This is a genomic window from Limibacillus sp. (assembly GCA_037379885.1).
GTDB lineage: Bacteria > Pseudomonadota > Alphaproteobacteria > Kiloniellales > CECT-8803 > JARRJC01.
Window position 1 is genome coordinate 1 of record JARRJC010000020.1, and the last position, 45,861, is coordinate 45,861.

Consider the following 45,861-nt stretch of genomic DNA (forward strand, 5'->3'; position numbering starts at 1 on the left):
CAGTCACTCTGTTGCCAAAATAACACGCTTGGCCTTTGCGCTTCCGGCAGGGACGGGTCGGAAGCTTATTCTCGATTTTTCATAGACTTCGCCCGGTACGCCTCGATCAAGCCGTCGTGCCCTGGACCTCTCCGCAAGTAGATCGTCAGCCCTTCCTCGCTCTCGAAGGCCTTGGCGTAATCGGGGTGAAGATCAAGCAGCGCCACCAGGGGAATTTTCTTGTTCATGATTACATAGGAGAAGTTCCCCGCCTCGAAGGGCTCGCGCCATTCAGGCCCGCCGGAGATCATCTCCTCATACCGATCGATGAAGTCATCGCCGTAGAGATCGGCCCGGCCATCGATGTAGACGCGCCGCTCCGGGTAGAGTTCGTGGATCAGGAAACCGCCGAGCCCGTATTGATTGAGCATGGGGCCTTGCAGGTCGTTGTCTTGGATGAAGGTGACCAGGCCGGTCCAGCTCGGTTCGGTCTTCTGAAGGTGCTTGGGCAGCAGCACGGCGCCCGCCACCGCGATCACCAGCAAGCAGGATACCGCCGAGAGCAGGATCGTCTCGGCGCGCGGGGAGAGATCCTCCCCGGCCTTGGAGGCATCGCGCTTGAGAAAACGCAGACCTCGCGTCTGTAGCGTTCGCCGCCACGCGGCTTTCAGGGGTTCGAGAGCGCCGGCGCCGATGGCCTCCCCGGCGAACACGATCATCACCATGACCGTGAAGGGCGCGTGGCGCATGGAGGTCAGGCCGGCCAGCACGGTCAGCAGAGGGATCGCGGTCTCGGTCAAGTCGGGACGGCGGCCCCGGCTGATCACGAGCGCGAAGAAGGCCAGCAGCGCGACCAGATACCAGCGCGCCATGAACTCGTGGAAATCGAAGGAGGCCCATTCCGCGATGAAGCTCTGGCTCGCCGACTGTCCCATGACATAGAGCGGGTAGAGGAGGTGCGCGGGACCTTCCGGATTCAAGAAGGAGCCGAAAAGGCTGATCACCGCGCTGGCCCACAGCGCCTTCAGATAGGCACCCTCCGGCCGTCTATCCCGTTCGCCGAGATAGAGGCGGATGGTCTCCAGCGCTGCGAAACAGAAGAAGAAGGCGAGGGCGATGAAGTAGCCCCCGTGGAGGTTGACCCAAAGAGGCATCAAGAGGGGGATCAGGAACAGCCCGCGCAGCCGGTCCTGATAACGCGCGCGCCACAAGGCGCGCAGCAGGAGGGCAAAGAAGAGATAGGTGAAGAGGTGCGGGCGGGGCACCACGAAGACCATGTAAGCCGAAAGCATCAACAGAACCAGCAGCAGGCCCAGGAAGGGATTGCGGATTCGCTCGTTCGCGACTGAAAGGCAAACGGTCAAAGCGCCGGCGCCCAGAAGCGCGCTCACCACCAGGATCAAGTCCTCCCCGCCCAGCAGGTGAAGGCCGTAGAGCAGCACCTGGAAGAGCCATTCATGGAGGTTCCAGGCCTTGCCTTCGACGCTGTAGGAGAAGATATCGCCCTGCGGCAGCGTCCCGTGGAGGACGATCCACTCACCTGTCTTCACGTGCCAGTAGTAGTCGGGATCGATGATTCCGCCATCGAGACTTCCAAAGAGCCTGAAGGTGAAGATGAAGGTGAGCACGAGACAGCAGACGAGGAGCATCCTCGCCTCGGGCCGGGCCGCGCGGTCATGCTCGCTGGACCGCGCGGAACCGGGCGCGGCGAAGGGCAGGCTTGTGTCCGTCATGTCGCTGGTCTCAGACTTTCTGCGGGTCACTCGTCGGGCATTTCCCTAAAATTATAGGCAGCAATTGGTAACCGGGGGCTTAACCGCATAGCCGGAATCCTCAACAGGCATGGACAGAGCCATCGCCCGGGCTCTCCGCCTCTTCCGGTAGAGCCAGCCTGCCGTTCGGCCCGGCCCGGCGGACAAAGAGCGCGAAGCCGGCCTCCTCGCAGACCAGGCCGAAGACGGGATCCATGAGAAGCAGCGAAGCCAGGACCGAGTCGCTGTAGATCACCAGATACTGCGCATCCCAACGCTCCAGACTTTCGCGCCACCCCACACCCTTACTGGTCGCGCCGACCACCTCCTCGACGAAGGCGTCGCCGAACATATCCGCCCGGCCATCGATCAGAACGGGTCGTTCAGGGCCAAGCGCATGGATCAGGTATCCTCCGATCCCATAGGCGTTGTAGAGCGGACCGCTCACAGCCTCGGCGCGGATCAAGGCCGTCATGGCGCGCGGTTCGATCGCCTCCATGCGCTCCCAATAGCGCGGGTTGAAGGGCATGATCAGCAGTCCGGCCAGCAGCAGGGGCGCCGCCGCCCAGCGGAGCTTGGAAAGCAGGGCGTCGCCCGCTGCCGCCTTCCCCCTCTCCGCTTCGCGCCAGCGTTGGAAGCGCGGCATCCGAGAGAGCATCAAGGCGCCGTAGGCCGTCATCACCAGCGTGGCGTAAGGGGCGTGACGAACACTGGTGAGCGCCGCGCCAAGGGTGATCAGCGGCACAAGCAGCTCGCTCAAGCCCAAGCGCCTCGGGACAAGGCTCGCCAGGAAGAGATAGGCGAGAAAGCTGACAAGCACCCACTTGTTGTCGAGCTTATGGAAATCGAAAGAGCCCCACTCCGCGATCAGCTTGTTGGCCGACATGGACATGACTTCGAAGGGATAGAGATAGCGCTCCACCCCATCGGGATTGAGGACGACGGCGATGGTTGAGAGCAGGACGGCCATACCCAGGTAGCGCAGATAGCGGCCCTCCGGACGGTTCTCGTCGGCGAAGATCCGGCTAGCGCCATCCAGGACAAGATAGGCCAGCGCGACGCTGAGGCCGATGACGTATCCGCCATGCAGATTGACCCACAGAAGCATGATCGGCGGCAGCCAAAGCAGCAGACGGCAGCGCCCCTCATAGCGGGCGCGCCAGATCAGGGTCAGCCAAAGGGCGAAAAGCAGGTAGGAGAAAACCTGCGGACGCGGCGAGACGTAGTTCAGAAGCCCGGCCGAGAAGAAGAGCGTGAAGGCCGCCGCCACCAGAGGGCTGCCTAGCAGGCGCGCCGCAATTCGATAGACGAGAAGCAGCGCGCCGCCGCAAAGCGCGGCGACGAGCAGCAAAAGCCCCTGCCCTCCGCCGAGATCGTAGGCCAGAAACAGAAGCGCCTGCGCCAGCCATTCGTGCAGCGCCCAGGGCGCGTCGGCAAAGCTGTGGGAGAAGATGTCGCCGTCGGGCAAACGACCCTCGGCCAGGATCCAACGGCCGGTTTCCAGGTGCCAGAAGTAGTCGGTATCGAAGAAGCCGGTCGCCAGCGCCGACTGAACCGCGAAGACCGCCGCGAGCGAGAAGAAGGCCCAGGCCGAGAGGTTGACGCTCCACGCGCCGGGAGCCGCCGCTCCGGCTACGGCCTCGCTCTCTTCAGCGACTCCTGCTGCGCTGCCCGCTTCCCAGGTCATGGGTTGGCCCGCGTCCCCTCGGTTGTATCTGTAACATTCTATCTTTTTTAGATTCGAGGGGGAAGCGGCAGCGCCCGCGCCTCAGTCCTGCGCCTCTCCCAGACGGGCCGTGGCCAGAAGTGCGAGGAGCGCCGTCACGGCGATGGCCGCGAGCGCCCAGAGCAGGCTGATCGACATGACCGCGCCGATCACAGCACCGAACACCAGCAGGATCACCCCGATCGCGCTGTTGGAGAGCGCGACGTATTGGGAGCGCTTATCCTCCCCCGCCATGTCGACCAGATGGGTCTTGCGGCCGATGCGCACGCCCGCATGGGCGATGCCCAGGACGAACAGCAAGACGCCATAGAGCCAGAGCGACCCGACCAGTCCGGACCCGCTTGCAGCAAGGGCCAGGGTGGCGGCGGCCAGGACGCCGGTCAGGGCCGCGCCCAGCATCATGGTCTTGCGGCTGGAACGGTCGGAGAGCGCGCCCCAGACGCTGGAGCTGACCGCGCCCGCGATGCCGGTCGCGACCACCAGCAGGCCCAGGGTGGCGATGTCGGACCCCAGGTTGCGCTGCGCCAGCGCCACGTAGATGGGTCCGGAAAAGGCGCTGCAAAGAAGCAGACTGCGCGCCAGCAGGAAGCGCTGGAGGTCCGGCTCGCGCAGCAGGTCACGGAGCTGGTCGGCCAGCACTTCCTTCAGGCCGCGCCCGCCATCGGTCGCGCCCGGATGCTCCTCGATGGCCGCGTAGGTCGCAGCGCCCAGAAGCCAGGAGCAGCCCGCCGCCGCGATCATGCCAAAGAGCAGCAGGTCCGAGCGCCCCTCTTCGGGTGTGAAGATCAGATACAGTCCGGTGAGCCCGGTCACGACGCCGGAGATGCTTGAGGCGTAGCCGTTCACCCGCCCGCGCTTCCGCTTCGCGACGGTCTTGCCCAAGGTGTCCTTGGAGGCGACCGAAGAGACGCCCCGCGCGAGGGACTGCACGACGAGCAGCGCCAAGACCGTCCAGCCCGCCGCGGCCCCCTCCATGCCCAGGCCCGCCACCAGCGCCATCAGCAAAACGGAGCCGCCCTGCGCCAGACTGCCTGCGACCCAGAACCACTTGCGCACGGCATAGCGGCGCACCGCACTGCCGAACAGCATCTGAGGCAGCAGCGCCAAGGATTCGCGGACCGGCACCAGCATGCCGATGAAGAAGCCGGGCGCGCCCAGAACCGCGAGCAGCCAGGGCAGCACGACCTTCGCGTCGGCCAGTCCATCGCCGATCTTGCTTAAGGAAAGCGCAGCGCTCTGAAGCAGAAAGTTGCGCGGCTGGTCGTTGCAGTGCGCATCGGATATGTCGCGGCAGAGGCGCGCGTCCTCCTCCCCGACCGCCAGTTCGTAGAGAGAGACGACCAGATCCTTGTCTTCCTTCCGGCCCTCCGTCGCCGTCGCCACTTATGCCTCCTTCCAGTTTTGTTTCCCGCTCCGGGTGACATAGAGTTATGCCATGGAATCACCAACCCGAAACCCTGGCCGGTCCGCGCGCCAACGCCGATCAGGCTTCGCCACAAGCCTGATCGCGCCCCTGCTGCTTGCGGCCGCCACCGGCAGCGCCGCGGCGCAGGACCTGACGGTCCAGAAGCTCTCCTGCCAGGGCAACGAGCCCTTTTGGTCGCTGGAGATCAGCCAGGAGGAAGCGCGCCTCACGGAGATGGGCGAAACGGAGCGTCTCTTCAGGGGCAGTCTCTCGCGGCTCGACTATCTGGACCCGCCCTGGAGCGTGTGGCGCGGGCGCGGGCAGCGTGACGAGGGTGCTGAAGAGCCGCGGGAGAGCGATCTGGTCGCGGTGTTTCGCGCCGAAGTCTGTCTCGACAGCATGTCGGAGGAGGGCGGCCCCTTCGACCGGCGCGCGGTCCTTACCCTGCCCGACGGGCGGTTGGTCTCGGGCTGTTGCCGGGCCGCCGTCGGTCTCGACGCCAACGAGGCCCCGCTGGCCGATTTCGAGGATGTCGCGCGCGGCGACTGGACCGGGTTCCTGCCCCGCCTCGCGGAAACGCTCACCGGCTGCGTGGACAAGGGCTTCGTCGGACCCGTGGACAAGGTTCTGGGCGCCTGGCCGCTCCCGCGCGACCAGGGACTGGTCCGCGCGCTGATGCAGGATGGCGCGCGTCAGGACTGCGTCGCCGAGCAGGCGAGCGGCCAGGTTCTGCTGAGCGACGCGGTCTCCGACCGCGCGGCGAAGGGCCGCTCGGAGGGCGACCCCTCATTTTACGCCGCCGCGCTTGGTCCGCCGCTGGCGACCTGCGGTCGCCTGGAAAAAGTGGTGCTGCCGGAAAAGGGCATGCTCGGCTGGCTTCACTACAAGGGGCCCGATTGCAGCTTCTAACCAACGTCCGTCATTCCGGCAGGGGCCCTATTCCGGAAGGGGAATGAAGTCCTCTTCGTCCGGCACCGGATCGAAGCGTCCCTCCTTCCAGTCCTGCTTGGCCTGCTCGATCCGCTCCTTGCGGGTCGAGACGAAGTTCCACCAGATGGTCCGCGCCTCCGGCAGGCTCGCCCCGCCCAGCAGCATCAGGCGGCTGTCCTCCAGCGCCTTGATGGAGGGCGCGCGCCCCTCGCCGTAGACGGCCATGGCGAAGGGCTCCAGGGTCTCCCCGCCGGTCTCGGCCCGGCCCTCGGCCAGATAGGCGGCGCGCTCGGCATGCTCCTCGGGCAGGGCCAGTTCCGCGCCCGCCTTCATGCGCAGCTCCAGATAGAAGAGCGGGGAATGGACCGCGACCGGCGAGCTCTCGCCATAGGCGGACCCGGCGATCAGCGTCATCTCGCAGCCCTCGAAGCCTTCGATCCTCGGCAGGCTGCCTTCGGGATAGTGCTGGAAGCTGGGATCCGTCTCCTCCTGGTCGGCGGGCAGCGCGATCCAGGCCTGGATGCCATAAAGGCGGCTGTGGCTGTCGCGCACTTCCGGCGCGGTCCGCTCCGAATGGACGATCCCTCGGCCCGCCGTCATCCAGTTCACGGCGCCCGGGCGGATCGCTTGCAGGTAGCCCAGCGAATCGTGGTGAAGGATCTCTCCCTCGAAAAGGTAGGTCAGCGTGGCGAGCCCGATGTGGGGGTGCGGGCGCACGTTGATGCCCTCACCCGGCGGAAAATCCGCCGGGCCCATGGCGTCGAAGAAGACGAAGGGTCCGACCTTGCGGCGCTGGGCGACCGGCAGCAGGCGGCGCACGGAGAACCCGCCCAGGTCGCGCTCACGCGGTTGGATCATCAGCTCGACCTGTGCGCTCTCACAGCTCCTGCAATCGGGGCTCTCTGCCGGCTGCCAACTCATGTGCGCTCATCCTCTTCCTTGCAGCGGTTCGACGTTCGCGAAATCCTACCCGCGGGCCGGGGCGTTATAAAGACATCAGAGCGTGTTACACTTTGACGAAACCCCGCTTGACGAACACTGCCTGACGAGCCCGCCTCGCAGCCATTCGAACGGAGCCCCTGGACCTTGGACCAATCCCCCGGTTTCTTCGACAGTGTCAACCTCCAGAACCTGCTGATGGAGTTTGAGTTCTGGGCGCGCACGGAGCTTCTGACCCTCACTTCTCTCTTGCAGTTGATCCTGATCGCCATCGCCTCGGCGGCCGCCTATCTGCTGGCGCGCCCCCTCGCCGCGCGGCTGCGCAGCCGGCTCACCGGGGGCAAGGGCTTCGAGCCGCCGCTCGCGCGGGTGCCGAGCGAGCTGCCGCTGCTTGTCTTCCCGGTGCTGTTGCTTCTTGCGCTGGTCATCGCCGAGGCGGGCGTGACCGCCGGAGGCCTGCCCAGCAAGTTCATCGAGAGCGCGGTCAGCCTGACGCTCGCCTGGATCGTCATCCGGGCGGGAACCACGCTGATGGCCAGCCAGGAGGCGGCCCGCGTGCTAGCCAGCGTGGTCTGGTTGCTGGCGGCGCTTTCGATCCTCGGCCTGCTGGACTACGCGACGGAGCTGCTCGATTCCTTCGCCTTTTCCATCGGCTCGCGGCGGATAACGCTGCTGATCGTGGTCAAGGGCCTGGCGATTCTCGGCATTCTGCTGTGGCTGGCGCAGCTGCTGTCGCGCTTCCTGTCGCGGCGCATTCAGCGCTCGGCGATGCTGACGCCCTCGATCAAGGTGCTGACCGAGAAGGGCCTGAAGGTGGCGATCATCGCCGCCGTCTTCCTCTTCACCCTGGACTTCGTCGGCGTCGACCTGACCGCCTTTGCCGTCTTCACCGGCGCGGTCGGCGTGGGCGTGGGCTTCGGCCTGCAGAAGGTCATCTCCAACCTCATCTCCGGCTTCATCCTCTTGATGGACCGCTCGATCAAGCCGGGCGACGTGATCGAGCTGGAGGAGACCTTCGGCTGGGTGACCTCTCTCGGCGCGCGCTATGTCGCGCTTTCGACGCGGATCCCCAACGAGGATCTCATTACCCAGCGGGTGATCAACTGGTCCTACTCGAACCAACTCTTGCGCCTGCCGCTGAAGTTCGGCGTCTCCTATCACTCGGACGTGCGCAAGGCCATGGAGCTGTCGATAGAGGCGGCCAAGGGCGTGGCGCGGGTCCGGCAGGACCCGGCCCCGGTTTGCCGCCTGACCGGCTTTGGCGATTCTTCCGTCAATCTTGAGCTTCGGGTCTGGATCAGCGATCCGCAGGGCGGCGTGATGAACGTCACCAGCGAAGTCTTCCTGGCGCTCTGGGACCTGTTCAGGGAGAACGGGATCGAGATTCCCTTCCCGCAGCGCGACCTTCACATCAAGGAGGGCGCGGAACTCTCGGTCAGGATTCAGGGCCCGAAAGCAGACGATACACCTTGACCGTCCCGCTGCGTCCGCGCAGCTGCACCTCGCCCTTGTCCTCGCAGACGAAGTCCGGCCCCAGCAGCGCCCGCACGTCGCCGGAGATCAGGATGCAGCACTCGGCCTCGCGATCGGCCTGGGCCGCCATTTCCTTGCCCAGGCTTTCCAGGCGCTGACCGGTGTTCACGGCATCGCCGATGATGGTGTAGTTGACCCGCTCCGCCGAGCCGATGTTTCCGACCACGACCGGGCCCGCGTGGAGGCCGATGCGAAGCCGCAAGGGCGCCTCCCCCGCCGCAAGGCGTAGGGCGTTGTCCCGCTCCAAGGCCTGGGCGATGGCCAGCGCGGCCCGCGCGGCGCGCAGCTCCGCGTCCGGCTGCGGCTCGGGCGCGCCCCAGAAGGCCATCAGGGCATCGCCTATGTATTTGTCGATGGTCCCGCCCTCGGCCTCGACCGCCTCCCCCAGAAGCGCAAAGTGATGGTTCAGAAGCGTCGAGACCTCGCGCGCCGGCATGGTCTCCGAAAGGCTGGTGAAGCCCACGATGTCGGTGAACATGATGGTCAGCCGGCGCTCCTCGCTCTCCGGGCCCTGGGTGAGCCCCGCTTGAATCAAGCGCCGAACCAGGCCCCTCGGCACGTAGAGCGCGAAGAGCTTCAGCCCGCCGACCATGGCGTCGAAGGCGCGCTGCGCATCGTCCAGCTCGCGCAGGCGCGAGCGCCCGAAGCCCGGGTGGCGCTCGAACTCCAGCGCCTCGATCTTCTTGGCCCCTTCGCGCAGGCGCTTGATCGGCCGCGCAAGACCCCGCCCCAGAAGGACGCCGCCCAGGAGCGTCAGGGCGATCAAGGCGCCAGCCAGATAGAGGAGGGTGTAGAGCCTGCGTATCTGTTCATCGACATCGCTGGCCAGGGTCACGGTGCCGATGGTGAAGGGCGTGGCCGTAAAGCCCGTGAGCTGGCGGTAGAACCCGATGTAGTAGACATCGGCCAGTTGGAACCAGCGCACTTCGAAGCGGTCGCTGCGGTAGCGCTCCGGCGGCTCTTCGGTACGCCCGAGGAAGAGCCGCGACAGCAGCGGATCGGAAAAGGCCTGGACCTTCGGCAAGGGGTCTTCCTGGGTCAACCCCGGAAAGGTCCATTGCAGGAGCGGGTGGGCGACGACCCGGTCCCGGCCCAAAAGAATGAAGGACGTTCCGAAGTTCGCCGCGCCCTGCGCGTCCGAGAGACGCTCCAGATAGAGCGAGAGTTCCCCGATGCTCACCCCGAGAACGAGGACCCCCTTATAGTCCTCCGCCGCGTTGACGGGCACCCGGTAGTTGAGCAGCGGCGCGCTGTACTGCGGCGGCAGAACGAACTCGCCCCAATAGCCGCCCGCCCGGCTCCTTGCGTCGTCCAGAAAAGACTGAATGGTCGGCGTGGTCTCGCCATCGGGCGCACGGGTCTCGGAGGAAGGATTGCGCTGGACCCCATAGTAGCCGCCATCCAAGCCGAAGTAGGCGACGCCCGATAGCTGCGGATAGCCCGCCATGGCGTTGCGCAGAAGCGCCATGATCTGATCGTCGCGCGGCTCGCCGGGATCGAGCATGGCCGCGCGCTCGAGCCTCTCCTCCAAGGCGGTTCCGAGGAACTCGATCGGCCTCAACTGCGCCTCGATCCGGCTGGCGAGCTGGTTCAGCAGAAGCTCCACCTTGTCGCGGTTCAGCTCCGCCGTGTTGCGCTCGGCGACGGAGAAGGAAAGAAAGAAGATCAAGCCGGCCACCAGCACCGCCGGCAGCGTCACCGCGGCGGCCAGCAGGACGGTGATGGGAAGCCGCCGCATGGCCTTTCTTGTCTCCTACAGCCTCGATCAGCCGGTATCGCCCTCGAAGCCCGCGGCCTCGATCCCCGCCAGCGCGCAGATCTCGTCGTTGTCCGAGGTGTCGCCGGAGATGCCGACCGCGCCGATGATCTCACCGTCCTTCCTGATCAGGACGCCGCCGGGAACGGGCACCACCTTGCCGTCGGCCAGCCCGTTCAGCGCCTGCACGAAGAAGGCCTGCTCCTGCGCCCGCTTGAAGAGCCCGCGCGAGCCCATGCCGACGCCGAGGCCGCCATAGGCCTTCCCGCGCGCGATCTCGAAGCGGAGGTTGCTGGCGCCGTCTTCGCGCTCGAAGGCCTTCACGTGGCCGCCGGCGTCCAGCACCAGGACGGCCAGCGGCTTCAGGCCGATCTCCCGGCCCTTGGCGAGCGCGGCGGCGATGATCTTGCGGCTGTCTTCGAGCGTGAGGGCGGTCATGGGCAATCCTCTTCCTGCTTGCCGTCGGGCTCAGAACCGCTCGACCCAGGGGCGGAGCGCGATCTCAAAGGTCCAGGCGCTGCGGTCCTGTTCCAGGGCGTGCCAGTAGCTGCGCGCGATGGCGTCGGGATCGAGCATCGAATCGGGCTTGTCCGCCGGCTCCTCGCGGCCCGGATTGCGGATCGCGCCGTCGATCACGAAGTGGCAGACATGGATGCCTTTCGGCTGCACCTCGCGCGCCAGGCTCTCCGCCATGCCGCGCAGCGCGAACTTGCCCATCGCGAAGGGTGCCGAAAGGGGGTAGCCCTTCACGCTGGCGGACGCGCCGGTGAAGAGGATCGCGCCGCTGCCCTTCGGCTCCATGCGCTTGACCGCTTCGCGCGCCACCAAAAAGCCGCCGAAGGCCGTGACCTGGACGGCCTTGCGCACCGCCTCGGGGTCCAGTTCGGCGAAGGCGCCGCGCACCCGGGCGCTGGGGTTGTAGACCACGACGTCGGGCGCAGCCCCCTCGGCGTCCAAGCTATCGAAGAGCCCGGCGACCGAGGCCGGGTCCGAAGCATCGCAGCCGTGGGCCTTGCCGCCGGTCTCTTCGGCCAGCGCCGCGAGCTTGGCGCTGTCGCGCGCCGCCAGCCGAACGCTCAGTCCCTTCGCGGCGAAGAGACGCGCGAGCGAGGCGGAGAGGCCCGCGCCCGCCCCGACGATCAGCGCCTGTTTGTATGCGGCTTTCACCCTGCTGCTTCCTTCTGCGGCCTTTGGTCCGGAGCCACAACGCTAGTCCAGGCGGGCCGCAAAAAGAAAGAGCGCGCTGGCGGGCCTCGATGAAACCCGCCCGGCGCGCTCTCCGCCTTTCAAGAAACGAGAGGCCTTACTGCGGCAGTTTCTCGTCGATCCCCTGCACGTACCAGTTCATGCCGAGCAGCATGCCCTCGTCCGCGACTTCCCCCGCGGCGACCTTGATCTCGCCGTTCTGGTCCATGATCGGACCGGTGAAGGGATGGAACTCGCCCGACCGGATCTTGGCGACCATGGCCTCGGCCTCGGCGGCCACGTCGTCGGGCAGGTTCGTGTAGGGAGCCATGACCACCATGTCCTGGGCGAACCCGCCCCAGGTGTCCTGGCTCTCCCAGGTGCCGTCCATCACCGCCTGCGTGCGGGCGATGTAGTAGGCGGACCAGTCGTCGATGATAGCGGTGTACTGGGCTTCCGGGGCGAACTTGATCATGTCGGAGGCCTGGCCGAAGCCATGCACGCCGCGCTCCCCGGCGACCTGAAGCGGGGCCGGGCTGTCGGTGTGCTGGGTGATGATGTCGGCGCCCTGGTCGATCAGCGCCTTGGCGGCGTCGGCTTCCTTGCCCGGATCGAACCAGGAGTTGACCCAGACGATCTTCAGCTTGAAGTCGGGATTGACCGACTGCGCGCCCAGCATGAAGGAGTTGATGCCGCGCACCACCTCGGGGATCGGGAAGGAGGCGACGTAACCGGCCGTCCCGGTCTTCGACATCTTGGCGGCGATCTGGCCGATCACGTAACGGCCTTCGTAGAAGCGCGCCGAATAGGTCGTGACGTTCTCCGCCCGCTTGTAGCCGGTGGCGTGCTCGAACTTCACGTCCGGGAAGCGCTCGGCCACCTTCAGGGTCGGGTTCATGAAACCGAAGGAGGTGGTGAAGATCAGATCCGCGCCCTGGCGCGCCAGACGCTCGATCGCGCGTTCGGCGTCGGGGCCCTCGGAGACGTTCTCGACGAAGAGCGTCTCGACCTTATCGCCGAACTTCTCTTCGATCGCCAGACGCCCCTCGTTGTGCTGGTAGCTCCAGCCATGGTCGCCGATGGGACCGACGTAGATGAAGCCGACCTTGGTCGGGCCGTCGTCCGCCTTTGCTGTGTCGGGGGCGATAGCGGTGGCGGAAAAGCCGAGCGAGACCGCAAGGGCGAGCCCGCTCAGAAAGGTGGTGCTGCGTTTCATTTTATGTTCCAAGCCTCCTTGATGACTGATTTTCGTCTTGGTCTTTTGGGCAAGCCTTAACGGTCGGGTACGAACACCCGCCCCAGCGCGCGCGGCGTGTTGCTGCTGGCGGTCAGGCGGTTGCGCGAGATGATCACCAGCACGGCGATGGTGGCGAGGTAGGGCAGCGCGGACAGAAGCTGGGACGGGATGTCCACCTCCGCCGCCTGCGCATGGAACTGAAGGATCAGCACCGCGCCGAAAAGATAGGCGCCGACCGCCGCGCGCAGGGGCAGCCAGCTGGCGAAGACCACCAATGCCAGCGCGATCCAGCCGCGCCCGGCGGTCATGCCCTCGGTCCACTGCGGTGTGTAGGCGAGTGGCAGGTAGGCCCCGGCCAGCCCGGCGCAACCGCCGCCGAACAGGACCGCGAGGTAGCGGATGCGCAAGACCGGATAGCCCAGCGCATGGGCCGACTCGTGGCTGTTGCCGACGGCGCGCAGCACCAGACCCGCGCGGGTCCTGAACAGGAACCAGGAAACGCCCGCCAGCAGCGCGAAGGAGAAGTAGACCAGGACGTTCTGGCCGAACAGCACCGGCCCCAGCAACGGAATGGCGCTCAAGCCCGGAATCTCCAGGGCCGGCAGATAGCGCCCCGGCTGGCCGATGAAGGCCTCCCCGATCATGCCCGAGAGCCCCAGGCCCAACAGCGTCAGGGAGAGGCCCGAGGCGACCTGATTGGTCGCAAGCGTCAAGGTCAGGAACCCGAAGAGCAGCGCCAGGGCCATGCCGCCCAGCGTGCCGAACAGCAGCGCAAGGATCATGGAGTCGAAGTAGTAGATGCCCGCGAAGGCCAGCACGGCGCCCATGATCATCATGCCCTCGACCCCCAGGTTGAGCACGCCCGAGCGCTCCACCACCAGTTCGCCCAAAGCAGCGATCAGAAGCGGGGTCGCCGCCGTCACCACGGTCAGGAGAAGGGCTTCGATACCGGTCATTCGGCGGCGCTCCTTTCAACCTTCGCGCCCGGCGGCGGACTCGGCGCCCAGCGCAGGCGATAGCGGATGAAGGTATCGCAGCCCAGGACGAAGAACAGGATCATGCCCTGGAAAACCCGCCCGATCTTGTCGGAGATGCCGAGCACGATCTGCGCGGACTCGCCCCCGATGTAGGTGAGCGCCAGGAGCAGCCCCGCGAAGAGGATGCCGATGGGATTGAGGCGGCCCAGGAAGGCCACGATGATGGCGGTGAAGCCGTAGCCGGGCGAGATGGTCGGGCGCAGCTGCCCGATCGAGCCGGAGACCTCGGCGATCCCGGCAAGACCGGCCAAGCCGCCGGAGATCAGGAAGGCGCCCAGCACGGTCTTGCTGCGCGAGAAGCCGGCAAAGGCCGCCGCGCGCGGCGCCGCACCCACCCGCCAGCAGGAAGCCCATGACCAGCACCGCGATCACGGCCAGGATCGTTCCGCCGTGGACACGGCCCGACAGCGCGGGCATCACCCCGGCCTCCACGAACAGGCGCGATTCCGGGAAGTTGTAGCCGTCGGGATCGCGCCAGGGACCGCGCACCAGCCAGTCGAGCAGAAGCTGCGCGACGTAGACCAGCATCAGGCTGACCAGAATCTCGTTGGCCCCGAAGCGGGTCCGCAGGATCGCGGGTATCGCCGCCCAGGCCATGCCGCCCAGCGTGCCGAGCAGCAGCATCAGGGGCAGCAGCAGCGGGCTTTCCCAGCCGTGGAAGACGATGGGCAGCAGCGCGCCCAGAATGGCACCGGCGGTGAACTGCCCTTCGGCGCCGATATTCCAGGTATTGGCCAGGAAGCAGACCGACAGCCCCAGCGCGATCAGCACCAGCGGCGTCGCCTTGACGATGATCTCCTCCAGCGACCAGATCTCGGTCCAGGGCTCGATGAAGTAGACGTGCAGCGCGGCCAGCGGATCGTGACCCAGGGCCGCGAAGAGGAGGCCGCCGAAGACCACGGTCAGGCCCAGCGCCAGCAGCGGCGAGACCAGGGTCATGAGCCGCGAGTGCTCAGGGCGCTTTATCAGCTCCAGCCGCATCGCCTAGTGCTCCCCCGCCCCGCCCATCAAAAGGCCGATCTTCTCGCGGCCGGTGTCCCGCCGGGCCACGGGCGGCGAGAGCCTGCCCTTGGAGATGACCGCCACGCGGTCGGAAATCTCCAGCACCTCGTCCAGGTCCTGGGAGATCATCAGCACCGCCGAGCCGCGGCGCGCCAGATCGACCAGCGCCTGGCGGATGGCCGCCGCCGCACCCGCATCGACGCCCCAGGTCGGCTGGCTGACCACCAGCACGCCGGGCTCGCGCTCGATCTCCCGCCCGACGATGAACTTCTGAAGGTTGCCGCCGGAAAGCGCCTTGGCCTCGACGTCCGGATGGGCCATGCGCACGTCGAAGAGCTCGGCCAGTTTGCGCTCCAACCGGCGCGCCGCGCCCAGGTTGAGGACGCCGCGCGAAACCAGCCCGTCCTCCGGACGCTGGCGGGTCAACAGCAGGTTCTCCGAGAGGCGCATCTCGGGCACCGCGCCGTGGCCCAGGCGCTCTTCCGGCACGAAGGCCGCGCCCAGACGGCGGCGGCGGCGCGGGCCGAGCCGTCCCGCCGCCACGCCCTCAATCTCGATCTGGCCCGCTCCCGGCGCCCTCATCTCGCCGGAGAGCGCGGCGAAGAGCTCGTCCTGTCCGTTCCCGGCGATCCCGGCGAGCCCCAGTATCTCGCCCGCCCGCAGGTCGAAGGAAATGTTCTCCAAAGCGCAGGCGAAGGGCCCCGGCGCGGGCAGGCTGAGCCCCCGGACGGAGAGGCGCGTGCGCGCCGTCCCGGCGGCGGGCTTTTCCAGCTCCACCGCGCCCACCTCGGCGCCGACCATCATGCTGGCGAGGGAGGCGGCGCTCTCCTCGCGCGGGTCGCAGCGCGCCACAACCTTGCCGTGACGCAGGATCGTCGCGGTCTTGCAGAGGCGCTTCACCTCCTCCAGCCGGTGAGAGATGTAGAGGATCGCGCAGCCCTCGGAGGCGAGACGCTCCAGCGTCTTGAAGAGCTCGTCGGACTCCTGGGGCGTCAGCACCGAGGTCGGCTCGTCCATGATGATGAGCCGGGGCTCCTGCAGCAGGCAGCGCACGATCTCGATCCGCTGGCGCACGCCGACGGAGAGATCGGCGACCCGGCTGTGCGGCTCCAGAGGCAGGCCGTAGTCGAGGGAGACCTGACGCAGCCGCTCGGCGAGCCCGCTGCCCCAGGCGGCCTTGGGAAGACCCAGGGCCACGTTCTCCACCACCGTCAGCGGCTCGAAAAGGGAGAAGTGCTGGAACACCATGCCGATGCCCAGCGCCCGCGCGTCGGCGGGGTTCGCGATGGCGACCGGCTTGCCGCGCCAGCGGATCACGCCCGCGTCGGGTTGCAGGGAGCCGTAGAGGATTTTCACGAGAGTGGACTTGCCCGCGCCGTTCTCGCCGAGCAGGGCGTGGATCTCACCGGGATGGATGGCGAATTCCAGGGAATCGTTGGCCAGCAGATCGCCGAAGCGTTTGGTGACGCCTTCAGCCGCGAGAAGAGGCTGGCTCGTCCGGGCGCTTTCCTGCCGCTCGGCGCTCTCTGCAAGACCTTCCAACTGGATCCCCCGAACCTTTGGACCCGGCGGCGCTGCCGCGCTTCTTTCGTTGCAGTGCAACAACCCGGAAAGATTGGGAAGATAGAGCAAGGCGGGCGGCCTGACTAGTCTCTAGGAAAGCGGCGAAGGACGGGCGCCACAGGGCGTCCGGCCCGCCGGATAGACGCTGAAAATCTGATTGCGCCCGACAGGCTTCCGTGAAAAAATCCTCGAAATTTTCATTCTCGCGGAGCGCGATGAAATGACCGCCCCGGTCGCAGGACTGCCCAGAGGAGACGCCGGTAAACTGGCGCCCAAGACCGGCAGTCTTGGCGGGGACCTTCGCGCGCTGCGCCGGGCCCGCGGCCTGACGCTCACCGAACTCGCCACAGCCATCGACCGCTCGGTCGGTTGGATCAGCCAGGTCGAACGCGGCCTTTCCGAACCCTCCATCTCAGACCTGCGCCGCTTCGCGGCCCTGTTCGGCGTGCCGCTCGGCTTCTTCTTCTCGAACGAAGAGTCCGCAGAGCGCGAGCGCAGAAACATCGTCCGCCACGCCAACCGCCGCACGCTGGGCGACCGCGCGGACGGTCTCTTGGAAGAACTGCTCTCGCCCGACCTGGGCGGCAGCTTCGAGGTTTTCCGCTCGGTCTTCGAGCCGGGCAAGGAGCTGAAGGAAGCCCAGCTCCGCCAGACGGAGGAGGCCGGGTATCTGGTCTCCGGGCGGCTCGACCTTTGGATCGGCGATCGGCTCTTCCACTTGGAGCCGGGAGATTCCTTCCGCTTCGATCATGAGCCTTTCCGCTGGCGCAATCCGGGCAAGGAACCGGCCGTGGTGATCTGGGTCATCGCGCCGCCGGTCTACTGAACCGCCCCTTTCAAAGAAAAGCAGAACAGGGAACCACCATCATGGCCGATCTACCCTCCACAGCCCGCGTAGTCGTCATCGGCGGCGGCGCGGTGGGCTGCTCCGTCCTCTACCACCTGGCTCTGATGGGCTGGCGCGACTGTCTGCTTTTGGAAAAGAACGAGCTGACCTCCGGCTCGACCTGGCATGCGGCGGGCAACTGCCCGACCTTCTCCGGCTCCTGGTCGATCATGAAGATGCAGCGCCACTCGACCAGCCTCTACAAGCGGCTGGCCGACGAGGTCGACTACCCCATGAACTACCACAACACCGGCTCCATCCGCCTGGCGCACAGCCGCGACCGCATGGAGGAGTTCCGCCACGTCTGTTCCATGGCCCGCCATCAGGGCATCGAGTTCGACTTGATGACCCCCGCGGAGATGCAGGCCGCCCACCCCTTCCTGGAGGTTCACGACATCGAAGGCGGCGTCTGGGACCCGACCGACGGCGACATCGATCCCGCGCAGCTGACCCAGGCGCTGGCCAAGGGCGCGCGCGACCTGGGCCAGAAGATCATCCGCTTCGCGCCGGTCGAGAACGTGACGCGCACGCCCTCCGGCGAGTGGGAGGTGACCACGCCGCTCGGCAAGGTGACCTGCGAGATCGTGGTGAACGCCGCCGGCTACCGGGCCGCCGAGATCGGGCGCTTCTTCGGGCGCGACATCCCTTGTGTCACCATGGCGCACCAGTTTCTGGTCACGGAGTCCATTCCGGAGCTTTCGGCGCGCAGCGAGCAGGTGCCGCTGCTGCGCGACCCGGACGTCTCCTATTACCTGCGCCAGGAGCGCGACGGCCTTATCCTCGGCCCCTACGAGTGGCAGGCGACGCCGCACTGGGTGTCCAAGGACGACCCCATGCCGAGCGACTTCTCCTTCCAGCTTTACCCCGACGATCTGGAGCGGCTGGAGTACTACATCGAGGACGCCTGCCGGCGCGTTCCCATCCTGGGCACGGCGGGCGTCTCCAAGGTGATCAACGGCCCGATCCCCTACACCCCCGACGGCAACCCGCTGATCGGACCCATGCCCGGCGTTCCCAACGCCTATGAGGCTTGCGTCTTCTCCTTCGGCATCACCCAGGGCGGCGGCGCGGGACGCGTGACGGCGGAGTGGATCGTCAACGGAGAGACCGAGTGGGACATGTGGTCGGTCGACCCCCGGCGCTTCACCAGCTACGCCACCAAGGAGTACACCCGGGCCAAGGCCGTGGAGCTCTATCAGCGGGAATACGCCATCGGCTTCCCGAACGAGGAGAGGCCCGCCGGACGGCCGGCCAAGACCTCGCCGCTCTACGGCATCCTGAAGGCCAAGGGCGCGGTCTTCGGCGCGCGCGCCGGGTGGGAGAGGGCCTGCTGGTTCCCGCGCCCCGGAAAGGACGACCCGGAGACCCCGCTCACCTTCCACCACGCCAACTGGTTCGAGGCCGTGGGCGAGGAGTGCCGCGGCGTGGCCGAGGGCGTCGGCATCCTGGATCTGCCCGGCTTCTCCCGCTTCGAGATCGAGGGGCCGGGCGCCGCCGCCTGGCTGGAGAGCCTGATCACCGGGCGTTTGCCCAAGGTGGGCCGCATCGGGCTGGTCTACTTCGCCGACGAGGGCGGGCGGATCGTCACCGAGATGACCGTGACCCGCTTCGCCGAGGAGCGCTTCTGGCTGATGACCGGGGCGGGCGCGGAATGGCACGACCGCGACTGGCTCATGGCCCATTGGCCCCAGGACGCGGGCTTTACCCTGGAGAACGTCTCCGCGGCCTGGGGCACGCTGGTGCTGACCGGCCCGAAGAGCCGGGAGGTGCTGGCCCAGGTCTGCGAGAACGACCTCTCCTCCGCCGCCTTCCCCTGGCTCAGCCACCAGCCGGCGGTGATCGGCATGGCGCGCGGCCATGCGCTGCGCGTCTCCTACGCCGGAGAGCTGGGCTGGGAGATTCACGTTCCCATGGAGCAGTTGGCGGGCGCCTACGAGCAACTCTGGCAGGCCGGCGAGGCCCACGGCATCCACGACTTCGGCATCTACGCCCTGGAGTCCCTGCGGCTTGAGAAGGGCTACCGCTCCTGGAAGCTGGACCTCTCCACCGACTTCACGATCCTGGAGGGCGGGCTGGAGCGCTTCGTCGCCTGGGACAAGGGCGACTTCGTCGGCAAGGCCGCGCTGGAGAAGGAAAAGCAGCAGGGGTCGGCCACCGGCTTCGCCACCCTGACCTTCGAAGAGGACTTGAGCGCCGAGGCGCCCTATCTCTCGACCGTCTGGAAGAACGGCGATCAGGTCGGGCTGGTGACCTCGGCGGGCTATGGCCACCGGATCGGGCGGTCCCTCGCCCTCGTCAACCTGCGCAGCGACCTGATCCGGGTCGGCGAGGCTTTGGAGGTCGAGATCCTGGGCGAGCGCAAGGCCGCCCAGGTGGTGGAGGGCCCGCTCTACGATCCCGCCAACGAACGGCTGAAAGCCTGAGGAGACGGTCATGAGCGGCATTCCCACCCAGGCCCGCGTCGTCATCATCGGTGGCGGCGTGATCGGCTGCTCGGTCGCCTACCACCTGACCCAGCTCGGCTGGCAGGACGTGGTGCTGCTGGAGCGCAAGCAGCTTACCTCCGGCACCACCTGGCATGCCGCCGGTCTGATCGGCCAGCTGCGCGCCACCTACAACATGACCAGGCTCGCCAAGTACTCGGCCGAACTCTACCGCTCGCTGGAGCAGGAGACGGGCGTCGCCACGGGCTTTCGCCAGCACGGCTCGCTGGCGCTGGCGCTTTCCGACGACCGCATGGAGGAGCTGTCGCGCGGCGCCTCCATGGCCCACACCTTCGGGCTGGAGGCCGAGGTTCTGAGCGCGGAGGCCTGCGGCGATAAATACCCGCTGGTTTCCCTCGACGGGGTCAAGGGCGGCGTGTTCCTGCCGACCGACGGGCAGGCCGATCCGGCCAACATCGCGCTGGCGCTGGCCAAGGGCGCGCGCAACCGGGGCGCCAAGGTCTTTGAGAACGTGAAGGTCACCGGCGTGCGTCAGGACAAGGGCCGCGTCACCGGGGTCGAGACCGACCAGGGCCCGATCGAAGCGGAGTACGTCGTGAACTGCGCGGGCATGTGGGGCCGGGAGGTGGGCGCCATGGCCGGTGTTTCCGTGCCGCTGCACGCCTGCGAGCACTTCTACATCGTGACCGAAGCGGTGGAGGGCCTGCCCGGCAATCTGCCGGTGCTGCGGGTCGCCGATGAATGCGCCTACTACAAGGAGGACGCGGGCAAGATCCTGCTGGGGGCCTTCGAGCCGAACGCGAAGCCCTGGGGCATGGAGGGAATCCCGGAAGACTTCTGCTTCGACCAACTGCCCGAGGACTTCGACCACTTCGAGCCGATCCTGGAAAAGGCCGTGGCGCGCATGCCCAAGCTCGCCGAGGCGGGCATTCACACCTTCTTCAACGGGCCGGAGTCCTTCACCCCCGACGACCGCTACCTACTGGGCGAGGCGCCGGAGTTGAAGAATTTCTATGTCGCCGCCGGGTTCAACTCCATCGGCATCCAGTCGGCGGGCGGCGCGGGCAAGGCACTGGCCGAATGGATGGAGGGCGGCGAGCCGCCCTACGACCTCTGGGACGTGGACATCCGGCGCATGCAGCCCTTCCAGGCGAACCGCAGCTATCTGAGCGAGCGGGTCAGCGAGACCCTGGGCCTGCTCTACGCCGATCACTATCCCTACCGCCAGTACGCAACATCGCGGGGCGTACGTACGTCACCCTTGCACGACCGGCTGGCTGAACGGGGCGCTTGCTTCGGCGAGGCGGCGGGCTGGGAGCGGGCCAACTGGTTCCTGCCCCCGGAGGCCGCCGCCAAGGGCGAGACGGCGGAGTACCGTTATTCCTGGAAGCGCCAGAACTGGTTCGACTACGCCGCCGCCGAACACCGTGCGGTGCGCGAGGGCGTCGGGCTTTTCGACATGACCTCCTTCGGCAAGATCCGCGTCGAGGGGCGCGATGCGGAGGCCGTGCTTCAGCGGCTCTGCGCCAACGATGTCGCGGTCGAGCCCGGCCGTCTGGTCTATACACAGTGGCTGAACGAGCGCGGCGGGATCGAGGCCGATGTCACGATCACCCGCTTGTCCGAGACCTCCTTCCTGGTGGTGACCCCCGGCGCGACGCTCAGGCGCGACCTCTCCTGGCTACAGCGCCACACGCCGGAGGAGGCGCACTGCGTCGCCATCGACGTGACCGCCGCCGAGGCCGTGATCTGCGTCATGGGCCCCAAGTCGCGAGACCTGCTCCAGGCCTTGACGCCGCAGGACCTGGGCAACGACGCCTTCCCCTTCGCCACGGCGCGGGAGATCGAGATCGGGCAGGGTCTGGCCCGTGCGCACCGCATCTCCTACGTCGGTGAACTGGGCTGGGAGCTGTACGTGTCAAGCGACATGGCCGTTCATGTGTTCGACTGCATCGCCGAGCGCGGCCAGGACAGCGACCTGGCCTTCTGTGGACTGCACGTACTGGACTCCTGCCGTATCGAGAAGGCCTTCCGCCATTTCGGCCACGACATCACCGACGAGGACCATGTCCTGGAAGCCGGTCTCGGTTTCGCGGTCAAGACGGACAAGCCCGCCGGAGCCTTCGGCGATTTCCTGGGCCGCGAGGCGGTCCTGAAGAAGAAGCAGAGCGGCCTGGCGCGGCGGCTGGTGCAGTTCAAGCTCAAGGATCCCGAACCGCTGCTCTACCACAACGAGCCGATCCTGCGGGACGGCAAGATGGTCGGGCGGCTCACCTCAGGCAACTACGGGCATTGGCTGGGCGGGGCCATTGGTCTCGGCTACGTGCCCGCCGAGGAAGGCGAGGACGCCAAGACCCAGTTGAGCTCAAGCTACGAGATCGAGGTGGCGGGAACGCGGGTTCCCGCCGAGGCGTCGTTGAAGCCGCTCTACGATCCCAAGGGCGAGCGCGTGAAACTGTGACGATGCGAACCAAAGAGAATTTCGAGGAAACCCTGTTATTAGGAGTCCGGCCATGACAGCCGAACAAGAGCTCCCCACCGAAAGCCGCCGCCGGGGCGGCCGCGAGGCCCGCCGGGCCTTGCGCGCAGCACCGCTGGCCGAAGACATCAAGCCGATCCGTCCCGGCATGGAGGGCGGCACCTACAAGGCGCTCGACGAGGCCGGGATCCAGCGCATCCACGCGGCGGCGCTGGACGCCCTGGAGCAGATCGGCCTCGGCCAACCCATCCCTTCCTGCGTCGAGTACTGCGAAGCGGCGGGCGCGAAGCTGGGCGACGACGGACGCCTGCGATTCCCCCGCGCCATGATCGAGGACACGCTCGCCAAGGCGGGCCGGGGCTTCACGCTCTATGGCCGGGACGAGGCCTTCGACATCCATCCGGGCGGAACGCGGGTCCACTATGGGACCGCGGGCGCCGCCACCATGATGGTGGATGTGGCCGAGCCCGGTTATCGCAACGCCACGGTCAAGGATATGTACGATGCCGCACGGATTGTTGAGGTCCTCGACAACGTGCACTTCTTCCAGCGGCCCATGACGCCCTGCGACGTGGAGGACCTGCTGGAGCTGGACATCAACACGCTCTATCCGGCGCTGGCCGGCACGCGCAAGCACGTGGGCTGCTCCTTCACGGTCGGCGAGAACATGGAGACGGTCTTCGATCTGCTCCATCAGGTCGCCGGGAGCGAGGCGGCCTGGCGCGAGCGGCCTTTCGTCTCCAACTCCAACTGCTTCGTCGTCCCGCCCATGAAGTTCGCCGAGGACGCCTGCCGGGTGCTGGAGGCCTGCGTGCACGGCGGCATGCCGGTGCTGCTGCTCTCGGCGGGACAGGCCGGGGCGACGGCGCCACCGGCGCTGGCCGGGGCGGTGGTGCAGGCGACGGCGGAAGTGCTGGGCGGCCTCGCCTACGTCAACGCGATCAAGCCGGGCGCGCCCGCGATCTTCGGCACCTGGCCCTTCGTCTCGGACCTGCGGACCGGCTCCATGTCGGGCGGCTCCGGCGAACAGGCTCTGCTGAGCGCCGCCTGCGCCCAGATGGCCCAGTTCTACGACCTGCCGGGCGGCGCCGCCGCCGGCATGGCAGACTCCAAGCTGCCGGACATGCAGGCCGGGTGGGAAAAGGGGATCTCCAACGTCATGGCGGGCCTCTCGGGCCTCAACATGGTCTACGAGGCCGCGGGCATGCATGCCTCCCTGCTGGGGTTCTGCTTTGAGACCCTGATCCTGGACAACGACCTGATCGGTCAGTGTCAGCGCTGCGTGCGCGGCATCGAGGTGACGGAGGATTCAGTCTCGCTGGAGGTGATACGGAACGTCTGCACGGAAGGGCCCGGCCACTACCTGGGCCACGAGGCGACCCTGACCCTGATGCAGCGCGACTACGTCTATCCGGAGATCGGCGACCGCACGAGCCCCAAGGAGTGGGTCGAGAAGGGCAAGCCGGACCTCGTCGAGACGGCCAGCGCCCGCAAGCGTGAGATCCTGGAGGGCGCGCACCCGCGCCACATTTCCAGCGAGCTCGACGGGCGGCTGCGCGAGCAGTTCCCAATCAAGCTGCGCCGCTCGGAAATGGGCTGGTAGCGCCGCTGCCTATCCGACGAAGCGGAGCTGCTTGACCGGGCGGCCGGGCGCCATGGCCGCGGCCGCCGCGGCGATGTTGTCCGCGTCGATGCCGTAGTGGTGGTAGAGGTCGGCGATGGTGCCGGTCTGGCCGAAGTGCTCGACCCCCAGGCTCACCGCCCGGTGCCCGTAGACGCCGGACAGCCAGGAAAGCGTCGCCGGGTGGCCGTCGATCACGGTCACCAGCGTGCAGTGCGGCGGCAAGCCCGCCATCAGGCGCTCGACATGGCTGAGTGCATCGGCCTGCCCGCGGATGCGCGCGCGCTGCGCGGCCTGCCAGCCCGCGTTCAGGCGGTCGGCCGAGGTAACGGCCAGTACGCCGACGTCGCGCCGATCTTCCCCGATCATCCCGGCGGCGGTGATGGCTTCGGGCGCGATCACGCCCTGATAGGCGATCACCACTTCGCAGTTGGGGCCGGGTTCGCGCAGCCAGTAGCCGCCGTCGATCACGCCCTGGGTGAACTCTTCCGTGACCGGGCGGGAAATCTGCTCCAGCGGACGGGTCGAAAGCCGCAGGTAGACGGAACCTCCGGTCTCGTCGCGAAGCCAAGTCCGCTCGTTCGGATCGCCCTCCCCATCGCGCTGCATGTAGTCGAAGGCCCAGTGCATGATCAGCGACAACTCATCGGCATAGGCCGGCTCGAAGGAGGCGAGCCCGTCCTGGGAGAGGCCGATGAGCGGCGAGGCGACAGACTGATGCGCCCCGCCCTCCGGGGCCAGGGAAACCCCGGACGGCGTTGCGACCAGGAGAAAGCGTGCATCCTGGTAGCAGGCGTAGTTGAGCGCATCGAGACCGCGCGAAATGAAGGGATCGTAGAGCGTGCCGATCGGCAGCAGCCGCTCGCCGAACAGCGAGTGCGACAGCCCCGCGGCCCCCAACAGAAGGAAGAGGTTCATCTCCGCGATGCCCAGTTCGATGTGCTGGCCTTCGGGCGCGAAGTGCCACTTCTGGGCGCTGGGGATGCGCTCGTCGCGGAAGGTGTCGGCGATGGCGTCGCGCGCGAAGAGGCCGCGGCGGTTGACCCAGGGACCGAGGTTGGTGGAGACCGTGACGTCGGGCGATGTGGTCACGATGCGCTCGGCCAGCGCGCTGTCGCCGCGCGCCAGCTGATCCAGCACCTTGCCGAAGGCGGCCTGGGTCGCGATCACCTTCTCGTCGATCATGACCGGCGCTTCCGCCGCCACCGGCGCGGCTTCCAGACGGCGCCGGCCCTCGGCGTTGAAGGGCACGGTCTCCAGGAAGCTCTTGAGCTCCGATTCAGGTTGGGAGAGGCCCTCGAACGGGTCCCACTCGTGGCCCTTGCGGACCTGCATCTGCTGGCGGAAACCCTCCATCTGGTCGGGCGTCATGAGACCCGCATGGTTGTCCTTGTGCCCCGCCAGCGGCGTGCCCCATCCCTTGACGGTGTAAGCGATGAAGACCACCGGGCGGTCGTGGTCGACGCCCTCGAAGGCCTCGGTCACGGTCTCCAGGCAATGGCCGCCCAGGTTCGCCATCAACTCGGCGAGCTGCCCGTCGCTGCGCTTCTCAAGGAGCGCGGTGACCGGGCCCTGATCGCCGATCTCGTCCATCAGGCGCTTGCGCCAAGCAGCACCCCCCTGGAACATCAGGGCGGAATAGAGCGGGTTGGGACAGCTGTCGATCCAGGCCTTCAGCTTCTCTCCGCCCGGCTCGGCGAAGGCTTCACGCTGAAGCGCGCCGTACTTCAGGGTGATCACGTCCCAGCCGAAGGCGCGGAACACGCCCTCCAGGCGGTCGTAGAGTCCCTCGCGCACCACGCCGTCGAGGCTCTGGCGGTTGTAGTCGATGATCCACCAGGTGTTACGCAGGCCCTGCTTCCAGCCTTCCTGAAGGCATTCGTAGATGTTGCCCTCGTCGAGCTCGGCGTCGCCGACCAGGGCGATCATGCGGCCCTCCGCCCGGTCCTTCGACCAGCCCTTGGAGCGCACGTAGTCCTGAATGAGCGAGGCGAAGGCCGTGATCGCCACGCCGAGACCCACGGAGCCGGTCGAGAAATCGACGTCGTCCACGTCCTTGGTGCGGCTGGGGTAGGACTGCGCGCCTCCGAACCCGCGGAAGGTCTCCAGCTTCTCGCGCGTCTGGTGGCCGAGGAGGTACTGGATGGCATGGAACACAGGCGAGGCGTGCGGCTTGACCGCGATGCGGTCCTGCGGCCGGAGAACCCGGAAATAGAGCGCGGTCATGAGCGTGACCATCGAGGCGCAGGACGCCTGATGCCCGCCGACCTTGATCTCGTCCTTGGGACGCAGGTGGTTGGCGTTGTGGATGGTCCAGGAGGCGAGCCAGAGCACCTTCTGCTCCAGCGCCTTCAGGGTGGTCATGCCCGCAAGCTTCTTGGTTCGGGTTTTGGTCATGCTGTTCTTGGTCATGCCGCGCTCTTCTATGCCCAGGGTTTCTCTACGCTCGGCAGATCATGCCAGAAGCAGCGGGACAGGTCTTTGCGATCTTCCGGTAATTTTTGTAAATCTCTGGCATATTCTGCTAATCTTGCCGACATGGACGCAATAGATCGCCGAATCATCGGGGCGTTGCAGGAGAATGCGCGCCTCACCAACCAGGAACTGGCCGAGCGGGTGGGGCTGTCGCCCTCGCCCTGTCTGAGACGCCTGCGTAAGCTGGAGGCCGACGGGATCCTGCGCGGCTATACGGCCCTGATCGACCAGCAGCGCTACGGCCTGCCGATCAACGTCTTCGTCTCGATCCGGCTGGAGCGTCAGACCGACGCGGCGATCCGCGCCTTCGAGCAGGCGATCCAGGACCTGGACGAGGTGCAGGAGTGCTACCTGATGACCGGGGCGCGCGACTATCTGCTGCGCGTGGTCAGCCAGAGCCTGGAGTCCTACGAGCGCTTCGTGCGCGAGCGCCTGACCCGGATCGAGGGCATCGCCTCCATCGAGTCCTCCTTCGCCTTCAATCAGGTCAAGAAGAGCCCCCGCCTGCCGCCGCCGGCGTGAGGGAATCAGGTCACTCGTCGCCCGGTCATTCGTCCCCCGGCACCCCGTAGCTGGGGGCCTTGGTGGGGTCCAGCGCGCGGGTCACGTAGTCCTCAAGCTGAGGTTTGTAGAGCCGCCAGAGTTGGGCCAGCTCTTCGATGGGGTCGCCCTCGCTCCAGTCGACGCGCAGGTCGGCCACGGCCCAGTCCACGTCGTCCACGATCATGAGGCCCGCAGAATGCAGCGGCCCGGCCTCGCCGCCCGCCGCGAGCCCCGCTTGCATGGCCGCCACCAGCCGGTCGCCCAGGTGCCCGGAGGCGCCCTCGAAGGCCTCGACCAGGGCCGCGGGCACCCCCTCGTTGTCCAGCAGGTTCCCGGCGGCCACCGCGTCCCAGCCCTCCGCCATGGCGTGGGTGCCCAGCGTGTGCTGGCCGGAAAAGCCCGCCGTCACGCCCTTGGCGTCGATGGCGATCAGCTGGCGGTATTCGATGTTGGGCGAGGCCGTCACCACCGCGCCCAGCGCCTGCTTGGCGTCGGCCCCGGTGATCATCATGTCGAGCGTCAGGCCGCCCAGCTTTGGATCGGTGATGTTCTGGCTGGCGACCGCGCCGACGCCCGCCCGCGCGGAGGCGCAGCGCGCCGCCACGGCGGGGGAGGAAGAAGAGACGGCCAGCCCCAGCATCCCGGTTTCGGCGCAGCGCGCGCAAAGCGAAAAGGTCATGCGGCGGGCTCCTTCTCAGCCGCCGCCTGTTGCTCGAAGAAGGACGCGCCCGACGGCAGTTCCGGCAACTCCATCTCGAAGGTCTGGGAGCGTACGCGGCCCCGGTCCACGCCCCGCAGCAGCATGCCCTCGTAACGGCTGGGCATGGGATTGGGCGAGAGCGGTCGCGCATCGGCGGCGGCGTAGACCGAGATGAAGAGCGTGCGCGGGCTCTGGGTCCGGTTGGCGGCGGAGCCGTGCAGCAGGCGCGTGTGCATCAGGCAGGCGCCGCCCGCGGGCGCCGTCACCGTGACCGCCGCGCGCCGGGCCTCGGCGGCAACCTCCTCGCTCACCTGGCCGGTGAAACGCCCGGCGTGCCAGAGACTGTGAAGCGGACCCCGGTGGCTGCCCGGCACCACTTCGAGCGCGCCGTTCTCCGCCGTCATCTCGTCCACGGCCAGCAGGCTGGTCACCAGATCGTCGTTGCTGTGCGGCGTGAAGCAGAAGTCCTGATGAAAGCCGACGGCGGTCACGCTGCCCGGCTGCTTGGCGTTGATCTTGGCGTGATGGAAGCGCAGGTCGGGACCGATCAGCTCGGCCACGGCGTCCACCTGATAGGCCTCGCTGGCGGCTTCGAAGTAGGCCAGCGAGACCTCAAGCGGCGCGTTGACCCGGCGCAGCGCGGGATGATCGGGCCCATGACTGGGATCGAGGTCGAAGCGCGGCTTGCCGTTGACGGTCTCCCCGTAGTTCTGCGACTGGCTGCGGCTTTCCTCGATCCAGGCGGCCATGTCCTCGCGAAGCAGGTCCAGCAGCTTCGGCGTCACGGCCTCTTCGATGACGAGGTAGCCGTCGCGCTCGAAGGCGGTCTTCTGCTGCTCGCTCAGATGGCGCATGACGGCATCACTCCTCCGGGATCACGGCGATGACGTCGACCTCGACCAGCCATTCGGGCCGGGCCAGCGCGCTCACCACCAGACCGGTCGAGACGGGGTGCACGCCCTTCAGCCAGCGGCCCACCTCCCGATAGACCGCCTCGCGGTAGCGGGGATCGACGATGTAGATGGTGATCTTGCAGATGTGGCCGAGCTGGGAGCCCGCCTCCTCCAGCAACTGCTTGATGTTCGCCATGGCCTGACGCGTCTGGCCTTCCGGATCGCCAATGGCGACCGATTCGGAGGTCTCGAGATTCTGGCCGATCTGGCCGCGCACGAAGACCATCTGGCCCTTGGCGACCACCACCTGGCAGAGGTCGTTGTCCAGCTTCTGCTCCGGGTAGGTCTCGCCGGTGTTGAACTTTCGGAAGCGCTTGTGGGGCATCGGGATCAAGCCATCATCTGTTTTTCAGTGGTGTTCTCGGGGGTGTTCTTGGGGGGCGCCCATCGCTTTTCTCCCGCCGCGAACGGCAGGGAAAAGCCTAGGGCCGCGTCTCCGGTCTGTCTACTCAGCGGGTGGCGACCAGGAAGTGGACGCCCGCCCCGCCCGCCTGCTCGCTGTGGGTCAGTCCGCCGGGCACTTCGCAGGTCTCGCCGGGCGTCAGCCGCTGGTCTTTCCCCTCCATGCCGACGACCATCTCTCCCTCCAGGATCAGCAGATAGAGATCGCCCTCGTGGGTATGGTCGTCGTTGAGCCGCCCGGCCTCCCAGGTCTTCTCGACCGCCGGGCTGTAGCCCTTGGCCCGAAGGTCCGCGTGATACTCCTGCTCGGTCATGCCGCGACCGCCTCTCCCTTGTCCGCACTGGCCAGGAGTTGAGCGTTGCCGCCCGCCGCCGTGGTGTCAACGCAAAGCGCGCGTTCGACCATGTAGCTGTAGGGGCTGATCGCCTCGGTGATCAGCGGCAGGATTTCCCCGTCGCGGCCCGCCAGGGCCTGACGGTAGGGCCGGAGCGCCTCGCCCGCGCCGACCAGCGCGTAGCCGGAGGCGCCCTCGATCGCACCCAGGGCTTCCGCCGGAACGACGCCTTCCAGGGCCGCGACCGGCGCGCCGGCCTTGGCCAGCGCCTGGGCCAGCGGCTTGCTGCCGGGCGCCGTCATCAGGACGGCGTTGCCCATCGCCAAAGCCTGGAGCGCCTGGACCAGCGCGGTCTCTGCGCTGCCGCCCTCCTCCAGACCGCCGAGGCAGACCATCTTGCCGCGCGGATGGAGGCTCAGGAGGTTGCTCTCCCCGGTCGGGCCGGGCAGCGTCTCGGGCTCCAGCTCCACGCGCCCGGCGGCGGCGAGCGCCGCCTTGGCCGCTTCGGCGAAGGGCGTCTCCAGGTCGGCGGCCAGCTTCTTCAGGACCGAAACGCGGTCGGCGCGCGCAGCCCAGCCCTCGTGCGACAGCTTGGCGAGCGCCTGTTCCACGCTCTTGGCGTCCAGCATCTCGCCCGGCTTGCCGCCGCTCTCCTGCGGGGTGAAGTCCTCCTCGGTCTTGCGGAACCGGCGCAGATAGTTGGGTCCGCCCGCCTTCGGGCCGGTGCCGGACAGCCCCTCGCCGCCGAAGGGCTGGGAGCCGACGATGGCGCCGATCTGGTTGCGGTTCACGTAGACGTTGCCGACCTTCAGGTCCTCGACCACGCGCTGCACGCGCTCCTCGATGCGGGTGTGGAGACCGAAGGTGAGGCCGTAGCCGGTGGCGTTGACCGCCTCCACGACCTTCTCCAGATCCTCCGCCTCGAAGGTGCAGACGTGCAGGATCGGGCCGAAGATCTCCCGCTCCATCTCGTGGATGCCCTTGATCCTGTAGATCGCGGGCGCGACGAAGTGCCCGGCGCCGAGACCGCCGCCCTTGGGCGGGTCGAGCTTGGCGATCAGGCGGCCTTCCTCTTCCATCTTGCGGCAGTGGGCGAGGATGCCCTCGGCGGCCTCCTCGTCGATCACCGGGCCGACGTCGGTCGACCAGGCCCAGGGGTCGCCCTGGCGCAGCAGGGTCATGGCGCCCTTCAGCATCTCCATGACGGTCTTCTCAACGTCCTTCTGGACATAAAGCACGCGCAGGGCCGAACAGCGCTGGCCGGCGCTCTGGAAGGCAGAGGCCACGATGTCCCGCACGGCCTGCTCCGGCAGCGCGGTGGAATCGACGATCATGGCGTTCATGCCGCCGGTCTCGGCGATCAGGGTGGCGTCGGGCTGGCCCTTCTCGGCCAGTCCCTTATGGATGCGCTGCGCGGTGTCCGTCGAACCGGTGAAGCAGACGCCGGCGATGCGCGGGTCGGAGACCAGCGGCGCGCCCACGGCGGCCCCGTCGCCGGGCAGCAGTTGCAGCGCGCCCAGCGGCACGCCGCCCTCGATCATCAGCTGCGCGGCGCGCCAGCCCATCAAGGAGGTCTGCTCAGCCGGCTTGGCGACCACCGCGTTGCCCGCGGCGAGCGCCGCTGCGATCTGTCCGGTGAAGATCGCCAGCGGGAAGTTCCAGGGCGAGATGCAGGCGAAGACGCCGCGCGCCGAGCCGGGCTCGGAACGCTCGAGCCGCCGCGCCTCGTTCGCGTAGAAGCGCAGGAAGTCGACCGCCTCGCGCACCTCGGCCACGCAGTCGAGCTGGATCTTACCCGCCTCGCGGCTGGCGAGCGCGAAGAGCTCGGGCGCGTTCTCCTCATAGAGATCGGCGACCTTCTCCAGAATCTCAGCGCGCTTGTCGGCGCCCAGCGCGTCCCAGGCGGGCTGCGCCTCGGCGGCGGCGGCGATGGCGGCCTCGACCTCTTGCGGGCTGGCATCGCGCACGCTGCCGACCCGTTCTTCGGGGCGGGAGGGATTGCGAATCTCGCGGGTCTCGCCCTGGGCGGCGCCCTTGGCGGCCAGCAGCGGCTCAGCCTTCCACTCGCCGGTCAGGAAGGGGCGGCGCGCTTCTTCCAGTTCGCGCATGGTGGTCACATCGGTGATGTCCCAGCCCTTGGCGTTCCTGCGCGCCGCGCCGTAGAGATCGGCGGGCCGGGTGATGTAGGGGTTGGCGATCTGGTCGCCCATCTTCTCCAACGCCTCCAAGGGATCGGCGGCGATGGTCTCGGGCGGCACGCGCTCATCGACGATCTGGTTGACGAAGGAGGAGTTGGCCCCGTTCTCCAGCAGGCGGCGCACCAGATAGGCCAGAAGGTCGCGGTGCGCGCCGACCGGCGCATAGATGCGGCAGCGCGTCTTGCCCTTCTTCTTGACCAGTTCGTGCAGCGCCTCGCCCATGCCGTGCAGGCGCTGGAACTCGAAGGCCTTCGGATCGTCGGCCATCTCCAGGATCGCGGCGGCGGTGTGCGCGTTGTGCGTGGCGAACTGCGGGTAGATGCGGTCGGTCATGGAGAGCAGCTTGCGCGCGCAGGCGATGTAGGAGACGTCGGTGTTGGTCTTGCGCGTGAAGACGGGAAAGCCGTCGAGACCCATGACCTGGGCGCGCTTGACCTCGGTGTCCCAATAGGCGCCCTTGACCAGGCGCACCATGATCTTGCGGTCCAGCCGCTCGGCCAGATCGTAGAGCCAGTCCAGGACGTACCAGGCGCGCGGGCCGTAGGCCTGCACCACCACGCCGAAGCCATCCCAGCCTTCCAGCGCGGGATCGGACAGCACCTCCTCGATGATGTCGAGCGAGAGGTCGAGGCGGTCGGCCTCCTCGGCGTCCACGTTGAAGCCCATGTTGGCCGACTGCGCGAGGGTCGCCAGCGACAGCACGCGCGGGGCGAGCTTGTCCTGCACGGCCTCCTTCTGGCCCATCTCGTAGCGCGGATAGAGCGCGGAGAACTTGACCGAGATGCCGGGGTTGTCGCGCACCTCGCCCTTGCAGGCCTTGGCGATGCCGGAGATCGCATCGGAGTAGGAGAGGTGATAGCGGCGGGCGTCGGCCTCGGTCCGGGCCGCCTCGCCCAGCATGTCGTAGGAATAGCTGTAGCCCTTGCCCTCCAGTTTCTCGGCGCGCTCCATCGCCTCTTCGATCGTGCGGCCCAGCACGAACTGCTGGCCCATCTGGCGCATAGCCTGTCCGACGGCGGTGCGCACCACCGGCTCGCCAAGGCGCCGCACCATGCCGCGCAGCGTGCGGCTGAGGCCGCGCTCCTCGCCCTCGCTCAGCACCTGGCCGGTCAGCATCAGCGCCCAGGTCGAGGCGTTCACCAGGGTCGAGCTGGAGTGGCCCATGTGCCGCTCCCAATCGGCCGGGCCGATCTTGTCCTGGATCAGCTCGTCGATGGTCTCCGCGTCGGGCACGCGCAGCAGCGCCTCGGCGAGGCACATCAGCGCGATGCCCTCCTTGGAGGAGAGGCCGTATTCGTTGAGGAAGGACTCCATGGTCCCGTGCGCGCCCTTGGCGCGCAGCTCGCGGATCAGGGCGGCGGCCTCTGCCGAGATCGACTTGCGCTGCTCGTCCGAGAGACCGGCTCTGGCCGCCAGGTTGCGCACCGCTTCGGCCTCGTCCGGCAGGTAGTGCTGACGAATGGCCTCTCTCAAGTCGGCGGCGGGGCGGTTGCTGGTCATGGCGGCACTCCTTCCTTAATCCAAGCATGGTAGCGTGGCAGATGCGCGAAGTTAGGGCATCGTCAGAAGGCGTATTTCCCAATTTGTTCAGAAATCCAGTCGAAACGTCTATATTGAGAGGCATCAGAGAAACATCAGGGCTACAGTTCATGAATATATCAGGCCAATTGGATCGCATTGACCGGAAGATTCTGACCGAACTTCAGGCCGAAGGCCGCCTGCCCATCACCGGTCTGGCCGAGCGGGTGGGCCTCTCCAAGACGCCCTGCCAGCAGCGGGTCAAGCGGCTGGAGGAGGCAGGCTACATCCGCGGTTACGCCGCGCTGCTGGACCTGGAAAAGCTGGGCGCGGGCCACGTCGCCTTCGTCGAGGTCAAGCTCAACGACACGCGGGCCCAGGCGCTGGCGGCCTTCAACAAGGCGGTGCTGCGCCTGCCCGAGGTGGAGCAGTGCCACATGATCGCCGGCGACTTCGACTACCTCTTGAAGGTGCGCACCCGCGACATCGCGGAATACCGGCGCGTCCTGGGCGAAGCGCTCTCGGCCTTGCCGCATGTCGCCAACACCTCCACCTTCGTGGTGATGGAGAGCGTGAAGGAACGCGTGTGAGGGAATGGGAGCTGCCCTCTTCTTACGGAGACTGCGCATGCTGCTGACGGGAATCGCCGTGGCGGGGGTGACGGCCTATCTGGGCTTCGTCGGGATTCTCTACGTGAAGCAGCGCGACATGGTCTTTCCGGCCTGGGCCGTGGCGCCGCCGGACCCCGGCTTTCACGAAAGCATCGAAGGGCTGGAGCGGATCGGCCTGGAGACGCCGGACGGCGAACGGCTGCTGGCCTACTGGCGGCGGCCCGATGCGGGCAAGCCGACGCTCCTCACCTTTCACGGCAATGGGTCGACCCCGCAGCCGCACGCCGAGCGCTTCGCGCGCGACCCGGTCTGGCGGGACAGCGGCGTCGGCCTGCTGGCGCCCGCCTACCGGGGCTATCCCGGCTCCAGCGGCAGCCCCTCCGAGGAGGGCCTGATCACCGACGGGCTGGCGGCTCTCGACTTCCTGCGGACGCAGTTGGGCGGCGATCATCCCGTGATCCTGCACGGCCATTCCCTGGGCAGCGCCATCGCCATCGCCGTCGCCGCCCAGCGGCCGGTGGAGGCGCTCTATCTCGAATCGCCCTTCACCTCCGCGCTCGCCATCGCCAAGCGTCAGTATCCCTTCATTCCCGGCTTTTTGATGCGCGACCCCTTCCGCAGCGACCTGCGCATCGCAGAAGCCTCGACGGCCAAGGTCTTCATCGTGCACGGCGCGGAGGACCGGGTGATCCGGGTCGAGATGGCCCGCGACCTGGCGGCGCTCGCCCCCTCGCCCGAGCTTTTCATCGTCGAGGACGGCGATCACGTCTCCATCCTGGGGCTCTATGACCGCGAGGTCGCCGAGACCCTGGGCCTCCTGAACTGAAACGGCGGCGTCGCGCCATCCGTTTATCGAACCCTCGGGACTTTTCCGCTATAGTTGCTCACGGTAAAGAAGCCTTGAGACGATCCACCGCGCGGGAGGGCGATATGACGGTTGGAGTTAAAAGCAAAGCCGCTGGCGTACTGTTGCTGGCGGCCGTTCTCGGCTTGGGTGGCTGCGCCACCAACCGGACGGTCAACAAGTCGGCCCCGACGATCACCATCGACGGCGTGCTGTTGGGCAACGTGAGCGAAGCCTATGACGTGGCCGACGCGCACTGCGCCTCCTACGGCAACGACGCGCAGATGCTGGACGACGACGAGTCCGACGGCACCATCACCTTCGCCTGCGTCTACTGACCGGCGGAAAGCCTAGCCGCGCATCCGCTCCGCCCGCGGGTCGAACAGCGGTTCGGCCTGCAGGTGGGCGGCCAGGCGGTCGCCCAGCAATTCGATCTCCCAGCCTTCGGCCTCGTCGGCGATTTCTTTTTCCACATAACCCATGGCCACCGACTTGCCGGAGGCATGGGCGTAGCCGCCCGAGGTGACCCAGCCGCGCACCTTGCCCTGGAACCAGATCGGCTCGTCGCCGATCACGTCGGCGTCCTTGGCGTCCAGCGTGAAGGAGCGCAAGCGCAGCTTGCCGCCGCCCGCGGCCTTCATCTCCTGCGCGGCCTCCTTGCCGATGAAGTCCGCGTTCTTGGTCAGGGCGACGAAACGGCCGAGCCCGGCCTCGTAGGGGCCGTAGACGGGCCGGTATTCGCGCGCCCAGCCGCCAAAGCCTTTCTCCAGCCTCAGCGCGTTCAGGGCGCGGCTGCCGAAGAGCTTGATGCCCTGCGGCGCGCCCGCCGTCAGCAGCAGGTCGAAGAGGTAGCGCTGATATTCCGGCTGGCACCAAATCTCGTAGCCCAGGTCGCCGGTGAAGGAGACGCGCCCGACCAGCGCCGGGGCCATGCCCAGCTCCATCCAGGCGATCGACATGAAGGGGAAGCCCTCGTTCGAGAGGTCCTGCTCGGTGACCGACTGGAGCACCTCCCGCGCCTTGGGCCCGGCGACGGAGAGGCCGACCAGCCCCGCGCCGTGAGCGACGATCACCACCGACCCGTCTTCGGGCATGTGCTGGGCGAACCAGCGCATGTGATACTCCTCGGCGATGCCCGACCCGGCGATGAAGAACTCCTCGTCGTCCAGGTTGGCGAGCGAGAAGTCGCCGATCAGCTTGCCGTCCTCCTTCAGCATGGGCGCCAGCGTCATGCGCCCGGCCTGAGGAAGGCGGCAGGCCAGAACATGATCCAGGAAGTCGCGCGCGCCGGGGCCGTAGACCGAGTACTTGGCGAAGCCGGAGATCTCGGAGAGCCCGACGGACTGGCGCACGGCCCGCGCCTCCGCGCCGACATGCTCGAAGTCGGTCGAGCGGCGCCAGGAGAACTCGTCCTTAACGCCCTCCGGCGCGAACCAGAGCGGCACCTCGAGCCCGTAAGCCGCACCGAACTGCGCGCCCAAAGCCTTCAGGCGGTCGTAGATCGGCGTGGTCTTGAGCGGGCGCGCGGCGGGCAGCTCCTCGTTCGGGAAGCGGATCGAAAAGCGCCGCGAATAGTTCTCGCGCACCTTGGCGTTGGTGTACTTGATGGTCGCCCAGTCGCCGTAGCGCCCGATGTCCATCGCCCAGACGTCGAAACCGGGATCGCCGTCGATGATCCAGCGCGCCAGCGCCAGACCGACGCCGCCGCCCTGGCTGAAGCCCGCCATGACGCCGCAGGCCGACCAGAAGTTGGTCATGCCGCGCACCGGGCCGATCAGCGGGTTGCCGTCGGGCGCGAAGGTGAAGGGGCCGTTGATGATCTGCTTGATGCCCGCCGACTGAAAGGCCGGGAAGTGCTCGAACCCGACCTCCAGGGAGGGCGCGATGCGGTCGATGTCCGGCTCCAGCAGTTCATGGCCGAAGTCCCAGGGGGTCTCCTTCTCCGACCAGGGCACGCAGGCCTTCTCGTAGGTGCCCATCAGCATGCCGCCGCGCTCCTGGCGCAGATAGAGCTCTCCGTCGAAGTCGACGGCGTGCAGCACTTCCTTGCCGGTGGTGCGGTTGATCTCCGCCACCTCGGGCATGTCCTCGGTGATCAGGTACATGTGCTCCATGGCGAGGATCGGCAGTTCCAGCCCGACCATGCGCCCGACCTCGCGCGCCCAGAGGCCGCCGGCGTTGACCACATGCTCGCAGAGGATATCGCCCTTGTCGGTGATCACCCTCCAGGTGCCGTCGGCCTCCTGCTCCAGGTCCTCGACCTTGGTGTGGCGATAGATCTCCGCGCCCAGCTTGCGGGCCGACTTGGCGTAGGCGTGGGTGGTGCCGGAGGGGTCCAGGTGCCCGTCCACGACCGTGCGCATGGCGCCGACGAACTGCCTGGGGTCGAGCAGCGGCATCAGCTCGTGCGCCTTCTCGGGCGTGATGATCTCGGCCTCGATGTCGAGGTAGCGGCCCTTGGCGGCCAGGCCCTTCAACCAGTCGAAGCGCGCTTCGGTCGCCGCCAGCATGACGCCGCCGGTCATGTGCAGCCCGGTCGCCTGGCCGGAGAGCTCCTCGATCTCCTTGTAGAGCTCGATGGTGTACTTCTGCAGCTTGGCGACGTTGGGGTCGCCGTTGATGGTGTGCATGCCCCCGGCGGCGTGCCAGGTGGAGCCGGAGGTCAGCTCGTCGCGCTCCAGCAGGACGCAGTCGGTGACGCCGAACTTGGCCAGGTGATAAAGCACCGAACAGCCGACGACACCGCCGCCGATCACGACAACCTGGGTATGGGACTTCATGCTGGGCTCACCTCAAGCTTCAGGGTGGTGGGGCCGAAGGGGAAGGTGGAAGCGAACCGCCATCCGGCCATTTCGCGCCGAAGACTAGACCCAGCCGGACCGGGCGATGCGTGTGCGCTCGACTCATGCTATCGGAAATCCGACGCGGATGTCTCCGGGAGAGCATTGGAGCACCGTCGCTGGCGGCGGAGCCCCGGCTCGTGTAGAAGAGGCGCTTCTCGTTCAGACGCCTTTTTCAGATCAACCGAACCAGCCACCGCGAGCCAGCTTGGCCTACCTCCGCTTCATCCTCGGCAATCTGCGCAGCCTGTCCTACGGGTTCCTGCTGTCGCTGAACTCGACCTTCGGGCAGACCGCCTTCATCGCGGTCTACGGCGGGCAGATCATGGCGCTCTATGGGCTCAGTCCGGGCGAGTACGGCCTGCTCTACATGGCGGCCACCCTGACCAGCGCCGCCCTGATGATCCAGGCGGGAAAGCAGGTCGACTCCCTGCCGCGCTGGCTCTTCACCAGCATCATTCTCTGCGGCATGGCGGTCGCCTGCCTGGCCATGTACCTGCAAGCCTTTCTGGGCTCGCTCCTGTTCTTGTACCTGACGCTGCTGCTGCTGCGCCTTTTCGGGCAGGGCCTGATGAGCCATGCCTCCATGACCGTCACGGCCCGGGACTTCAACCGCAACCGGGGCAAGGCGCTCTCCATCGCGGGCATGGGCCATGCGCCGGGCGAGGCCTTCTTTCCCCTGATGGCGGTCGCGCTGATGGCCTGGGTCGGCTGGCGCGAATCCTGGCTGCTCTATTCGGCCGTGACGCTCTTTGCGATGCTGCCGCTCTTCCTCTGGCTGGCGGCAAAGCCGCGCGTCCCGCGCAAGGGCGCCGAGCCCGCGCCCAGCGAGGCCGAGCAGAAGGCCGCCGAGGAGGGTTGGACGCGGGGCCAGGTGCTGCGCGACCCGGGTTTCTATCTGCTGCTGCCCGCGCTTTTCGCCGCGCCCTGCCTGGGGACGGGCCTGTTCTTTCATCAGGTGCCGCTGGTCGAGGCCAAGGGCTGGGCGCTCAGCGATTTCGCGGCGGGCTTCGCCACCTACGCGCTCTCCAACGTGGTCTTCGGGTTGCTTTCGGGACGGCTGATCGACCGTTTTTCCGCGCGCTGGCTCTTTCAGTTCATGCTCTGGCCCATGGCCGGGGGTTTCCTGGTGATCGGCCTTGCGGGCGATCCGCTATGGGTCTACGCGCTGATGCTGCTGCAGGGGGCCACCACGGGCATGAACCACACCATCGGCACGGCGCTCTGGGCGGAGCTCTACGGCCTGGCGCACCTGGGCGCGATCCGCGCGCTCTCCGCCGCCTTCATGGTCTTCTCCACCGCCATCGGCCCGCCGGTCATGGGCCTGTTGCTGGACGCCGGGCTGACCATGGGCGGCGTCATGGTGCTGGCCGCCGCCTGGACGGGGGCCACCGCGCTCTGGGTGCCGGTCGCGCTCAGGATCGTCCAGCGCCGCCGCGCGGAGCTGGACCCGCTCTAGCTGCTATAGGTCTTCACTCGCTGGGTTCCGCTCCCAGACCGGCGAACTGGGCGCGGCCCGTCACATGGTGGGTCGAGCCGACCAGCAGGGGGTCGGGCCCGGTCACCACGCTCTCGTCCTTGCCCGGATAGTCGAGCGCGGCGAGGAAGTGCTGCATGCAGTTGATGCGCGCGCGCTTCTTGTCGGAGGACTTGACGATCACCCAGGGCGCATCGGCGGTGTCGGTGTAGAAGAACATCGCCTCCTTGGCCTCGGTGTATTCCTCCCACTTGTCGAGGGAAGCGCGGTCGATGGGCGAGAGCTTCCAGCGCTTCAGGGGGTCGCGCTCCCGGCTTTCGAAGCGCTTCACCTGGTCTTCCTTCGTGACCGAGAACCAGTACTTGAAGAGCAGGATGCCCGAGCGGGTCCACATGCGCTCCAGCTGCGGGCACTGGCGCATGAACTCCAGGTATTCCGCGGGCGTGCAAAAGCCCATGACCCGCTCCACGCCCGCGCGGTTGTACCAGGAGCGGTCGAAGAGGACCATTTCGCCCGCCGTCGGCAGGTGCTGGACATAGCGCTGGAAGTACCACTGGCCGCTCTCGCGCTGGCCGGGCTTGTCGAGCGCCACGACCCGCGCGCCGCGGGGATTGAGATGCTCCATGAAGCGCTTGATGGTGCCGCCCTTGCCGGCGGCGTCGCGCCCCTCGAAGACGATCACGATCCGCTGGCCCGTCTCCTTCACCCAGGACTGCACCTTCAAGAGTTCGACCTGAAGCGCCGCCTTGTGCAGTTCGTAGGCCGCGCGGCCCAGCTTCCTTGTGTAGGGGTACTGGCCGTTCTCGAAGACCTGACGCACACGCTCCGCCTGCGAGACCGGGGTCGCCGCCTGCGGGTCCTTGCCATTGCCGTTTTTTGAGTCCGCCATGCCGCTCCCCCCGCAACTCCGAACGCCGGCCTAGTCGGCGTAGTCCGGCTCTTCCAGATCCAGGATCGCCTTCAGCTCCTCCAGATGTTCGCGCGGGAAATCGCTGTCGATCCCCTCCCACTGGCGCGCGGTCTTCTCGGCGACCTCGTCGCTGGCGACCCGTAGCGGAATCCCGGTGGCGAGCGCCGTCAGGTAGGTGCGGCAGGCCCGCTCAAAGTGGTAGAGGCGGTCGAAGGCTTCGGCGGTGTCGCGCCCGAAGGCCATGACGCCGTGGTTGGCCAGCACCAGGATCGGCTTGTCGGGATCGGCGGCGCGGGCCACCCGCTCGGCCTCGTCGCCGAGCCCCATGCCGTCGAAGCCCTCGTCCACGGTCATGCGCCTGAAGAACCGCATGGAGGTCTGGTCGATCGGCGGCAGCACGCAGTCCTGCAGAACCGAAAGCGCCGTCGCGTAGTGCGAATGGACGTGCAGCACGCAGCGGATCTGCGGATGGTTCCGGTGGATCGCACCGTGCAGCGCCCAGGCGGTGGGGTCCAGCTTGTCGCCATCCGGTCCGCCGTTCTCGGCGGCGGCGTCGATCAGCAGCATGTCGCTGGCCTTCAGGCGCGCGAAATGCCGGCTGCCGGGGTTCATCAGGAAACGCCGTCCCTCGGCGTCGACGGCCAAGCTGAAGTGGTTGGCCACGGCCTCGTGCATATCGAGGCGGGCGGTCCAGCGGAAAGCGGCGGCGAGATCGCGCCGCTCCTCGGTCAGGGACTGGTTGTGGGTCGGGTCGAAGGGCAGGGCCGACCCCTGCTCTGACTTTGACAAAGAACCGGACATGGCGGGCTCAGGGCCTCCTCTGGTCGATGGCGTGGGTCGTTATCGAAAGAGGCTACGCCGAGAGGCGCGCCATGACTAGCCCGAGGGCGTTAGCTGAACCGGCGCCTCGAAAGCCGTAACTGGCGGCGGCTCATCCTCGAAGCGTTCAATCTCGATCAAGGTAGAGTGGGCCGCCGGCCCCTGGGTGAGCCGCGAGGTCCGGCGGTCGTGGGTCAGCACGTTGGGGTTTCCGTGCTTTTCCAGGCTGCCGCTGCGGCCCGGCTCCAAGGGGTCGTACCAGGCTCCGGTGTTGAGGAAGACTACGCCGGGGCGGACCTCCTCCGTCACTCTCGCCCCTGCGAGGCAGGCGCCGCGCTCGTTGAAGAGCCGCACGACCTCGCCGTCGGAAATCCCGCGCGCCGCCGCGTCCTCCGGGTTGATCAGAACCGGCTCGCGGTCCTTGATCTTGGACTTCCGGGAATAGGCGCCATTGTCGAGCTGACTGTGAAGCCGCGCTTCGGGCTGGCCGGAGAGGAGATGCAGCGGGAAGCGCACGGCCGTCTTGGCCCCCAGCCATTCCCTGGGCGGCATCCAGGTCGGGTGGCCCGGACAGTCGTCGTAATCGAATGAGGCGATGGTCTCGGAAAAGATCTCAATCCTGCCGCTGGGCGTCGGCAAGGGATTGGCTTCGGGATCGCGGCGGAAGGCGGAAAGGAAGACACGCTCCGTCCAACGCTCGGGCAGCTCGATGGAGCCGCCCAACCAGAACTCCTCGAGGCTGGGCAACTCCACATCCACACGGGCGGCGCGCTGGCGGGCCTGTGACCAGAAGAGCTCCAGCCATTCGCGTTCGCTGCGGCCCTCGGTGAAGGCCTCGACCGCGCTCAGCCGCTCGGCCAACCCGGAGAAGATCTCGTAGTCGTTACGGGATTCGCCGACGGGCGGGATCACCTGCGGCATGGCGAGAAGGTAGCTCTCGGCCGAATTCGCGCCGATGTCGCTGCGCTCCAGGGCGCTGGTTACGGGAAAGACGATGTCGGCGTGGCGCGCGGTCGCGGTCCAGGAAATCTCGTTGACGATCACCACCTCCGGCCGCTTCCACGCCTCGACGAGGCGGTTCAGGTCCTGGTGGTGGTGAAAGGGGTTGCCGCCCGCCCAGTAGACCAGCTGGATCTCCGGGTAGATCAGGTCTTGCCCGTTGAACTGGAAGGGTTCGCCGGGCTTCAGCAGCATGTCGGCGATGGCCGCCACGGGAATGAAGTCCGCGACCGGGTTCTCGCCCTGTGGCAGCGACGGGTAGCCGGGGCCCGGCGCCGTGATGCCGATGTTCCCATCCGCGCCGTAGCCGACGCCGTAGCCGCCGCCGGGCAGACCGATCTGTCCCAACATCGCCGCCAGTACAACAATCATCCAGATAGGCTGTTCGCCATATTCCGCACGTTGCAGGGAGGCCGTGCAGAGCAGGAGCGTGCGCCTACCCGCCATGCGGCGCGCCAGGGCGCGGATCGCCTCCGCCGGGATCTCTGAACGCTCGGCGGCCCAGTCCGCGTCCTTGGCCTCGCCGTCCGGATGGCCCAGCAGGTAGTCCTTGAAACGGTCGAAGCCGACGCAATAGCGCGCCAGGAAGTCTTCGTCGTGCAGCCCCTCGCTCAGAAGCGTGTGGGCGAGGCCCAGCATCAGGGCCGTGTCGCTGCCTGGACGCGGCGCGAGCCACTCCGCCTCCAGCTCCGTTGCCGCATCCCCGCGATAGGGGGAGATCGACACGAACTCTACGCCCGCGCGGCGGCAGGAGAGCATCTCCTCGAAAAGCCTGTGCTTGCCGAGGCCGCCCGCGCCGACCTGTGCGTTGCGGCGGGGCACGCCGCCGAACATGACCACCAGTTCGCCGGACTCTTCGATTACCGGCCAGGGCGTGTACTCGCGGGTGTGGCGCGCGTAGCTGCCGACGATGTGCGGCATCAAGACCAGGGCGGCGTGATAGCTGTAGTTCCCTTGGCTGCGCACATAGCCGCCGATGCAGTTGAGAAAACGGTGAACTTGGCTCTGCGCGTGGTGGAAGCGCCCGGCGCTAGCCCAGCCGTAGGAGCCGCCGAATATCGCCTTGTTGCCATGGGTCCGACGCACCCGGTCGATCTCCCTGGCCGCGAGGTCCAGCGCGCGTTCCCAGGAGACGGGCACGAAGGCTTCGCCGCCCCTTCCTTCACCGCCGGCCGCCGCGCCCTTTTCCAGGAAAGACTTGCGGACGTGGGGACGTCCGATCCGCGCGCGTCCCCTGACGGCCTCGGTAATGTTTTCGTTTATCGGCGAGGGGTCGGGATCATCATCGGGCGCGCGCACGCCGACCAGCTCGCCGCCGCGGACCTCGGCCACACCGCGGCCCCAGTGGTGTGCAATGGGATAGAACTTGCTGTCGGTCATGCTGGCGTCTCCAGCGGCGCGGTGTTATGGGGATCAAACGACTTTTGACAGAGTAGCGCAAGGCCCCGCCTGCCGTCATCCGGCGCTTGGTTCCGAGGAGTTAGACCGCCGCCATGCCTGCCGCAAACACCCTGACGCGCCGCCTATCCCTTTGGGACCAGACCGCGCCACAGCCGCCGGAAACCGGACCGCTTCGCGGCGAGCGGCAGGCCGAGGCTGTGATCGTCGGGGGCGGCTTTACCGGCTGCGCGGCGGCGCTGCGCCTCGCGGAGGCCGGAAAGGACGTCGTGCTGCTGGAGGCCGCCGGTTTTGGCGAAGGCGGTTCCGGGCGCAACGTCGGTCTGGTCAACGCCGGCCTCTGGATGCCGCCGGGCGACATCGAAGCGGCCATGGGAGAGGCGGCGGCGCGCCGCCTCTGCGAACCCCTGGCCGAAGGACCGGCGCGGGTCTTCTCACTGATTGAGCGGCATCAGATGAACTGCGAGGCGGTGCGCGAGGGCACGATCCACGCCGCCCACAACAGGGCCGGGCTGGCCGATCTGAAGCGGCGTCATGCGCAGTGGCAGAAGCTGGGCGCGCCGGTCACTCTGTTGAATGAGCAGGAAACAGCGCTGCGGACCGGCACCAAGGTCTTCAAGGGCGGCCTTTTCGATGCGCGCGCCGGCACGATCAATCCCATGGGCTACGTGCGCGGCCTCGCCCGGGCGGCGATCAACGCAGGCGCAGACCTCCACGGCGCTTCAGCCGTAATGAAGCTGGAGCGCCGCGAAGGCCTCTGGCGGGTCGAGACGGCGGAGGGTGCGGTCACAGCCCCCAAGGCGATCCTGGCCACCAACGCCTACAGCGCAGACCTACTGCCGGGACTGGAGCGCGCCTTCACGCCCATCAGCTTCTACCAACTCGCCACCGCGCCTCTCGGCGGGCAGTCCAGCGGAATTCTTCCGGGGCGGGAGGGACTTTGGGACACCGGCAAGATCATGACCGCAGTCCGGGTCGATGCGGCGGGCCGCCTGCTGCTGGGCTCTATGGGTGCGCTCTACGGTCGGGACGCGGCCCTGACCAAGCGCTGGGGGAACAAGACGCTGCGCTGGATCTTCCCTGGTCTCGGGCCGGTTTCCTGGGAGGCGGCCTGGAGCGGGCGCATCGCCATGACCCGCGACCACCTGCCCCGCCTCCTGTCGCCGGAGCCCGGCCTCTACGTCCCCATCGGATACAACGGGCGGGGCATCTCACCCGGCACGGTGTTCGGAGAGGCGCTGGCCAACCTGATCGCGGGCCACATTGGCGAGGAAGAGCTGCCTTTGGCGCTCACGGAACGCTGGGAGGAACCTCTGCGCGAATCCCGGCGGCTCTTCTACTCTGGAGCTTTCAGGGCCTACCGTCTCTGGAAGAGCCTCTAGAGACAGGGCGCGAACAAGAAAGTTTCCTGGCGCGCCTGAGCGAGACGACCCCCGGCGGTCTATGGCTCCGTCATTCCAACAAACGACCAACAAGGGGGCGTCGCCCCGAGAAGCAACCCCAAGCCGCTCTTCTGCGTAGGCGTCCATGACAGAACCCACCCCCATGCGCTCCGTCCTCTTGTCTGTCGCCGCCCTCATTCTCGGTTTTTCTTTCCTGCTCGCCGGCAACGGCCTGCAGTTCGTCGCCCTCGGTCTGCGCGCGAACCTGGAAGGAATCTCGGTCCAGACCATGGGCTTCGTTTCGGCCTGCTACTTCATCGGGTTCGGCGTGGGCTCACAGATCTGTCCGGCGATCACCCGCTCAGCGGGCCATATCCGCAGTTTCGCCGCCTACGGCTCGCTGGTCTCCGGCGTCGCTCTCATACACCCCCTGCTGCCCGATCCCATCGCCTGGGGCGTTCTGCGCCTGGTCACCGGGTTCTCCTTCGCAGGTCTCTACATGGTGGTGGAGTCCTGGCTGAACGCGCGGGCCAGCAACGAGCTGCGCGGGCGCCTACTTTCGGTGTATGGGACGGCGGCTTTCGGGGGCTACGCGCTGGGTCCGATGCTTGCGCAGCTCGGTGACCCGCGCGGCTTCGATCTTTTCGTCATTTCCTCAATCATGGTTTCCTTCGCGCTCATTCCCGTGACGCTGACTCGCGCCAGCGCGCCGGTCAGTGATGCCCAGGATCCGAACGGCGGCGAGAAGCGCTTCAGCGTCCGCCGTCTCTACCGGGAGACGCCTCTGGGGCTGGTCGGGCTGGTACTGCTCTCGGCCTGTCAGGGCGCCTTCATGGGGCTCAGCCCCAGCTTCGGCGAGCAGATGAACCTCTCCGGCGACTGGGTCGCCTACCTGATGACCACGGCGATGGTCGCCGGGTTGGTGGCTCAGTACCCCGTCGGCTGGCTTTCCGACCGCTTCGACCGGCGCCTGATGATCGGCGTCATCACGCTGGGCGGCAGCGCCGCCACGGGCTTTTTCTTCATGTTGAGTCTGGCGGGGCCACTGTCGCCCGAGCTCCTGCTCGCCTCCGCGGCAGTCACGGGCGTCGCCATCTTCCCGCTTTATGCAGTCCTGCTGGCCTACACCAACGACCGCCTGCCGGTCTCCTCCCTGGTCCCGGCGGCGGCGACCATCGTGCTGTCCTATTCCGTGGGCTCGGCGCTGGGCGCGCCGTCGGCGTCATGGCTAATGAAGCTTCTCGGCGGCGGCGGATACTTCCTCTACATGGCCGCAACTTTGGGCGCCATCGCGCTCTTCACCTTCTATCGCATGATGCGCCGCGATGCGCCCACGCTCGGGGACGAACAAGCCTCCGCCTACGCCGTGGCCACGCCAGGCACCGTGCCGCTCAGCGAGGACTACGACGACTATCTGACCGATCAGCCGGCTGACGAGCAGGTACCTGCCGATGACCGTGGCGAGAGCGCCGAAAGCCCCGACCTTCCAGAGCAGGAGGTCGGCCCTGGGGCGCTCCCGCAAGGTGCTTGAGGAAATCAAGGACGGCCCCCTCTATTGCGCTGTTCGCCAGATCACTCCTTGCCAAGCAATAGCCCGCCCGCTATTCGACCTTGAGATCGAAGATCGTTAAGTCCCGAAGGGTTCAATCGGAGCGCCGCCGTTTTGGCTTCTCGCAAAGCTTCGCAATCGGTGGGCCTGATCGAACGCATGTGCGATAATCTGATGTGGCTGGACCATGTCGCGCTACGGGCCTTCGGTCCGATGGCCGAGGTCCTGCTGGTTTTTCTCGATGCCGATGGTCAAGACGGAGAGGGATCCATGGATCAGGCCGCGAAGACCGGGACCGAGCAAGAGACATGAGCAGCCCCCGTTTCACGAAGCTGACCGTGCGCGCCGCCGACGTGCCCCTCAACCGCCCGGTGATCGCCAAGGTCGGCAGCTTTCCCAAGTGGGCCTTCATCTGCGTCGATGTGGAAACCGACG

34 protein-coding genes and 1 pseudogene are annotated in these 45,861 nt (G+C 67.4%); 14 read left to right on the forward strand and 21 right to left on the reverse strand.

All coding sequences use genetic code 11. The features are described from left to right. Window positions 1-65: 65 nt before the first annotated feature. The 3 genes from P8X75_08120 to P8X75_08130 form a co-directional block, all read right to left on the reverse strand. Window positions 66-1,712 carry a hypothetical protein gene (locus P8X75_08120; protein ID MEJ1995169.1) on the reverse strand — a complete coding sequence of 549 codons (1,647 nt, stop codon included), beginning with the start codon at window positions 1,710-1,712 and terminating at the stop codon, window positions 66-68. Between the two features lie 100 nt (window positions 1,713-1,812). Continuing rightward, window positions 1,813-3,417, reverse strand: a complete 1,605-nt coding sequence (locus P8X75_08125) for a hypothetical protein (GenBank protein ID MEJ1995170.1) — start codon at window positions 3,415-3,417, stop codon at window positions 1,813-1,815. A gap of 81 nt (window positions 3,418-3,498) precedes the next feature. Further along, window positions 3,499-4,839, reverse strand: coding sequence for an MFS transporter (locus P8X75_08130; GenBank protein MEJ1995171.1), 1,341 nt, complete (start codon window positions 4,837-4,839; stop codon window positions 3,499-3,501). A gap of 52 nt (window positions 4,840-4,891) precedes the next feature. Here P8X75_08130 and P8X75_08135 point away from each other — a divergent pair, with 52 nt between their 5' ends. Continuing rightward, complete coding sequence (locus P8X75_08135) at window positions 4,892-5,770, forward strand: hypothetical protein (GenBank protein ID MEJ1995172.1); 879 nt, start codon at window positions 4,892-4,894, stop codon at window positions 5,768-5,770. Window positions 5,771-5,797: 27 nt separating this feature from the next. Here P8X75_08135 and P8X75_08140 read toward each other — a convergent pair whose 3' ends face one another. Continuing rightward, window positions 5,798-6,712: a pirin family protein gene (locus P8X75_08140; protein MEJ1995173.1), complete on the reverse strand. Its 915-nt coding sequence runs from the start codon at window positions 6,710-6,712 to the stop codon at window positions 5,798-5,800. A 165-nt stretch (window positions 6,713-6,877) separates the two neighbouring features. On the opposite strand from P8X75_08140, the gene P8X75_08145 reads away from it, so the two are divergent. Next, window positions 6,878-8,203 (forward strand): mechanosensitive ion channel, encoded by a 1,326-nt coding sequence (locus P8X75_08145; protein ID MEJ1995174.1) that lies wholly within the window; start codon window positions 6,878-6,880, stop codon window positions 8,201-8,203. On the opposite strand, the gene P8X75_08150 is transcribed toward P8X75_08145, so the two are convergent. The 7 genes and pseudogenes from P8X75_08150 to P8X75_08180 form a co-directional block, all read right to left on the reverse strand. Then, window positions 8,166-10,001, reverse strand: coding sequence for an adenylate/guanylate cyclase domain-containing protein (locus tag P8X75_08150; protein MEJ1995175.1), 1,836 nt, complete (start codon window positions 9,999-10,001; stop codon window positions 8,166-8,168). The genes P8X75_08145 and P8X75_08150 overlap by 38 nt on opposite strands. A 27-nt stretch (window positions 10,002-10,028) precedes the next feature. Continuing rightward, complete coding sequence (locus P8X75_08155) at window positions 10,029-10,457, reverse strand: heme-binding protein (protein ID MEJ1995176.1); 429 nt, start codon at window positions 10,455-10,457, stop codon at window positions 10,029-10,031. Between the two features lie 30 nt (window positions 10,458-10,487). Continuing rightward, on the reverse strand, window positions 10,488-11,186 hold the full coding sequence (locus tag P8X75_08160; protein ID MEJ1995177.1) for an SDR family NAD(P)-dependent oxidoreductase: 699 nt from the start codon (window positions 11,184-11,186) through the stop codon (window positions 10,488-10,490). Window positions 11,187-11,322: 136 nt separating this feature from the next. Next, window positions 11,323-12,420, reverse strand: coding sequence for a BMP family ABC transporter substrate-binding protein (locus P8X75_08165; GenBank protein ID MEJ1995178.1), 1,098 nt, complete (start codon window positions 12,418-12,420; stop codon window positions 11,323-11,325). Window positions 12,421-12,476: 56 nt separating this feature from the next. Further along, complete coding sequence (locus P8X75_08170) at window positions 12,477-13,397, reverse strand: ABC transporter permease (protein ID MEJ1995179.1); 921 nt, start codon at window positions 13,395-13,397, stop codon at window positions 12,477-12,479. Continuing rightward, a pseudogene (locus tag P8X75_08175) lies at window positions 13,394-14,459 on the reverse strand (ABC transporter permease). Before P8X75_08175 ends, P8X75_08170 begins: the two are co-directional and overlap by 4 nt. Window positions 14,460-14,462: 3 nt before the next feature. Next, on the reverse strand, window positions 14,463-16,022 hold the full coding sequence (locus tag P8X75_08180) for an ABC transporter ATP-binding protein (protein ID MEJ1995180.1): 1,560 nt from the start codon (window positions 16,020-16,022) through the stop codon (window positions 14,463-14,465). A gap of 241 nt (window positions 16,023-16,263) precedes the next feature. On the opposite strand from P8X75_08180, the gene P8X75_08185 reads away from it, so the two are divergent. The 4 genes from P8X75_08185 to P8X75_08200 are packed head-to-tail and all read left to right on the forward strand — an operon-like array spanning window position 16,264 to window position 23,455. Beyond that, complete coding sequence (locus tag P8X75_08185) at window positions 16,264-16,869, forward strand: XRE family transcriptional regulator (GenBank protein ID MEJ1995181.1); 606 nt, start codon at window positions 16,264-16,266, stop codon at window positions 16,867-16,869. 41 nt (window positions 16,870-16,910) lie between these two features. After that, window positions 16,911-19,352 carry an FAD-dependent oxidoreductase gene (locus tag P8X75_08190; GenBank protein ID MEJ1995182.1) on the forward strand — a complete coding sequence of 814 codons (2,442 nt, stop codon included), beginning with the start codon at window positions 16,911-16,913 and terminating at the stop codon, window positions 19,350-19,352. Window positions 19,353-19,362: 10 nt separating this feature from the next. Then, window positions 19,363-21,834: an FAD-dependent oxidoreductase gene (locus P8X75_08195; GenBank protein MEJ1995183.1), complete on the forward strand. Its 2,472-nt coding sequence runs from the start codon at window positions 19,363-19,365 to the stop codon at window positions 21,832-21,834. Window positions 21,835-21,886: 52 nt separating this feature from the next. Beyond that, entirely contained in the window at window positions 21,887-23,455 is a 1,569-nt protein-coding gene (locus tag P8X75_08200) for a trimethylamine methyltransferase family protein (GenBank protein MEJ1995184.1), read from the forward strand. Between the two features lie 9 nt (window positions 23,456-23,464). Here P8X75_08200 and P8X75_08205 read toward each other — a convergent pair whose 3' ends face one another. Continuing rightward, complete coding sequence (locus P8X75_08205) at window positions 23,465-25,885, reverse strand: transketolase (protein MEJ1995185.1); 2,421 nt, start codon at window positions 25,883-25,885, stop codon at window positions 23,465-23,467. Between the two features lie 126 nt (window positions 25,886-26,011). Here P8X75_08205 and P8X75_08210 point away from each other — a divergent pair, with 126 nt between their 5' ends. Continuing rightward, a complete protein-coding gene (locus P8X75_08210; GenBank protein ID MEJ1995186.1) occupies window positions 26,012-26,470 on the forward strand; it encodes an Lrp/AsnC family transcriptional regulator in 459 nt (152 codons plus the stop codon). 25 nt (window positions 26,471-26,495) lie between these two features. Here P8X75_08210 and P8X75_08215 read toward each other — a convergent pair whose 3' ends face one another. From P8X75_08215 to putA, 5 genes are all read right to left on the reverse strand, one after another. Then, complete coding sequence (locus P8X75_08215) at window positions 26,496-27,170, reverse strand: DUF1028 domain-containing protein (GenBank protein ID MEJ1995187.1); 675 nt, start codon at window positions 27,168-27,170, stop codon at window positions 26,496-26,498. Beyond that, window positions 27,167-28,045, reverse strand: a complete 879-nt coding sequence (locus tag P8X75_08220) for a phytanoyl-CoA dioxygenase family protein (protein ID MEJ1995188.1) — start codon at window positions 28,043-28,045, stop codon at window positions 27,167-27,169. The genes P8X75_08215 and P8X75_08220 overlap by 4 nt, the downstream gene beginning before the upstream one ends. Before the next feature lie 7 nt (window positions 28,046-28,052). Then, complete coding sequence (locus tag P8X75_08225; protein MEJ1995189.1) at window positions 28,053-28,469, reverse strand: RidA family protein; 417 nt, start codon at window positions 28,467-28,469, stop codon at window positions 28,053-28,055. A gap of 124 nt (window positions 28,470-28,593) precedes the next feature. After that, window positions 28,594-28,860, reverse strand: a complete 267-nt coding sequence (locus P8X75_08230) for a cupin domain-containing protein (protein ID MEJ1995190.1) — start codon at window positions 28,858-28,860, stop codon at window positions 28,594-28,596. Continuing rightward, window positions 28,857-32,579 carry a bifunctional proline dehydrogenase/L-glutamate gamma-semialdehyde dehydrogenase PutA gene (gene putA, locus P8X75_08235; GenBank protein MEJ1995191.1) on the reverse strand — a complete coding sequence of 1,241 codons (3,723 nt, stop codon included), beginning with the start codon at window positions 32,577-32,579 and terminating at the stop codon, window positions 28,857-28,859. Before putA ends, P8X75_08230 begins: the two co-directional genes overlap by 4 nt. 149 nt (window positions 32,580-32,728) lie before the next feature. Here putA and P8X75_08240 point away from each other — a divergent pair, with 149 nt between their 5' ends. The 3 genes from P8X75_08240 (at window position 32,729) to P8X75_08250 (ending at window position 34,390) form a co-directional block, all read left to right on the forward strand. Next, the gene (locus P8X75_08240; protein ID MEJ1995192.1) at window positions 32,729-33,187 is read left to right on the forward strand and encodes an Lrp/AsnC ligand binding domain-containing protein; all 459 of its coding nucleotides are present in this window, start codon (window positions 32,729-32,731) and stop codon (window positions 33,185-33,187) included. A gap of 37 nt (window positions 33,188-33,224) precedes the next feature. Continuing rightward, window positions 33,225-34,034 carry an alpha/beta fold hydrolase gene (locus tag P8X75_08245; protein MEJ1995193.1) on the forward strand — a complete coding sequence of 270 codons (810 nt, stop codon included), beginning with the start codon at window positions 33,225-33,227 and terminating at the stop codon, window positions 34,032-34,034. Between the two features lie 74 nt (window positions 34,035-34,108). Further along, complete coding sequence (locus tag P8X75_08250; GenBank protein ID MEJ1995194.1) at window positions 34,109-34,390, forward strand: hypothetical protein; 282 nt, start codon at window positions 34,109-34,111, stop codon at window positions 34,388-34,390. Between the two features lie 12 nt (window positions 34,391-34,402). On the opposite strand, the gene P8X75_08255 is transcribed toward P8X75_08250, so the two are convergent. After that, on the reverse strand, window positions 34,403-36,832 hold the full coding sequence (locus P8X75_08255; GenBank protein MEJ1995195.1) for an FAD-dependent oxidoreductase: 2,430 nt from the start codon (window positions 36,830-36,832) through the stop codon (window positions 34,403-34,405). A gap of 268 nt (window positions 36,833-37,100) precedes the next feature. On the opposite strand from P8X75_08255, the gene P8X75_08260 reads away from it, so the two are divergent. Further along, window positions 37,101-38,351, forward strand: a complete 1,251-nt coding sequence (locus P8X75_08260; GenBank protein ID MEJ1995196.1) for an MFS transporter — start codon at window positions 37,101-37,103, stop codon at window positions 38,349-38,351. A 13-nt stretch (window positions 38,352-38,364) separates the two neighbouring features. Here the strand turns inward: P8X75_08260 and ppk2 are convergent, their stop codons facing one another. From ppk2 to P8X75_08275, 3 genes are all read right to left on the reverse strand, one after another. Then, entirely contained in the window at window positions 38,365-39,258 is an 894-nt protein-coding gene (ppk2, locus tag P8X75_08265; protein ID MEJ1995197.1) for a polyphosphate kinase 2, read from the reverse strand. A gap of 30 nt (window positions 39,259-39,288) precedes the next feature. After that, window positions 39,289-40,080 (reverse strand): class II aldolase/adducin family protein, encoded by a 792-nt coding sequence (locus tag P8X75_08270; protein ID MEJ1995198.1) that lies wholly within the window; start codon window positions 40,078-40,080, stop codon window positions 39,289-39,291. A 75-nt stretch (window positions 40,081-40,155) separates the two neighbouring features. After that, window positions 40,156-42,477 carry a molybdopterin-dependent oxidoreductase gene (locus P8X75_08275; GenBank protein MEJ1995199.1) on the reverse strand — a complete coding sequence of 774 codons (2,322 nt, stop codon included), beginning with the start codon at window positions 42,475-42,477 and terminating at the stop codon, window positions 40,156-40,158. A 113-nt stretch (window positions 42,478-42,590) separates the two neighbouring features. On the opposite strand from P8X75_08275, the gene P8X75_08280 reads away from it, so the two are divergent. The 3 genes from P8X75_08280 to P8X75_08290 all read left to right on the forward strand — a co-directional run bounded on the left by P8X75_08280 (window position 42,591) and on the right by P8X75_08290 (window position 45,738). Continuing rightward, window positions 42,591-43,877: an FAD-binding oxidoreductase gene (locus P8X75_08280; protein MEJ1995200.1), complete on the forward strand. Its 1,287-nt coding sequence runs from the start codon at window positions 42,591-42,593 to the stop codon at window positions 43,875-43,877. 145 nt (window positions 43,878-44,022) lie between these two features. Beyond that, window positions 44,023-45,408 (forward strand): MFS transporter, encoded by a 1,386-nt coding sequence (locus P8X75_08285; protein MEJ1995201.1) that lies wholly within the window; start codon window positions 44,023-44,025, stop codon window positions 45,406-45,408. Window positions 45,409-45,567: 159 nt separating this feature from the next. Continuing rightward, a complete protein-coding gene (locus tag P8X75_08290; GenBank protein MEJ1995202.1) occupies window positions 45,568-45,738 on the forward strand; it encodes a hypothetical protein in 171 nt (56 codons plus the stop codon). Window positions 45,739-45,861: the final 123 nt, after the last annotated feature.

Coding starts and splice junctions, on each gene's coding strand:
- P8X75_08120 (MEJ1995169.1), bottom strand. CDS start 1,712: ATGACGGACACAAGCCTGCCCTTCGCCGCGCCCGGTTCCGCGCGGTCC.
- P8X75_08125 (MEJ1995170.1), bottom strand. CDS start 3,417: ATGACCTGGGAAGCGGGCAGCGCAGCAGGAGTCGCTGAAGAGAGCGAG.
- P8X75_08135 (MEJ1995172.1), top strand. CDS start 4,892: ATGGAATCACCAACCCGAAACCCTGGCCGGTCCGCGCGCCAACGCCGA.
- P8X75_08140 (MEJ1995173.1), bottom strand. CDS start 6,712: ATGAGTTGGCAGCCGGCAGAGAGCCCCGATTGCAGGAGCTGTGAGAGC.
- P8X75_08150 (MEJ1995175.1), bottom strand. CDS start 10,001: ATGCGGCGGCTTCCCATCACCGTCCTGCTGGCCGCCGCGGTGACGCTG.
- P8X75_08155 (MEJ1995176.1), bottom strand. CDS start 10,457: ATGACCGCCCTCACGCTCGAAGACAGCCGCAAGATCATCGCCGCCGCG.
- P8X75_08165 (MEJ1995178.1), bottom strand. CDS start 12,420: ATGAAACGCAGCACCACCTTTCTGAGCGGGCTCGCCCTTGCGGTCTCG.
- P8X75_08170 (MEJ1995179.1), bottom strand. CDS start 13,397: ATGACCGGTATCGAAGCCCTTCTCCTGACCGTGGTGACGGCGGCGACC.
- P8X75_08185 (MEJ1995181.1), top strand. CDS start 16,264: ATGACCGCCCCGGTCGCAGGACTGCCCAGAGGAGACGCCGGTAAACTG.
- P8X75_08190 (MEJ1995182.1), top strand. CDS start 16,911: ATGGCCGATCTACCCTCCACAGCCCGCGTAGTCGTCATCGGCGGCGGC.
- P8X75_08195 (MEJ1995183.1), top strand. CDS start 19,363: ATGAGCGGCATTCCCACCCAGGCCCGCGTCGTCATCATCGGTGGCGGC.
- P8X75_08200 (MEJ1995184.1), top strand. CDS start 21,887: ATGACAGCCGAACAAGAGCTCCCCACCGAAAGCCGCCGCCGGGGCGGC.
- P8X75_08205 (MEJ1995185.1), bottom strand. CDS start 25,885: ATGACCAAGAACAGCATGACCAAAACCCGAACCAAGAAGCTTGCGGGC.
- P8X75_08210 (MEJ1995186.1), top strand. CDS start 26,012: ATGGACGCAATAGATCGCCGAATCATCGGGGCGTTGCAGGAGAATGCG.
- P8X75_08215 (MEJ1995187.1), bottom strand. CDS start 27,170: ATGACCTTTTCGCTTTGCGCGCGCTGCGCCGAAACCGGGATGCTGGGG.
- P8X75_08220 (MEJ1995188.1), bottom strand. CDS start 28,045: ATGCGCCATCTGAGCGAGCAGCAGAAGACCGCCTTCGAGCGCGACGGC.
- P8X75_08225 (MEJ1995189.1), bottom strand. CDS start 28,469: ATGCCCCACAAGCGCTTCCGAAAGTTCAACACCGGCGAGACCTACCCG.
- P8X75_08230 (MEJ1995190.1), bottom strand. CDS start 28,860: ATGACCGAGCAGGAGTATCACGCGGACCTTCGGGCCAAGGGCTACAGC.
- putA (MEJ1995191.1), bottom strand. CDS start 32,579: ATGACCAGCAACCGCCCCGCCGCCGACTTGAGAGAGGCCATTCGTCAG.
- P8X75_08240 (MEJ1995192.1), top strand. CDS start 32,729: ATGAATATATCAGGCCAATTGGATCGCATTGACCGGAAGATTCTGACC.
- P8X75_08245 (MEJ1995193.1), top strand. CDS start 33,225: ATGCTGCTGACGGGAATCGCCGTGGCGGGGGTGACGGCCTATCTGGGC.
- P8X75_08255 (MEJ1995195.1), bottom strand. CDS start 36,832: ATGAAGTCCCATACCCAGGTTGTCGTGATCGGCGGCGGTGTCGTCGGC.
- ppk2 (MEJ1995197.1), bottom strand. CDS start 39,258: ATGGCGGACTCAAAAAACGGCAATGGCAAGGACCCGCAGGCGGCGACC.
- P8X75_08270 (MEJ1995198.1), bottom strand. CDS start 40,080: ATGTCCGGTTCTTTGTCAAAGTCAGAGCAGGGGTCGGCCCTGCCCTTC.
- P8X75_08275 (MEJ1995199.1), bottom strand. CDS start 42,477: ATGACCGACAGCAAGTTCTATCCCATTGCACACCACTGGGGCCGCGGT.
- P8X75_08280 (MEJ1995200.1), top strand. CDS start 42,591: ATGCCTGCCGCAAACACCCTGACGCGCCGCCTATCCCTTTGGGACCAG.
- P8X75_08285 (MEJ1995201.1), top strand. CDS start 44,023: ATGACAGAACCCACCCCCATGCGCTCCGTCCTCTTGTCTGTCGCCGCC.